Source organism: Marinirhabdus gelatinilytica (genome assembly GCF_003353425.1).
Classification (GTDB): domain Bacteria; phylum Bacteroidota; class Bacteroidia; order Flavobacteriales; family Flavobacteriaceae; genus Marinirhabdus; species Marinirhabdus gelatinilytica.
Genome location: NZ_QRAO01000007.1, coordinates 1 through 57,671, shown reverse-complemented (window position 1 = coordinate 57,671; position 57,671 = coordinate 1). Strand labels below are relative to the sequence as shown.

49 protein-coding genes are annotated in these 57,671 nt (G+C 40.8%); 19 read left to right on the top strand and 30 right to left on the bottom strand.

Annotated features, from left to right (window positions below; translation table 11 throughout):
* Positions 1–188 precede the first annotated feature (188 nt).
* Genes C8D94_RS14245 through C8D94_RS14225 form a run of 5 tightly spaced genes read right to left on the bottom strand, consistent with a single transcriptional unit; the run spans position 189 to position 4,908 of the window.
* Positions 189–980, bottom strand: a complete 792-nt coding sequence (locus tag C8D94_RS14245) for a (Fe-S)-binding protein (RefSeq protein ID WP_115124642.1) — start codon at positions 978–980, stop codon at positions 189–191.
* Positions 981–998: 18 nt separating this feature from the next.
* Positions 999–1,433: an LNS2 domain-containing protein gene (locus C8D94_RS14240; protein ID WP_115124641.1), complete on the bottom strand. Its 435-nt coding sequence runs from the start codon at positions 1,431–1,433 to the stop codon at positions 999–1,001.
* 1 nt (position 1,434) lies between these two features.
* Positions 1,435–2,787, bottom strand: a complete 1,353-nt coding sequence (locus tag C8D94_RS14235) for a (Fe-S)-binding protein (RefSeq protein WP_115124640.1) — start codon at positions 2,785–2,787, stop codon at positions 1,435–1,437.
* Between the two features lie 3 nt (positions 2,788–2,790).
* Complete coding sequence (locus tag C8D94_RS14230; RefSeq protein WP_115124639.1) at positions 2,791–3,741, bottom strand: MlaD family protein; 951 nt, start codon at positions 3,739–3,741, stop codon at positions 2,791–2,793.
* Positions 3,742–3,786: 45 nt separating this feature from the next.
* Positions 3,787–4,908, bottom strand: coding sequence for an N-acetylmuramoyl-L-alanine amidase family protein (locus C8D94_RS14225; protein WP_115124638.1), 1,122 nt, complete (start codon positions 4,906–4,908; stop codon positions 3,787–3,789).
* Between the two features lie 112 nt (positions 4,909–5,020).
* On the opposite strand from C8D94_RS14225, the gene C8D94_RS14220 reads away from it, so the two are divergent.
* A complete protein-coding gene (locus tag C8D94_RS14220) occupies positions 5,021–7,765 on the top strand; it encodes a putative LPS assembly protein LptD (protein WP_115124637.1) in 2,745 nt (914 codons plus the stop codon).
* 191 nt (positions 7,766–7,956) lie between these two features.
* Here C8D94_RS14220 and C8D94_RS14215 read toward each other — a convergent pair whose 3' ends face one another.
* From C8D94_RS14215 to C8D94_RS14160, 12 genes are all read right to left on the bottom strand, one after another.
* On the bottom strand, positions 7,957–8,772 hold the full coding sequence (locus C8D94_RS14215) for a prohibitin family protein (protein ID WP_115124636.1): 816 nt from the start codon (positions 8,770–8,772) through the stop codon (positions 7,957–7,959).
* A gap of 18 nt (positions 8,773–8,790) precedes the next feature.
* The gene (locus C8D94_RS14210) at positions 8,791–10,824 is read right to left on the bottom strand and encodes a VWA domain-containing protein (RefSeq protein WP_115124635.1); all 2,034 of its coding nucleotides are present in this window, start codon (positions 10,822–10,824) and stop codon (positions 8,791–8,793) included.
* Positions 10,825–10,923: 99 nt separating this feature from the next.
* Positions 10,924–11,670 carry a 3-oxoacyl-[acyl-carrier-protein] reductase gene (gene fabG / locus C8D94_RS14205; RefSeq protein ID WP_115124634.1) on the bottom strand — a complete coding sequence of 249 codons (747 nt, stop codon included), beginning with the start codon at positions 11,668–11,670 and terminating at the stop codon, positions 10,924–10,926.
* Between the two features lie 196 nt (positions 11,671–11,866).
* Positions 11,867–12,739 (bottom strand): succinate--CoA ligase subunit alpha, encoded by an 873-nt coding sequence (sucD, locus tag C8D94_RS14200; RefSeq protein ID WP_115124633.1) that lies wholly within the window; start codon positions 12,737–12,739, stop codon positions 11,867–11,869.
* Between the two features lie 81 nt (positions 12,740–12,820).
* Positions 12,821–13,234 (bottom strand): nuclear transport factor 2 family protein, encoded by a 414-nt coding sequence (locus C8D94_RS14195; RefSeq protein ID WP_115124632.1) that lies wholly within the window; start codon positions 13,232–13,234, stop codon positions 12,821–12,823.
* Positions 13,234–14,169 carry a UDP-3-O-(3-hydroxymyristoyl)glucosamine N-acyltransferase gene (locus tag C8D94_RS14190; RefSeq protein WP_115124631.1) on the bottom strand — a complete coding sequence of 312 codons (936 nt, stop codon included), beginning with the start codon at positions 14,167–14,169 and terminating at the stop codon, positions 13,234–13,236. The genes C8D94_RS14195 and C8D94_RS14190 overlap by 1 nt, the downstream gene beginning before the upstream one ends.
* Positions 14,170–14,257: 88 nt before the next feature.
* Positions 14,258–15,823, bottom strand: a complete 1,566-nt coding sequence (locus C8D94_RS14185; protein ID WP_115124630.1) for a fibronectin type III domain-containing protein — start codon at positions 15,821–15,823, stop codon at positions 14,258–14,260.
* A gap of 67 nt (positions 15,824–15,890) precedes the next feature.
* On the bottom strand, positions 15,891–16,457 hold the full coding sequence (gene efp, locus C8D94_RS14180; RefSeq protein WP_115124629.1) for an elongation factor P: 567 nt from the start codon (positions 16,455–16,457) through the stop codon (positions 15,891–15,893).
* Positions 16,458–16,516: 59 nt separating this feature from the next.
* Positions 16,517–17,299 (bottom strand): acyl-ACP--UDP-N-acetylglucosamine O-acyltransferase, encoded by a 783-nt coding sequence (gene lpxA, locus C8D94_RS14175; protein ID WP_115124628.1) that lies wholly within the window; start codon positions 17,297–17,299, stop codon positions 16,517–16,519.
* Positions 17,296–18,705, bottom strand: coding sequence for a bifunctional UDP-3-O-[3-hydroxymyristoyl] N-acetylglucosamine deacetylase/3-hydroxyacyl-ACP dehydratase (locus C8D94_RS14170; protein ID WP_115124627.1), 1,410 nt, complete (start codon positions 18,703–18,705; stop codon positions 17,296–17,298). Before C8D94_RS14170 ends, lpxA begins: the two co-directional genes overlap by 4 nt.
* A complete protein-coding gene (lpxD, locus tag C8D94_RS14165) occupies positions 18,698–19,723 on the bottom strand; it encodes a UDP-3-O-(3-hydroxymyristoyl)glucosamine N-acyltransferase (RefSeq protein ID WP_115124626.1) in 1,026 nt (341 codons plus the stop codon). The genes C8D94_RS14170 and lpxD overlap by 8 nt, the downstream gene beginning before the upstream one ends.
* Before the next feature lie 41 nt (positions 19,724–19,764).
* Positions 19,765–20,991 carry an HD domain-containing protein gene (locus C8D94_RS14160; RefSeq protein ID WP_115124625.1) on the bottom strand — a complete coding sequence of 409 codons (1,227 nt, stop codon included), beginning with the start codon at positions 20,989–20,991 and terminating at the stop codon, positions 19,765–19,767.
* A 182-nt stretch (positions 20,992–21,173) separates the two neighbouring features.
* Here C8D94_RS14160 and porX point away from each other — a divergent pair, with 182 nt between their 5' ends.
* The 3 genes from porX to C8D94_RS14145 all read left to right on the top strand — a co-directional run bounded on the left by porX (position 21,174) and on the right by C8D94_RS14145 (position 24,033).
* A complete protein-coding gene (gene porX / locus C8D94_RS14155; protein ID WP_115124624.1) occupies positions 21,174–22,721 on the top strand; it encodes a T9SS response regulator signal transducer PorX in 1,548 nt (515 codons plus the stop codon).
* A 106-nt stretch (positions 22,722–22,827) separates the two neighbouring features.
* On the top strand, positions 22,828–23,241 hold the full coding sequence (tsaE, locus tag C8D94_RS14150; protein ID WP_115124623.1) for a tRNA (adenosine(37)-N6)-threonylcarbamoyltransferase complex ATPase subunit type 1 TsaE: 414 nt from the start codon (positions 22,828–22,830) through the stop codon (positions 23,239–23,241).
* A gap of 264 nt (positions 23,242–23,505) precedes the next feature.
* Positions 23,506–24,033 (top strand): hypothetical protein, encoded by a 528-nt coding sequence (locus C8D94_RS14145; RefSeq protein ID WP_115124622.1) that lies wholly within the window; start codon positions 23,506–23,508, stop codon positions 24,031–24,033.
* Positions 24,034–24,048: 15 nt separating this feature from the next.
* Here C8D94_RS14145 and C8D94_RS14140 read toward each other — a convergent pair whose 3' ends face one another.
* Complete coding sequence (locus C8D94_RS14140) at positions 24,049–25,806, bottom strand: helix-turn-helix domain-containing protein (RefSeq protein WP_115124621.1); 1,758 nt, start codon at positions 25,804–25,806, stop codon at positions 24,049–24,051.
* Positions 25,807–26,270: 464 nt separating this feature from the next.
* Here C8D94_RS14140 and C8D94_RS14135 point away from each other — a divergent pair, with 464 nt between their 5' ends.
* Both C8D94_RS14135 and C8D94_RS14130 read left to right on the top strand, forming a co-directional pair.
* Complete coding sequence (locus C8D94_RS14135) at positions 26,271–27,470, top strand: alanine dehydrogenase (protein WP_115124620.1); 1,200 nt, start codon at positions 26,271–26,273, stop codon at positions 27,468–27,470.
* Between the two features lie 14 nt (positions 27,471–27,484).
* Complete coding sequence (locus C8D94_RS14130) at positions 27,485–27,862, top strand: hypothetical protein (RefSeq protein ID WP_115124619.1); 378 nt, start codon at positions 27,485–27,487, stop codon at positions 27,860–27,862.
* Positions 27,863–27,871: 9 nt separating this feature from the next.
* On the opposite strand, the gene C8D94_RS14125 is transcribed toward C8D94_RS14130, so the two are convergent.
* Positions 27,872–29,044 (bottom strand): proline dehydrogenase family protein, encoded by a 1,173-nt coding sequence (locus tag C8D94_RS14125; protein WP_115124618.1) that lies wholly within the window; start codon positions 29,042–29,044, stop codon positions 27,872–27,874.
* Positions 29,045–29,135: 91 nt separating this feature from the next.
* Here C8D94_RS14125 and aroB point away from each other — a divergent pair, with 91 nt between their 5' ends.
* The gene (aroB, locus tag C8D94_RS14120) at positions 29,136–30,212 is read left to right on the top strand and encodes a 3-dehydroquinate synthase (protein WP_115124617.1); all 1,077 of its coding nucleotides are present in this window, start codon (positions 29,136–29,138) and stop codon (positions 30,210–30,212) included.
* 65 nt (positions 30,213–30,277) lie between these two features.
* Positions 30,278–30,574: a hypothetical protein gene (locus C8D94_RS14115; protein WP_115124667.1), complete on the top strand. Its 297-nt coding sequence runs from the start codon at positions 30,278–30,280 to the stop codon at positions 30,572–30,574.
* A 76-nt stretch (positions 30,575–30,650) separates the two neighbouring features.
* On the opposite strand, the gene C8D94_RS14110 is transcribed toward C8D94_RS14115, so the two are convergent.
* The 4 genes from C8D94_RS14110 to C8D94_RS14095 form a co-directional block, all read right to left on the bottom strand.
* Complete coding sequence (locus C8D94_RS14110) at positions 30,651–31,199, bottom strand: type 1 glutamine amidotransferase domain-containing protein (protein ID WP_115124616.1); 549 nt, start codon at positions 31,197–31,199, stop codon at positions 30,651–30,653.
* A gap of 107 nt (positions 31,200–31,306) precedes the next feature.
* Positions 31,307–32,263 (bottom strand): YihY/virulence factor BrkB family protein, encoded by a 957-nt coding sequence (locus tag C8D94_RS14105; protein WP_115124615.1) that lies wholly within the window; start codon positions 32,261–32,263, stop codon positions 31,307–31,309.
* A gap of 1 nt (position 32,264) precedes the next feature.
* Positions 32,265–32,777 (bottom strand): DinB family protein, encoded by a 513-nt coding sequence (locus C8D94_RS14100; RefSeq protein ID WP_115124614.1) that lies wholly within the window; start codon positions 32,775–32,777, stop codon positions 32,265–32,267.
* A gap of 71 nt (positions 32,778–32,848) precedes the next feature.
* Positions 32,849–33,997, bottom strand: a complete 1,149-nt coding sequence (locus tag C8D94_RS14095; RefSeq protein WP_115124613.1) for a cysteine desulfurase family protein — start codon at positions 33,995–33,997, stop codon at positions 32,849–32,851.
* A gap of 87 nt (positions 33,998–34,084) precedes the next feature.
* Between C8D94_RS14095 and C8D94_RS14090 the strand changes: the two genes are divergently transcribed.
* Positions 34,085–34,954, top strand: a complete 870-nt coding sequence (locus tag C8D94_RS14090) for a hypothetical protein (protein WP_147278566.1) — start codon at positions 34,085–34,087, stop codon at positions 34,952–34,954.
* On the opposite strand, the gene C8D94_RS14085 is transcribed toward C8D94_RS14090, so the two are convergent.
* Positions 34,929–35,486, bottom strand: coding sequence for a Smr/MutS family protein (locus C8D94_RS14085; RefSeq protein WP_115124611.1), 558 nt, complete (start codon positions 35,484–35,486; stop codon positions 34,929–34,931). The two genes, C8D94_RS14090 and C8D94_RS14085, sit on opposite strands and share 26 nt — an antisense overlap.
* A 173-nt stretch (positions 35,487–35,659) precedes the next feature.
* Here C8D94_RS14085 and C8D94_RS14080 point away from each other — a divergent pair, with 173 nt between their 5' ends.
* Genes C8D94_RS14080 through C8D94_RS14070 form a run of 3 tightly spaced genes read left to right on the top strand, consistent with a single transcriptional unit; the run spans position 35,660 to position 38,363 of the window.
* Positions 35,660–37,672: a T9SS type A sorting domain-containing protein gene (locus C8D94_RS14080; protein WP_170134785.1), complete on the top strand. Its 2,013-nt coding sequence runs from the start codon at positions 35,660–35,662 to the stop codon at positions 37,670–37,672.
* A 7-nt stretch (positions 37,673–37,679) separates the two neighbouring features.
* Complete coding sequence (locus tag C8D94_RS14075) at positions 37,680–37,973, top strand: DUF2752 domain-containing protein (RefSeq protein WP_245946344.1); 294 nt, start codon at positions 37,680–37,682, stop codon at positions 37,971–37,973.
* Between the two features lie 60 nt (positions 37,974–38,033).
* A complete protein-coding gene (locus C8D94_RS14070; protein WP_115124609.1) occupies positions 38,034–38,363 on the top strand; it encodes a CCC motif membrane protein in 330 nt (109 codons plus the stop codon).
* A gap of 78 nt (positions 38,364–38,441) precedes the next feature.
* On the opposite strand, the gene rocD is transcribed toward C8D94_RS14070, so the two are convergent.
* On the bottom strand, positions 38,442–39,686 hold the full coding sequence (rocD, locus tag C8D94_RS14065; RefSeq protein WP_115124608.1) for an ornithine--oxo-acid transaminase: 1,245 nt from the start codon (positions 39,684–39,686) through the stop codon (positions 38,442–38,444).
* A 158-nt stretch (positions 39,687–39,844) separates the two neighbouring features.
* Here rocD and rlmD point away from each other — a divergent pair, with 158 nt between their 5' ends.
* The 3 genes from rlmD to C8D94_RS14050 are packed head-to-tail and all read left to right on the top strand — an operon-like array spanning position 39,845 to position 42,484.
* The gene (gene rlmD, locus C8D94_RS14060; protein WP_115124607.1) at positions 39,845–41,281 is read left to right on the top strand and encodes a 23S rRNA (uracil(1939)-C(5))-methyltransferase RlmD; all 1,437 of its coding nucleotides are present in this window, start codon (positions 39,845–39,847) and stop codon (positions 41,279–41,281) included.
* A 2-nt stretch (positions 41,282–41,283) separates the two neighbouring features.
* Positions 41,284–41,784, top strand: coding sequence for a DUF6452 family protein (locus C8D94_RS14055; protein WP_115124606.1), 501 nt, complete (start codon positions 41,284–41,286; stop codon positions 41,782–41,784).
* Positions 41,750–42,484 carry a DUF6048 family protein gene (locus C8D94_RS14050; protein WP_115124605.1) on the top strand — a complete coding sequence of 245 codons (735 nt, stop codon included), beginning with the start codon at positions 41,750–41,752 and terminating at the stop codon, positions 42,482–42,484. Before C8D94_RS14055 ends, C8D94_RS14050 begins: the two co-directional genes overlap by 35 nt.
* A gap of 78 nt (positions 42,485–42,562) precedes the next feature.
* Here the strand turns inward: C8D94_RS14050 and C8D94_RS14045 are convergent, their stop codons facing one another.
* On the bottom strand, positions 42,563–43,720 hold the full coding sequence (locus C8D94_RS14045; protein WP_115124604.1) for a THUMP domain-containing class I SAM-dependent RNA methyltransferase: 1,158 nt from the start codon (positions 43,718–43,720) through the stop codon (positions 42,563–42,565).
* A gap of 57 nt (positions 43,721–43,777) precedes the next feature.
* Here C8D94_RS14045 and C8D94_RS14040 point away from each other — a divergent pair, with 57 nt between their 5' ends.
* Together C8D94_RS14040 and C8D94_RS14035 are read left to right on the top strand one after the other, a co-directional pair.
* Positions 43,778–44,512 carry a class I SAM-dependent methyltransferase gene (locus C8D94_RS14040; protein WP_115124603.1) on the top strand — a complete coding sequence of 245 codons (735 nt, stop codon included), beginning with the start codon at positions 43,778–43,780 and terminating at the stop codon, positions 44,510–44,512.
* Positions 44,512–45,180 carry a ZIP family metal transporter gene (locus C8D94_RS14035; RefSeq protein ID WP_115124602.1) on the top strand — a complete coding sequence of 223 codons (669 nt, stop codon included), beginning with the start codon at positions 44,512–44,514 and terminating at the stop codon, positions 45,178–45,180. Before C8D94_RS14040 ends, C8D94_RS14035 begins: the two co-directional genes overlap by 1 nt.
* Here C8D94_RS14035 and trhA read toward each other — a convergent pair.
* From trhA to C8D94_RS14015, 4 genes are all read right to left on the bottom strand, one after another.
* Complete coding sequence (trhA, locus tag C8D94_RS14030) at positions 45,177–45,803, bottom strand: PAQR family membrane homeostasis protein TrhA (RefSeq protein WP_115124601.1); 627 nt, start codon at positions 45,801–45,803, stop codon at positions 45,177–45,179. The two genes, C8D94_RS14035 and trhA, sit on opposite strands and share 4 nt — an antisense overlap.
* Before the next feature lie 209 nt (positions 45,804–46,012).
* Complete coding sequence (locus C8D94_RS14025; protein ID WP_115124600.1) at positions 46,013–49,852, bottom strand: fibronectin type III domain-containing protein; 3,840 nt, start codon at positions 49,850–49,852, stop codon at positions 46,013–46,015.
* 158 nt (positions 49,853–50,010) lie between these two features.
* Positions 50,011–51,162, bottom strand: a complete 1,152-nt coding sequence (locus tag C8D94_RS14020) for a tetratricopeptide repeat protein (RefSeq protein WP_115124599.1) — start codon at positions 51,160–51,162, stop codon at positions 50,011–50,013.
* Between the two features lie 13 nt (positions 51,163–51,175).
* Positions 51,176–52,729: an AraC family transcriptional regulator gene (locus C8D94_RS14015; protein ID WP_115124598.1), complete on the bottom strand. Its 1,554-nt coding sequence runs from the start codon at positions 52,727–52,729 to the stop codon at positions 51,176–51,178.
* Between the two features lie 132 nt (positions 52,730–52,861).
* Between C8D94_RS14015 and C8D94_RS14010 the strand changes: the two genes are divergently transcribed.
* Positions 52,862–56,782 carry a two-component regulator propeller domain-containing protein gene (locus tag C8D94_RS14010; protein ID WP_115124597.1) on the top strand — a complete coding sequence of 1,307 codons (3,921 nt, stop codon included), beginning with the start codon at positions 52,862–52,864 and terminating at the stop codon, positions 56,780–56,782.
* Positions 56,783–57,039: 257 nt separating this feature from the next.
* Entirely contained in the window at positions 57,040–57,363 is a 324-nt protein-coding gene (locus tag C8D94_RS14005) for a hypothetical protein (protein WP_147278565.1), read from the top strand.
* The last annotated feature ends 308 nt before the right edge of the window (positions 57,364–57,671 follow it).

Sequence of the window (57,671 nt, the reverse complement as noted above, 5' to 3'; positions counted from 1 at the left end):
CCTTCATAATAATCGAATGATTTTTGAAAGTCTGCTATCACCCCCATAGAGGTAGTCTAAAATATATAGATTGTCAAACTGAGTCGTAGGATTTTCAAAACAATTGATAATCAATACACTTCGACAAGCTAAATGTGACTTATTATTTTTTTTGACACCTATTAGACAGTCTCATTTTTTGTATGGCTTTACAAATCCTGCGCATTGGCAATCATTTCGGCTACGTCCATCACGGCTACTTCGCCTTCTTTCTCGAAGTTCTTTACGCCATCGGTCATCATGGTATTACAGAATGGGCAGCCTGCAGCGATGATCTTGGCATTTGTACCCAAAGCTTCTTCGGTACGCTCTATGTTTACATCCTTCTTGCCTGGTTCCGGCTCCTTGAACATTTGTGCGCCACCGGCCCCACAACAGAGTCCGCGTGATTTGCAGCGCTTCATCTCGGTGAGTTCTACCTCGAGTTTTCTCAAGAGGTCACGGGGAGCTTCGTATTCGTTATTGGCGCGACCCAGATAGCAAGGGTCGTGGAAGGTTATTTTCTTTCCTTTAAATTTTCCACCTTCTACTTTTAGTCTGCCTTCATCCAATAGGGATTTTAGAAATTGGGTGTGGTGCATTACCTCGTAGTTTCCGCCCAATCCGGGATATTCGTTTTTTATGGTATTGAAGCAGTGCGGACAAGCGGTCACTATTTTTTTAACTTCGTAACCATTTAGTACCTCGATATTCATCATCGCCTGCATTTGGAAGAGAAACTCGTTACCGGCGCGTTTGGCGGGGTCTCCCGTGCATCCTTCCTCGGTTCCCAAAACTGCAAAATCTACCTTGGCGTTGTGCAGTAGTTTTACAAACGCTTTGGTTATCTTCTTCGCTCTATCGTCGAAACTACCGGCACAACCTACCCAGAACAATACTTCGGGTTGTTTGCCTTGGGCCATATATTCGGCCATTGTGGGAACTGTTATTGCTTCACTCATATTCTTTCTATACTTTCATTAATCCTCAAAAACCTCAATGGTTACTTTCTTTTCAACCAGATCGGTAAATTTTCCTTTGTAGCGGGTTGCCTTTACCAAGTGGTTGTCCACCCAATGGTAGTTCCCGCCACGGGGTTTGCCCATTAAGAGGGAATGGTACTTAAACCCGTGTTTGTTGAGCCAGGTTTCGGTCACTTCGCGATGCTCTTCGGTACGAGAGGTAAAGAAACAGATAAGGTGCCCTTTATCGTACCATTTGTTGAGTGTTTTAAGGGCATCGGGAAAAGGTTCACAGGTGGCCATACGCTCGGGCTGTTCGTTGGGAACATCTTCGGTAATGGTGCCATCGATATCGATAAGATAATTTTTTACGCCTTTTGGTAATACAGGACTCACCTTCTCGCCTGCCTCTACTTTTTCGTGCAATAGTTTTTCGGCTTCTTCTTTTTCCATCTTAGTTTTCGTTTTTCCAGTTCAGCCTATCCATTTGGTTAAATGGCCACGGAGCACTGTTGTTCTCTATATTGGTCATTGTAACATTCAGCTCATTAGGAGCGGCGCTTTGTTCCATTACCAGATATTGGCGCATATCCATAATGATACTCAGCGGGTCTATACTAACCGGGCAAGCCTCTACACAAGCATTGCAAGTGGTACAGGCCCACAGTTCTTCACGTAGGATATAATCGTCCAACAGTTGTTTGCCATCGTCCTTAAACTCACCACCGTTGGCTTCCATATTTTTTCCCACTTCCTCCAGACGGTCGCGGGTGTCCATCATTATCTTTCGAGGTGATAATTTTTTACCGGTAATGTTGGCTGGACATTCACTGGTACAGCGACCACACTCGGTACAGGTATATGCGTTCAAAAGCTGTATGCGTGACAGGTCCATGACATCGCTAGCACCAAATTTTGCTGGGGTTTCGGCACCTTCGGGCGGTGCGGCATAGGGATCGGCACTGGGGTCCATCATCAGTTTTACCTCGTTGGTAACCGAATCGAGATTCTTGAATTTTCCCTTGGGGACCACTTTACCGAAGTATACATTGGGGAATGCCAAAATGATGTGCAAGTGCTTGCTGAAATATAAATAATTGAGAAAGACCAAGATTCCCAAGATGTGTAGCCACCAAGCGCTTCTCTCGATGACGATCAAAGTGCCTTCGGACATACCCTGAAATAAAAAAGCTATAAACTGGCTTACTGGATATGAACCTACTTGAATGTAATGGCTTGCAGTTTCTGAAGTAAAGGTTCCTGCGGCCACTCCTCTTTGAAGTGCAAGGTCCGCAGCATTCATGACCAAGAAAAGTATCATGAGTACCATTTCAAAATAGAGGATAATATTTGCGTCGTTCTTGGGCCAGGAGGTCATTTCCCTTGCCCAGAAGCGTTTTATCTTTTGGATGTTTCGGCGTGTCCAGAAAAAGATAACACCCAACAGTACCAATAATGCGAGAATTTCAAAAGAACCAATCAATACATCATATACAGGCCCCAAAAAGGATAGCACTCTGTGGGTTCCGAAAAGACCGTCAATAATGATCTCGAGAACTTCAATATTTATGATGATGAAGCCTACGTACACTACAATATGAAGTAGTCCCGCAATGGGGCGCACTACCATTTTACTCTGTCCCAATGCGATGCGCACCACATTGCTCCAGCGCTGTTTTTTATGGTCGCTGGTATCTACTTCCTGCCCTAGCTTAATGCGGCTTATTACTTTACGGATATTGTAGGTAAAATACCCAACACCCAAAACAAGTGCTATGAGAAATAAAATCTTTGTAATGTACGCCATGTGTTATAAATCTGGATCTTCTGGTGGTTCGTAACCTTTGTCTCTCTTACCGAATACGGAGATGTTCACGTATCTTTTTGGGTTGAGCTTTACATCCTGTATCAACTCTTCCAATTGTCTCGTAGCTCCTTCAAGGTTATCGTATAATTGCTTATCGTTCAACAGTTTTCCTACACTACCTTCAGGACTGTTCACTTTATCCACAGCTTCTTTTAGTCCTGCTGTAGCATCTTCAAGATTGTTTACCATAACGCCAAACTCTATTTGCGACAGTGAATCTGAAAGCTTCGAGAAGTTGGCCATCGTATCGTCCAGATTGGTAAAGGTACGGTCCAGTTTTTCACCGTTTCGGCCTAGGAGGTTATCAGCCTTTTCTGAAAGCTGTCCAAAATTTTTAGTGGTAGTGGATAGATTTGCTATGGCATTTTTGAGGTCTGTCCTGGTGTCCTCGTCAATAATATCGGTAATTGAAATGAGCAACGAATCCACAACACCAAGGGTTGCTTCTAGTTTTTCTTCAAGGGGTGCTAGCGTTTCGCTGAACTCGTCCAGCATCCCTTTTTGGATTTCACCCGAGAGGGTGTCGCCAGATTTAGCGATACTGCTCTGGTCATAAATAGGAAAAATCCCAACAGATTTACCGCCAATGAGACCGCTACTGTATATTCTTACAATACTATTTTGAGAAAAGTCGAAATCTCGTTCCACCGTAAACTCTACCACAAGACCACCTTGGGCGTTAGCGAAATCTATCTTTTGCACCTTTCCTACCTTAAGACCATTAATGGTAACTGGTGCTCCTTGAGCCAGTCCCTCAACGTTTTTGTACTTTACGTAAAAAGTTCTGTTCTTTTCTAACAGGTTGGTTCCCTTTAGGTAGCTATACCCAAATATAAAGAGCAAAATGGCCCCTATGGCAAGAATTCCTGTTTTTACTTCTCTGGAGAGTCTCAAAAAAAATGTGTGTTTAGATGTTCAACAAAGTTATAGAAATAACTTTTATTTATCCTGCCTTTTTAACACTTCTGAAAGTTTTTTCTTTTTACCATTCTCAAAGGCTACTATATAGCAAGAAGAGTAGCCTTTTTCTTGGGCGAAAGTCTTCATGAGCTGGATTTTGTTATAATCGGAAGTTTTACCGTAATAATATTTGTAGAGTCCGTCCTCCTTTTCTCGATCTACATCTTTTAGCCCCTTGAAATTTGAAGGTTTTGTGTCCAGCTTTTTGCTGCTAGCTGCTAGCTGTACCCTAAAATCCACTCCTTTATATTCGTTTTTCTCTGTGGTTTCAATGGCGGTTTCTATTTCCTTTTCTGTGATCGTAGGGTTTTGGGAGTCTTCGGTTGCGAGTAGGATTGTTTCTTTATATTTAAGAATGCCCTTTGCGATCTCTTCTGCTAACTCTTTTCTACCTTTTTTCGAGTTCACATAAGGACCTTCCTTGTCATTTGTTAAAAACCCAAGCTCCACTAGTACACTTGGCATATAGGAACTGTGTAAAACCCAGAAAGGAGCAGATCTTACACTCCTGTCTTTTCGTTTCAAATTATTTACGATATTATTTTGAATAAGACTTGCAAGGATGATGCTCTGGTCTAAATACTCTTCTTGCATTAAGGTAAGCCCAATGAGAGATTCTGGCGAGCTTGGATCAAATCCGGCATAGGTCTCTTTATAATTCTCCTCTAGGAATATAACTTCATTTTCTTTTTTTGCTGTTTCCAGATTCCTGCCAGATTTGTCTATTCCCATTACAAAAGTTCCAATTCCATAAGCTTGAGAATTATGAGAGTCGCAATGAATAGATACAAAAATGTCTGCATCAACTTCGTTTGCAATGGGTCCTCTTTTGTATAAATCAATAAAAACGTCTGTTTTTCGAGTATACACTACTTTGATATCTGGATGCTTTTCCAAAATTTCACCAACTTGTAACGTAACGTCCAAAACGATGTCTTTCTCATAGAAACCATTTCCGCGGTTTCCAGAATCCTTACCGCCATGACCGGGATCCAGCACCACCACGAAAGGTTTTGTGGTATCATTATTGGTGCTTGAAAAGCCATACACAAAAAAGGTGGGTAAGAATAATAATAGTGATAAAAGCTGTTTCGTTTTCATATAAAGATAACGTGGTTTGAAATTTGATATTTTAAAAAATAGTAGGCAAAAAAATATGCTTACTTTTGAACTTTCAAAAACTGAACCAAAGTTATAAAATAATAGGTTTCTAGTGTTGGGCAAACAAAGGTGTTCTTACATACTTATCTACATAGTACTGTTCATAAACAGTGCTTTTCTTTATGCGCAAGACCTGCCCAATAAAAACGAGGTGAACATCCCCTCTTCTACAGAAACCGAAGCCGAAGAAAACACTGAAACCAAACAGGATACCACCACAGTTAACCTACAACCAACAATTACCGAACGCCTAGAGATAGTGAACGATACGGTAAAAAACGATTCCATCCAGAAAAAACCCGAATTCCTTACCGGCGTGGTAGATTACTATGGCGAAGATTACATTTTTATGGACCAAGAGAACCAAAAGGTGTATATGTACAACCAAGCCTATATAGTTTATGAGGATATGCGTATAGACGCTGGGCTCATAGTACTGGATTATAACACCAACGAAGTCTTTGCCAAAGGTATTGACAGCGCAGGAACCTACACACAAAGACCCGTTTTTGTGCAGGCCCAGAACCGCGTGGAGCCAGACTCGATGAAATTCAACACCAAGACCGAGAAGGCCATAGTGTATAATTCCCGAACAGAGCAGAACGGTTTTAACGTACTGGCCCAGGTGACCAAAAAAGAAAACGACTCGGTTGTATATCTCAAGAATGTGAGATTTACTACCTCTACAAATCTTGATGATCCGGAATATTATTTTTATACCCGAAAGGCAAAATTTGTCCCTAAAAAGAAAATTGTCACTGGGCTTACCAATATGTACATTGCCGATGTACCCACACCTTTAGGACTTCCCTTTGCATATTTTCCGTTGACTGAAGATAGAGCCGCTGGATTTATCATCCCCTCTATTGGCGATAATAACAACCGTGGCTTCTTTTTCCAGAATGGGGGTTATTACTTTCCTATAAGCGATTATGTGGATCTTGCGGTGTTAGGAGACTATTACACAAACGGTAGTTTTGGTCTGCGGGGGGAAGTGGCCTATGCCCTACGCTACAAGTATAGAGGTAATTTGAACATACGCTACGAAAGCCTGATCGATAGTGAAAGAGGCTTCCCGGATTTTAGCCAATCTTCAGTATATAACATCCGATGGAACCACAGCCAGGATGCCAAGGCAAATCCTAGCTCCCGTTTTTCAGCATCGGTAAATTTGGGGAGTAGTCGCTATTTTAGGCAATCCATCAACCAGACCAATAATGGTAGTGGGTTGGTAAACACGTTAAGCTCTTCGGTTTCCTACGCAAAGACCTTTGAGGGGGAGCCCCAAGTGAATGTTGCCATTGCAGCTACCCACACCCAGAACACCAACACACAAGAAATAAATATGTCCCTGCCAAATATTAATGCGAGTGTGTCACGTATTTTTCCTTTTGCCCCCAAAACAGGTACAAAAAAAGGGATTCTACAGAATATTAACTTTCAGTACGATGTTACGGCAGAGAACCGTTTCCAAACAACCGATTCGTTGTTCTTTAAACCTGAAATGTTTGAAACCGCACAGCTGGGAGCCCGGCATAGCATTCCTGTGAGCACCAATTTTAAACTGCTGAAATATTTAAGCACCTCGCTCACGACCAACCTACAGGAAACATGGGTAGGCCAAACTACCAACCAAACATTCGATGCCGATGCCAATGATGGTGACGGTGCTGTAGTAACAGATACCATTAGGGGTTTCGACAGGTATTTTACCTATAACTTTTCAACCAGTTTAGGGACTACGTTTTATGGTACTTTTAATTTTGGAGAAGATGTAAAGTTCCAAAAACTTAGACACGTGGTACGACCAAGTGTGAGCTACAACATAAATCCAGCTTTTGATCATTATTACGAAGAATTGCAGATTCCCACTGCAGACCCAGATGTTGCAGCAGAAGTGGTACAGTTCTCTAGGTTTGAAAACACACTCTATGGAGCGCCTGGAGCTGTCTACTCCAGCAACATAGGCATGTCCCTTAGCAACACCTTTGAAGCAAAGGTTCGGGAAAAGGATACCACGGCTACCGAACCCAAGAAGATTGTCCTGCTCAACAACTTAAACTTCAGCACAGCTTACAATCTTGCCGGGGACTCGTTGCCTTGGAGCCCTTTACGCTTTACGGGTAATATACCTGTTGTGGACAAGCTTGATGTAAACTTTACAGGTTCGCTGGATCCCTATGCGCTGGATAATAACAATAATAAAATAGACAAATTCAATATAAACAACGGCGGTAGTCTCTTCAGGCTCACCAATGGAAATGTTTCCTTAAACTATAGTTTTTCCAGTAGGGATTTTGAGACCGACAATCCTGATACCACCAATAGGTTGAATGATGAGACCTTTGCAAACGGAGGGCGACCAGACGACCTGTTTGGAACCGGAGACGATGTGGGCGATACTTCGTTTAGGGAAGGCCAGGACAATGGTAACAATTTAAATAAGGAATGGTATAACTACGACATACCATGGGACTTTAGGTTGGCGTATACCATAACCTACAATAATACCCGACGGCAAAATGAGATATCGTCACAGTCGCTTATGTTCAGCTCTAATGTAGAGCTTGCGCCAAGATGGCAAGTAGGGATTTCCAGCGGGTACGACTTTACCAATAAAGGTGTTACCCTTACCCAATTAAGATTTCAACGCGATCTAGAAAGTTGGACCATGAGCTTTAACTGGACCCCCATTGGCGCCCTCAATACAGCCTGGTACTTTTTTATTGGGATAAAATCTTCGGTATTGAGCGATATTAAATACGACAAGCGACGAGAGCCAGACAGGAATCTGTGAGGGAACAACACAAAAATGGCGCTTTAAAAACATCCGAATTTACGGGTGCGCAATCAAGTCTCTCGACACGCTCTAATTGAAACCCTTATTAGCTTGTCAAGGGTTTGTAATTCTCTACTACGCTCGAACTGACACTATCAAAAATAATAGGTTGAAAAGTCCATTTTGATAAAGCTAAAATTTCAGCAATACTAGTTATTACCCAAAATTAAAGGTAATCCATCATCTCCAGAACCTACTACCACAATTTTGGCATTGGGAGACTCGGCCAATTTTAGTGTAGCATCTATTCCTTTATCCTGAAGAATCTTATCGGTTAGGGATGCGCTAAGAATTTTATTTGCATCTGCTTTACCCTGTGCTTCTATACGTACTTTTTCAGCTTCTTTTTGCGCGGTTACCAGTCTAAACTCATACTCAAGCGATTCTTGCTCTTGCTTCAATTTACGCTCAATAGCTTGTTTAATAGTAGCGGGCAGTGTGACATCCCGTACCAATACCTCATTTAGCTGAACGTACTGCTTATCCAGAATCTTCTTTGTTTCATCAAAAATTTCATCTTGTATGGCATCACGCTTGCTGCTATACAATTGTTCTGGGGTGTAGCGCCCTACAACGCTTCTTGCAGCGCTTCGTATAGCTGGTTTAATCACACGGTCCAAATAGTTCTCCCCCAGGTTTTGGTGCAACCTCCCTACCTCGTTATAAACGGGCTGGTACCACGCAGAGGCATCTATCTGTATTTCCAAACCGTTGCTGGAAAGCACCTTCATTTTTTCAAAAAGTTCTTGCTGTCTCACTTCATACTCTATCACTTTGTTCCAAGGGGCTACAATATGGAAACCCTCCCCAAGTGGCGGTTCGTCCGTAACAACTCCATTTCCAAATGTTTCGTAGAGTACTCCAGCATCCCCGGCATTAATAGTCACGGCACTCTTTGCCACCACTATAATTACTAATACTAATACGATGATAACCGGTATCCCGATTTTAGGTAATTTTTCCATAATTCGTTTATTTTAAGATTATATAAGTCCGTTGTATTTTCTAATGAACCATTCTGCCGTAAGGAAAAGAACGATAAAGCCTAACAGTATTTTCCAATCTATTAAAGGTACGATTTTTTGTTCGCTTTTTTGGATAGACTGGAATCTATCATCGTTCAACAAACTTTCGGCCAGGCTTTCAAATTGGTTGGGATAATAGATCGCTCCTTCGGTTTTATTAGCCAACCTGGTTAATTTACTTACGTTGGCGTTGCCAAATTGTTGTTCAACGTTAAAATCCAATATCGTAAAGGTCCCACTCCTGGCAATGGCTTCGTCACTTACTGAAACCGTAAAGGCATACTCCCCCGCAGGCAAACTATTTACATCTGATTCGTAAAAGTTATTCTTTAGCAACAGTGGGAAGACGGTGCGTTTCTCGCTTTCTTGGTTCACTACCGAAATTTGCAATGATGCTCTCCCATCGAACACATAATTCTTGTCGAAATATTGTGCTGAAATCTTAATAGGATTATTGTTATAATAGAACGATTCGTTGCTCACCTCTAGCCTGCTCCTACGCTTGTTGGAAGCTAGGTATTGTACCATTTTCCCGATAAATTCATCAAATTGCTGAAAATTGTTGTTCTGCAAATAAGACTTTGCCCGCCATTTCCAAAGCCCTTCTACATCCCATAGGGCATCTCGCTTTCCGTTAAGCTCGGCAGTGGCCAGCATAGGGTTTTCGGTATTGAATCCGCTTACGGTCTGGTTCAAAAGCACCTCGTGTGGCACGGTAACCAACAATTCTCCAAAAAGCGTAGCCAAGGGCGGAAAACCACTTAAACCAATATCTTCCACGGCAAAAGCGCCATAGTTTACGTTCAACTGTGCCGAGGCATCCTCACGCTGTCCCGTAACCTCTTTCTGAAAAATAGCTTGAGCACTGTTCAAGAAGTTCCAATCGGTTTCGGTTCCTGAAATGATAAAAGTATTCATCTTCAATCTTTCGATTTCAGAAAACAGGCTAGCAAAACTCCGGTTGGGCTGGTAGAGGACTACTAGCTGATTATCCTGCAATTGGTCGATGCCCTCAAGAGGTTTTGCAAAAGTAACCTTGCGTTGTTCGTTGGTCTCAATGGCCTTCTTGAGCATTCCCATATCTGGGTGCACAATGGCACTCACTACCAATACATTGGTGGCTTGGTCTATCACTTCTACGGCAAACTGCTTGCTGTTGTTAACCGTGTTTCGTTCCTCAGCAATAGGAACAATCTGCGCTGTATATTTTTGAAGTCCCACGCGAGATGCGGGCAATGTTAACGAAATAGTCTTGGTATTGTCATTCTCAGAAAAAGTAACATTTTGCCTATACACCGTTGCAGCACCCTGCGAGATGACAAACTGCGAGCTCACCGTACCCGTACCACTATATACCAAAATAGCCTCGACGGGAAACTGGTTTTTCAGGAATGCATACCTATTGGTATTGAGTTGCTGAAGTTTCAGGTCGATATATTTGGTGGAATCTCCCAAGACAACTGGGTACAAAGGGTTTTTAAAGTTTACTGAAGAAAACTCATAATCGCTCCCCAGGGTTTGGTTTCCATCTGTAATGAGCAAGGTGGGTGCTATGGTGTTTCTGAAAACCTCGTTGGTTGCTGAAAGTGCTTTGGCGATGTTTGTATTCCTTTCAGAAAATGAAACCGAATCGGTTGCCCTGAAATCATTTCCGAAGGTAAAAAAAGACAGCTCGAATTTATCGTTCAATGCTTCGTTTCCCTTAAGTTTTGAAATGATAGTTGAAACATTTTCGGTTTGTTCCAGTTCCCGGACAGAGGTAGAATTGTCCACCAATACAGGCAAGCTGGGTTTGACGATGGTATAGGTTTTGCTCTTAAATTTGGGATTGATCAACAACACCAAAATAGCGAACAAGGTCAAAAACCGAAGTATCCCAAATATCCATCGTAATTTCCCTGTGTACCTAGATTTATACCCGTACATAAATACCGCCAGCGCAAATGAGATCACTGCGGCTATCACGATATAAAGAATGGTTTCTGGAGCCATGTTTAAGTACTAATTACAAGGTACAAATGAATTACGGGTACGAGGTACGAATGAAGTACGAGATTTTACAATCGCATTTCTAAAACCGTATATCTAAAATTAGGTAAGCATTCCGCCATCTACGTTGAGCACTTGCCCTGTTACGTAGCTGGACATATCGCTTCCCAAGAACACGCACATATTGGCGATATCTTCAGGAGTACCCCCACGCTTAAGTGGAATGGCATCTCGCCAAGATTGTACGGTGGCCTCATCGAGTTTTCCGGTCATTTCGGTCTCTATAAAGCCTGGAGCAATAGCGTTGCAACGTATGTCCCGTGAACCCAACTCAAGAGCAACAGATTTTGTAAAGCCCAAGATACCAGCTTTAGAGGCGGCATAGTTTGTCTGGCCTGCATTTCCTTTTACCCCAACAACGGAGCTCATGTTTATGATAGAGCCCTTGCGCTGTTTGAGCATAGCACGCTGCACGGCCTTGGTCATATTAAAAACCGATTTTAGGTTTACCTCAATCACTTTATCGAAGTCTTCTTCCGAAATTCGCATGAGGAGGTTGTCCTTAGTGATTCCGGCATTGTTTATCAAGATATCGATGCTTCCAAATTCTTTGAGTACTTGGGCGGCAAGCTCCTGTGACTCCTCAAAACTTGCGGCATTGCTCTGGTAGGCTTTTGCCTTGACCCCGTTTTTTGAAATTTCTTCGGCCAGTGCTTCAGCTGCTTCGGCACTTGAGTTATAGGTAAATGCTATGTTGGCACCGTGCTGGGCAAATACTTCAACGATTCCTTTCCCTATACCACGGCTTCCGCCCGTAATGATCGCTGTTTTTCCTTCTAGTAGTTTCATCTTAATAAAATATTTGATAAAGCGGAAGATGGAATGCCCCAATAAACATCTTCGGTTGGTTTGCAATTTATTAATGGGCATTTCATATTTCGACTTGCTCTATACAAGAGCGATTTTATTTATATTTTTCAATCCTCCCAAATATAAAAAAAGCCCTACGATTATGCAGGGCTTTGGGTGTATTATTCTCAATTTTTTATCCTATGACTTCGGCTACTTTTTTGCCTATTTCAGCTGGAGAATCAACTACGTGGATACCACATTCGTTCAATATTTTCTTTTTGGCTTGAGCGGTATCGTCACTTCCGCCAACTATAGCTCCTGCGTGCCCCATTGTTCTACCAGCTGGAGCAGTTTCTCCCGCTATAAATCCAACTACTGGCTTCTTGCTTCCACTCTCCTTATACCAGCGTGCAGCTTCGGCCTCTAATTGTCCTCCTATTTCACCTATCATCACCACTGCTTCAGTCTCTGGGTCGTTGATCAACAATTCTACGGCTTCTTTTGTGGTGGTGCCAATAATTGGGTCACCGCCAATTCCAATAGCAGTTGTGATTCCCAACCCTTGCTTAACTACCTGATCTGCTGCTTCATACGTAAGTGTCCCAGATTTTGAGACCACACCCACTTTACCTTTTTTGAATACGAAACCGGGCATAATACCCACTTTGGCTTCGCCTGGAGTGATAACGCCTGGACAGTTAGGTCCAATTAAACGGCAATCTCTATCCTTGATGTAGTGGGACGCCTTGATCATATCACCTACAGGAATTCCTTCGGTAATAGCAATGATTACTTTAATGCCTGCGTCCGCAGCTTCCATAATGGCATCTGCGGCAAATGCTGGGGGTACGAAAAGAATAGAGGTATCTGCCCCTACTTTTTCCACGGCTTCTGAAACTGTGTTAAAAACGGGCTTGTCCAAATGGGTCTGTCCACCTTTACCAGGGGTTACTCCACCCACAACATTAGTACCGTACTCTATCATCTGGCCCGCGTGGAAGGTTCCTTCACTTCCTGTAAAGCCCTGAACAATTATTTTTGAATCTTTATTTACTAAAACACTCATAGGTTTTTATTGTCTCTGTTAGAATTTATATTGAAATATTGGATTGCAAAGATACCTAATTGCTGTTGCAATTAAAAGTATTTACACTTTAACTCTGTGGTAGGATTCGGTAGTATCGTCCTTCTCGGTAACAGGTTGGCTCACTTGGTGGCCACGGTACAGTTTACCATCTTTTACCTGCCAAATACAGATAAAATGTGCGATACCCATTTCTTCGTCTGGGTTCTCGATAGTCTTGATATAATACTTGTATCGAATGGTCACATACTCTTCGTCCTGCAGCAAATGGCTTACTTCTGCACGAATGTCGTGGTACGTGCGTCGTACTTCGGCAAAAAAATCGTTTAGATCGTTGAAATTAAGAATGGTAAGCCCGTCGGTACTATTCCATATCAACTCAATATCCTTGTGGAAAAATTCTTTCAGGACATCTGAATTCTTTAAAATATCTGCGTTGTAAAAGTCTTTAACTACTTGTTTTGCTGAAGTGCTCATTATAGGTTATCTAGTTTTTCAATAATATCTGGTATGAGGCGTATGGACGCCAACTCTTTGTATTTTTTTCTGAAATCGTCTGCTGGGGTCCCGAAATATGATTTGTGCCCCGGTAGCGATTTGCTCACCCCGCTCTGTGCAGAGATCACCGCTTTTTCGCCAATGGTAACGCCACTGGTAATTCCTACTTGCCCCCAAATGGTCACAAGATCCTCGATCAGTACACAGCCAGCGATACCCACCTGGGACGCTATGAGGCATCGTTTTCCAATAATCGTGTCATGGCCTACGTGCACCTGGTTGTCTATCTTGGTACCCTCGCCAATCGTGGTAGTGGCTGTCACTCCCCTATCTATGGTACAGAGCGCACCCAGATCTACATTGTCCTTTATCTCTACGTTACCACCACTCAATAGCTTATCGAATTTTTCTGGCCGATTTTTGTAGTAAAATGCATCGCTTCCCAATACCGTTCCTGCGTGTATGGTTACGTTGTTCCCAATCACCGTGTTGTCGTAAATAGTTACGTTGGGGTGTATCAGGCAATCATCGCCAATGGTCACATTGTTTCCTATAAAGACGTTGGGCTGGATTACGGTGTGTCTCCCAATTTTTGCAGAGTCGGCAATCACGGCACGCGCTGCTACAAAGGGATTAAAATGGTGGGTCAATTTATTGAAGTCCCTAAATGGATCGTCACTTACCAACAATGCTTTTCCCGCCGGACACTCCACCTCTTTATTAATGAGGATGATAGTCGCGGGAGATTGCAATGCTTTGTCGTAATATTTTGGATGGTCCACAAATACGATGTCACCCGGTTGCACCACGTGAATCTCGTTCATCCCCATGACGGGAAAACCGGCATCGCCCACAAAATCGCAATCCAGAATGGTTGCAATGTCCTGTAGGGTTTGTGGGCTGTTGAATTTCATTTAGAAAATTTGAGTATCAAATATAAAAAATCCCTTTACAATTTGGCATGTAAAGGGATACTATTTTGAAATCTTTGGTTGTTGGTAATTATTGGCTACAGTTGCCGTCTATGATATTTTGTTCGCTTGGGTTGAAAGCGTTGTTACTAACTTGGTAGTTACCCTCTATAGTACCATTTGTAACCAAGTTTGAAATACCACAAAAATCCGTTAGAGTAGGGTTATTCGTAATTCTAAAGTTATCCCCCACAAATATTAAATTTTCAAGAGAATCTAGATTTTGTAATACATTGTTCTCTAAAATTGAAAAGTCGCGACCGACAGAAACCAAGCTTGAGAGGCCTGAAAATTGGGTTAGCATATTTACGTCCGTTATTGTAAAATCAGTTCCTACCGTTTGTAGATTTGACAAACCATCAAGATTCTCAAGTAACCCACTGCCTCTTAATTTAAAACTTCCAAAAACCTCAACCATTCCAGATAGGGCGCTTATGTTTTTCAAATTAGCATTACTAGTTATCGCAATTTCAAGTACTGAATTATTTGAAGACAACCCATCAAGGTTTTGAAGTGATGAATTGTTGGAAATTTCTACATCAACATTTTCAAGTGAAATGTTAGACAATCCTTCTAAAGTTATTAAAGAATTATTTTTCTTAATATTAAGCTGAGAATCCACCTGAGATACATTACTCAATCCCACTAGGTTTTGCAACTCAGGATTGTTTTGTAGAGTAATTGAACGGATATACGTAACATTACTTAAACCATCAATATTTTTTAGTGATGCATTGTTGTGTATCCATAAATAATTTCCAACTGATGTAACATTTTCTAATCCATTTAAGTTTTCAAGATTATTATTATCAATAACAAATAAAGTATCGCCAACATCTTGCAAACCAGACAGACCTAATATGCTTTCTAGATTGTGGTTTTCAACTATTCTAATATCTTCTCTAACCTTCGTAATGCCAATTAACCCATCAAAATTTTCAATATTTTGATTATCAATAATAGATAAATATTCAAGTTCTCCAGTAATATTGGATAATTCGTCTAATGATGTTAGTCCGTGACATTGGGTCACGCCTATAAGACGTTCAACAGTATGAATATTTTCTAGCCCACTGAGGTTTGTGAGGTTATGATTACCATAAATTAGTAATTCATTTACTTTGGTTAAGCTACTTAGTGGTGATAAATCCTCGATTGGGGGGCTAAAATTATAATAGCCTATAATAAGGTCTCCTGAAATCTCGCAATAATTATTTGCGCCAAAATTATTTACGTCGTCTTGGGTGTTTAATTCAACCTGTCCAGAATAGACATTCTCCTGAGGACAAGACTGGTTGGTTATAAAATTCTCGTTGTTACTATAAAGAGTTTCACCGTTATTGATCGAATAAGCTCTTACAAAATATTCAGTAGCAGCAGTTAAGCCCGATATAGCAGCAGTAAAACTACCTGTCCCATTACCTTTACTAACGTTTTCTGCGTTTTCAATTGTGGGATTGCTTGTCATACCCCAAACAATACCTTTTTCTGAAATATTTGCACCTTCAACAGTAGCTTCTATTCTAGCAGAGTTACTCGTAACATTTGTTATCTCAATAATATTTACAGAAGAATCTCTATTATCACTATCTCCCATATCGTCCGAGCTACAAGAAAAAAGAAAAATACTTATTAGAAAAACTAAAAATCTATTAGTCATATATTTACTCCTTTACTCTTTCCTGGTATTGCCCCTTCTCGGTATCAATACGTATTTTATCCCCTTCGTTGATAAACAAGGGAACATTCACCTCTGCGCCAGTTTCAACTGTAGCAGGTTTGGTGGCGTTGGTGGCGGTGTTTCCCTTTACGCCAGGTTCGGTAGCGGTCACTTCAAGGATCACGTGGGCCGGCATCTCTACGGAAAGTGGTGCGTTGTCCTCGGTATTTATCAATACGGTTACTACCTCGCCTTCTTTCATCAACTCTGGGGTGTCCAACGATTCCTTCAACAAACGTATCTGCGAATAATCCTCGGTGTTCATAAAATGGTACCATTCCCCTTCGTTGTACAAAAACTGGAACTTGTGTGTCTCCACACGTACGTCTTCAATTTTATGCCCTGCTGAAAACGTATTGTCTATCACCTTTCCGGTGGTTACGCTCTTTAGTTTTGTTCTTACGAAAGCGGGTCCTTTTCCGGGTTTTACGTGCAGGAATTCAATAATTTTATATATGTCATGATTGTAGTGTATGCACAATCCTTTTCTGATGTCTGATGTTGTTGCCATCGATTTGAGTTATTAATTGTTGTTTTATTAGGTTATAGGTTGTGGAGTATTTTGAAATCTTAATTCTGGAAATACCCTTTCATAATTCCCCTTTTGGCATTCTTGATGAATTGTAATATCTCATCACGCTCTGGGGTTGCTTCCATCTCGGCTTCAATAATCTCAGTAGCCTGGGTGGTATTGTAGGCTTTTTGGTATAAAATCCGGTAAATATTCTGTACCTCCTGAATTTTCTGTGAGTCGAAACCACGACGTCTCAAGCCTATGGAGTTGATCCCCACATAGGATAATGGTTCACGAGCAGCTTTTACGAAGGGGGGTACATCTTTACGTACCAAAGATCCTCCCGTTACAAAAGCGTGGTTCCCAATCATACAGAATTGATGAACGGCTGTCATCCCTGCCAGTACCACGTAATCTCCCACGGTAATGTGTCCCGCAAGCGTACTGTTGTTTGAAAATATACAGTTATCGCCCACGATACAATCGTGCGCAATGTGGCAGTAGGCCATGATCAAGCAATTATTACCAATTACCGTCTTGCCCCTGTCCACAGTCCCTCTGTTAACGGTAACATATTCCCTTATGGTAGTGTTGTCTCCAATTTCGGCTGTGGTTTCTTCATCCTGAAACTTTAAATCTTGCGGAATGGCAGATATTACGGCTCCTGGAAAAATATTACAGTTCTTCCCAATACGGGCGCCTTCCATGATGGTTACGTTAGAACCGATCCAAGTTCCCTCCCCTATTACCACATTGTTATGAATGGTTGTAAAGGGTTCTATCACCACATTCTTGGCAATCTTTGCTCCTGGGTGTACGTATGCTAGCGGTTGGTTCATGTGCTTTTAGTTTTAACGATCTGCGCCATCAATTCGGCTTCGGTTACTAATTTATCGTTTGCATACGCGTTTCCCTGCATATGTACGATACCCCTTCTAATCGGGGTGATTAAATCTAATTTAAAAAATAATGTATCTCCCGGGTTAACCTGTTGTTTAAACTTCACATTGTTTATTTTCATAAAGAATGTCAAGTAATTTTCAGGGTCGGGTACGGTGCTCAAAGCAAGGATTCCTCCTGTTTGTGCCATGGCCTCAACTATAAGCACACCGGGCATTACTGGTGCGCCCGGGAAGTGGCCCACAAAAAAGGGCTCGTTCATGGTAACGTTCTTTAACCCTACTACGTGCTCGTCGCTCAATTCCAATATTTTGTCTACCAACAGGAATGGCGGGCGGTGCGGCAACATGGCCATAATATCGTTAACATCCTTAACAGGTGTTGCGTGCGGGTTGAACTTAGGTATCTTGTTTCGTTTTTCTTGCTTTATCTGCTGCGAAAGTTTTTTGGCAAACTGTGTGTTTACATAGTGCCCCGGCTTGTTGGCGATCACTTTTCCACGTATACGAGTACCCGTCAAAGCCAAATCTCCAATCACGTCCAATAACTTGTGGCGGGCAGCTTCATTTGGATAATGTAGCGTGAGGTTGTCCAGTATGCCGTTGGGTTTTACTGAAATCTTATCTTTTTTGAAGGCGCCTCGCAGTTTCTCCATAGTTTCGGGAGAAAGCTCTTTGTCCACATACACAATAGCATTGTTCAAATCGCCACCCTGGATGAGGCCATGGTCCAACAGCATTTCAATTTCGTGTAAAAAGCTGAAGGTTCTCGCATCGGCTATTTCAGTCTTGAACTCTTTCAAGTCCTTAAGGGATGCGTTTTGGGTGCCCAACACTTTTGTACCAAAATCTACCATTGTAGTTACTTGGTAGTTATCCGCAGGGATTAAGGTTATCTCACTTCCAGATTCTTCGTCCAGATAGGATATAACTTCGGTTACAACATATTCGTTCCTTGCATCATCCTGTTCTACTATTCCGGCTTCCTCGAGCGCTTTCACAAAATACTTTGAGGAACCATCCATGATGGGAGGTTCAGAGGCATTGAGCTCAAGGATACAATTGTCTATCTCCAACCCTACCAATGCAGCAAGCACATGTTCGGATGTTTGGATTTTCACGCCGTTTTTTTCCAGATTGGTACCACGTTGGGTATTTACAACGTAATTTACATCTGCTTCGATCACGGGATTGTCCTCAAGATCGACCCTCACGAACTTATATCCGTGGTTTGTGGGAGCAGGTTTAAAGGTAAGCGTTACTTCTTTGCCGGTATGGAGGCCTACTCCTGTAAGGGCTACCTCTTTTGCGATCGTTGTTTGCTTTGGTGCGTTACAATCAGTCATTTGTCAGGTTTTTTTCAATATTGTTAAAGCGTTGCATTATGCTTGGTAAGTTTTTAAAATGCACATAACTTTTGTTGTAATCACCATAGTTAAGGGCTGGGGAGCCTTGTAGTATTTCATGGTCCTTTACGTTCCTACCTATTCCACTTTGTGCTTGTATGCGAACATTATTGCCAATAGTTATGTGGCCCACGATTCCTACTTGACCCCCAATCTGACAATTTTCACCAATTTTTGTGGAGCCAGCAATGCCGGTCTGGGCTGCAATTACGGTATTTTTACCTATTTCCACATTATGGGCAATCTGTATCTGGTTGTCCAGTTTTACTCCTTTGCGTATTATGGTAGAGCCCAAGGTTGCACGGTCTATTGTAGTACCGGCACCCACATCTACATTATCTTCAATAATTACGTTGCCCGTTTGGGGTACCTTTGCGTACTCTCCTTTTTCGTTAGGGGTGAAACCAAAACCATCTGCCCCAACTATTGCCCCACTATGTATCACACAGTTATTGCCAATTACGGATTCTGAGTAGATCTTGGCTCCTGCAAAAACTACAACGTTGTCTCCCATAGTAACATTATCTCCTATATAGACATTGGGATATATTTTTGCATTTTTGCCAATGGACACATTCTCCCCGAGATAGCTGAAGGCTCCCATATAGATTTCCTCTGGATAGGAAGCAGTTTCTGCAATAAACACGGGTTGTTCAATGCCCGTCTTGTTCATTTTTACCTGGTTGTAATATTCTAATAATGTTGAAAACGCTTTATAAGCATCTTCAACTTTAATGAGTGTAGTGGTGATTGGGTTTTCTGCCACAAAATCTGCCCCTACGATAGTTACAGATGCTTGTGTAGTGTAGATATACGAGGTATACTTGGGATTGGCCAAGAAAGTTAAACTTCCCTCTGTACCCTCTTCTATTTTTGACAGTTTGGAAACTTCGGCGTCTTCATCTCCTTCAACTTCGCCGTTCAATATTCCTGCAATCTGGCTGGCTTTAAATTTCATGTATAGGTTTCAAGAGTTGCAAATATAAAAAAAATGCATTGCTAATGCGTCTTGGGATAACATAGATAGTATTTTATTACTTTCTTGGATAGTGCCTCGATGTTCAACTGGTCGCTCGCTTTTGCAACGTCCAATACTTTTCCGGTTTTTGTGATCAGGTTAATGGTGTCCCGTTTCATATCGTAGGCCTGGTTTTCAATAAGACCCCCAAAAACAAAATACGTTGCTTCTTCACGGGATAATTTATGGTTTTCCATTACAGAAATAAGCTTAGCTTCAATCTTATCTTCTGAAAAAGGTTTCTTTTTCAGTTTTATTTTCAGCAAATCCCTGTTCAAAAGCATTTTGGAGAGTTCACTCAATACAGAATCATCGTGGTTTGCCCATTGTTTCATGGCCGAAACGATATCGTAATCGTCCAGATTTGTAAAGGTTTCTAATATTTCAGCAGAAAAATCCTCGCTCGATATATGGTTTTGAAGAAAAAAGGAAAGAGCCTTGCTGGCGGGCAATCTGGCCCCGTGATCTGAAAGGTGTTTGGCCCGTTTTAATAACCTGACCAATAGTTGTTCTGCCACGAGACTTGTTTTGTGTAAGTACACCTGCCAGTACATGAGCCTTCGCGCCACGATAAATTTCTCTACGGAATAAATACCCTTCTCTTCCACCACCAGGGAGTCGTCTTTTACGTGCAGCATGGTAATGAGCCGCTCACTGTTTATGGCTCCCTCGCTCACACCCGTATAAAAGCTGTCACGCCGCAGGTAGTCCAGCCTGTCCATATCCAGTTGGCCAGAAACCAGTTGGTGCATAAATGTACGGTGGTACTGGTTTTTGAAGATTTTAATTGCAGTAGTGAGCTTGCCCTTAAATTGTTTATTGAGTTCTTCCATGATCCACAACGAAATCTCTTCGTGGGAAATGTTCTCCACGATGCTGTGTTCCATAGCATGGCTAAAGGGACCGTGGCCAATATCATGCAACAAGATGGCAATGTACAGCGCTTCCTCTTCTTGGGGTGATATTTCAGTGCACTTAGAGCGTAATACCCGCACTGACTTTTGCATCAAGAACATAGCCCCCAATGCATGATGGAACCTGGTATGGTGTGCTCCAGGGTATACCAGATAGCTCATACCCATTTGCGAGATACGGCGCAGGCGCTGGAAATATTTGTGTTCTATGAGTTCGAAGATAAGTTCGTTGGGAACAGTGACAAACCCGTAAATGGGATCGTTTATTATCTTGAGTTTGTTTCTGGACTTCAAATTTTAACCTTTAATTAGCTTTTTCGGGATACTTGCACAGTAATTTTGAGGTTATTACTGGTAGTGGTTGTTGTACTGAACGTTTTAATTTCAGAAATAAACAATAAACCACATTCCTTTTCAAACATAAATATAAGTATCCCCTATAAATACGGGGATATACAAACGACAAATATACGTATATGAACGATATAAAAGTACTTTGGGTAGACGACGAGATAGATTTATTGAAACCCCATATTATCTTCCTAGAAAAGAAGAATTATAAAGTTACCACGGCGCAAAGCGGAACGGAGGCTTTGGAAGAAATAGACAATGAGAATTTCGATATTGTTTTTCTGGACGAGAATATGCCCGGGCTTACGGGACTTGAGACGCTTGCTGAAATAAAAGAGAAAAAAGCTTCCCTCCCTGTAGTGATGATTACAAAAAGTGAGGAAGAATATATCATGGAAGAGGCCATTGGAAGCAAGATTGCCGACTACCTAATCAAACCCGTTAATCCAAACCAGATCTTGCTTAGCCTAAAGAAAAACCTGGACCACTCCCGATTGGTTTCTGAAAAGACCACTTCCAACTATCAACAGGAATTCAGGAAAATAGCCATGGACATGTCCATGATAAACACTTATGAGGGTTGGGTGGAGCTATACCAAAAGCTAGTGTATTGGGAACTGGAACTTGAAGATATAGAGGATACCGGGATGTTCGAAATATTGGAATCGCAGAAAGTAGAAGCCAATACACAGTTCTGTAAATTTATAGACAAGAACTATCCGGGTTGGTTCGAGAACGGTGCCGATGCCCCAATAATGTCCCACACCCTCTTCAGGGAGCGTATCTTGCCCGAAATAGAAAAGGGGCCTACCCTACTAGTTGTAGTGGACAATTTGCGCTACGACCAATGGAAAGCTTTTGAGCCCTTTGTGACAAACAGCTATAAAAAAACAAAGGAGGAAATGTTTTGCAGCATTTTACCTACGGCGACACAATATGCACGAAATGCAATTTTCTCTGGCTTAATGCCCAGCGAAATGGAGAAGCTATATCCTAACCTTTGGCTCAACGATACAGATGAGGGAGGAAAAAACATGCATGAAAAAGAATTTTTAAAAGAGCAATTAAAAAGACTGGGGCAGGATTTAAACTGGAGCTACCATAAAATTTCCAGCTTAAAGCAAGGTAAGCGGCTGTCCGACAATTTTAAGACCCACAAAGATGAAGACCTAGTAGCGGTAGTGTACAATTTTGTAGACATGCTCTCCCACTCCAAGACAGAGATGGAAGTTATCAAGGAACTGGCCTCTACCGATAAGTCGTACCGATCACTCACACAAAGCTGGTTTAAGAACAGTCCGCTCATGGAGATAATCACACAAGCTGCAAATCTTGGGTTCAGGCTCATCATCACTACAGACCACGGCACCATAAACGTGAAGAACCCCAGTAAGGTAATTGGAGACAAGAACACTAGTTTGAACCTCCGTTATAAAACAGGGAAAAGCTTAACATACGAGGACAAAGATGTGTTAGCGGCAAAAAACCCAAAGACAATTCACTTGCCTACGATAAATATGAGCAGTTCGTTTATTTTCGCAAAAGGAGACTTGTTTTTTGCGTATCCCAATAATTATAACCACTACGTAGGATACTACAGAAACACCTACCAACACGGTGGTGTATCCCTTGAGGAAATGATCATTCCGTTTGCGGTATTGGAGGCTAAATGATAGTTTTTGAATAATATTTGTAGGAATATTCAGTAAATATTGTTTTTCGTCGATATTTTTTGTCTATAATCGTAAAAATATTATATATTCGCTGTCGTCCAAATCAATGAAGATAACCTATACACTACAAGAGTTGCCGGATGTTGCCGGCAAGGTGCTAGAGGAAGCCCAAACAAAAATTCTGTTGTTCTTTGGGGCAATGGGAGTGGGCAAGACAACATTCATTACAAATTTGGCTAAGCAATTAGGAGTTAGGGAAGCTTTGAGCAGCCCTACTTTCTCTATTGTGAACGAATACCCCCTAGAGGACGACAAACTATACCATTTTGATTGTTATAGGCTGGAAGATGAGGAACAGGCAATGGACATTGGTATAGAGGAATATCTGGACTCGGGACATTGGTGCTTTGTAGAGTGGCCAGAAAAAATTGAGAGTTTAGTACCAGAAGCGGTAACTAAAATAATATTGACAAAAAACCCTAATGGAAGTAGAACAATACAATTAATGCCTATGATCTAGAGATTGCAGCTTACTACATACTACTATTGAAATCTTAATTGAATTTGCCCCAAATCGAATACAAGTTGAGCAAGCTTTTTTTTTGCCCAAAGGCAAACTTACTAAGATACGCCAATAATAGTCGTAATACTTGTGTTTTTTCGTGATATGTTTGTACTATAAACCTCACAAAAACTAGTATTATGAAACTTAAGAATTACCTATTTTTAGCAGCAATCTTCGGAGCAACCCTTTTTGTATCTTGTACCCCAGAAAGTATCGAGGATGAACAAACAGAACAACAAATCAAAAATCCCGACATTCCGAAAGCAGGCTAAATCTAATTTAGTTTATGGTGGTCTTATTGTTTTTATTTTAGCGATAACACCATTTATATTTTATTCCTATGAAAGTTTCCCTAGTGACTCTAAAACTTGGGAAACTTTTTTATTTACAATTAGTACTGAATATACTTCATTCCAACATTTAGCTTGGTATTCAATTAGTAAACTTATTCCAATAATTCTTTTATTAGTTTGGTTTTTCACTTGTAAACATTGGTGGCATTGGATTATTATTGTTCCGCTAGCAATGTACTCCTTTCAATTTTTTTCAATTATTCAACAAAGTTACGGGATCGATGAAGTTGAATTAATATATTTAATCCCACTACTAATGATTTTGGTTCCTTCTGTTTACCTTATAAGAGCAAAACTTTTTGCCAAAGTAAGGGGGAACGATTTGGAAAAATTTGAAGAAGAATTAGCAAGCAAACGCTCTTTTTGGCAGCAAATCAAAGAGTTATTTAAGTAATCAGTATCTAACTAGTTAAGCGGTAGATTTTTTTAGATTTTCTACATAATAGGAGGGTTTCATACCTGTCTTTGTGTAAAATGCCCTAGAGAAGGAGACTGCATTGGTATATCCACATTCTTCTGCTAAGGCTTTAATAGTATACTTCCTAGCCATTGAGTTTTCATTAAGCTCTTCTATAATATAGTCTATTCGTAATTCATTAAGGTACTGAGAAAAATTTTTCTCCATCTTTAAGTTGATTACTCGTGATAAATAGTTTGTATTAGTGTTAAACTTTTTAGCAAGGAAGCGTAACGATATATCAGGATTGGTAAAACGCTGCTGTTTCTCAAAACGCTCCAATTGCTTTAGAATATGTGCTATAACATCTTGGGAAAGCTCAATTTTCTTTGAGGATTCTTGTAAGCTCCTCACCTGAGATGGAGTATTTAAGCGTTGCTGGAGTTGCAAGAATCTTTTTCTATAAACAGCCTGTCGGCGTTTATAATACCACAAGAGTAATAAGCTTGTAGAAAGTAGTGCTAAAACGACCCATATTAAGGGATTGGGTTTGGCATTTTGATATTCTAAATATTTTATCTGTTCATCTTTTGCTGCTAACAAAGCTGGTGTTTCAAATTGTTTAATAAACTTAGATTCGAAAAAAGCATATCTGCTCTTTAGAACACTATCCACAATGACTAATTTATTTAAGAATTTTACTTGGGTTTCTATATCATTATTCCCCTTACTGTGCTCTATGAGTTTTTCGTAAACAAGTCTCTCATAAGGAAAAAAATCTTTCATTCCATGACTTGAAAATATTGAGTCAACTTTTAAAAGATTGTTGACCCCCCTTTTTCGATTGCCTTTTTGATATTGTGCTAATCCTAGGTATAACAGTAAGTCTTTCTTATAATATTTTTTTGAAATTGAATCATTTTTTAGAAAGCTCTCGCCTAATTCAATAACATACTCATAATTTCCGTCAAAATACTCAATTTCCATTTGAGTTGCTTGACTCCAAGAAATGAATCTATCCAAAAAATTTTGTTCAAAATCTATAACAGTTTCCCTCAAATTCTTGTTGTAAAGTCTAGCAGAATCTAGCTTTCTTAAGTATATGTAACAATGGACTAAATTTTGATATGATATAGATTTTTCTATTCTATACATACTATCTAGGTCAAATCTTTTTGTCTTTCTAGCTTCATTAATCATTCTTTGCTTGAAACTATCGGATAGAATCAACTTATGGATGTTTTTTTGAAAGGTTAGTGCATGTGCAGGATCTCCCCATATTGATTTATAATAAACCAAGTTACTGGATGCATATACCTGTAGTGATAAATTATCTAATTCTTTGGCTTTATTATACCCCTTTTCTATATTTAAATAAAAATTCTCAAAGTCATCAATTTTGTTATAAGAATATGCTTTCAGCAAATAACCCATGGCCGGATAAAATTTATGCCTTTGATTTTTTGAAATCTCTAAAATACTATCCGCAAACCGAATATTTTTTTCTGGATGAAATATCCTAGCCAACCTATCGTACCCCCTAGCCATTTTAATGGTATCGCCTTCTTTTCTACCTCTCTCTAAATATGTACGTGCAATTTTTTCTTGTGCAATGGAATCGCCATAAAAAATATTATACTCATGCAATAGCGCTTCATCACCTAAACTATTTAACCTAGATTGGGACAATTTATCTTTATCCTGAACAGCCTCTTGTCCAGCAACAACATACGTGCATAATAAAAAGAAAATACTGTACAAATACTTCATAAAAAAGGTTTCAGTAAACACCTACATAAAACTAAGGATTTTAAGGCTTGTATGTGTCAAAATTGAGAGGTGAAGGCATAATTGTAGTGTAATCAATTGAAAACCAAAATATTAAGATGCATTTAAAAACCTACAATTCAAGAATTTGAAGTAGTAATTTCTTGAATTATAAGTACGACTGTTTGCAAAAAAGGAAATTACCCATCAATTTTACACAAGATTATGAAAGGCCCGATTACCAAAAATTAACGGGGAGTTAGGAGTAGGAATCAGGGTCTTTCTTTTTAACAATCCCAAAACACGCTATACAAATAGTCGATATGATGTGATTTTGGCAATGGGGATACCGTATTTAAAAGATTTAATATTCTCTTTAGATGTAATCTTCAACAATTAATGCCTTTAGCTCATTTCAAAGTATTAATAAATTTCAGTACCTTGGTACAACCAACCTTAGTACCATTATGCAACAACCCTCCTCCCCTTTTACCAAGGCACAATTACTTCCGCAAGAGGAAAAACTGGAAGTTTCCGCACAAAAAGGAGAACTTTTTATTGGTCTCCCAAAAGAAACCTATTTTCAAGAAAAAAGAATCTGCCTCACCCCAGATGCTGTTGCAGCGCTAGTAGCCCACGGCCACAGGGTATTGGTAGAAAAAGGAGCTGGCGAGGAAGCCGGGTTTTCAGATTCCGACTATAACGAGGCCGGTGCTAAACTCACAAACGATAAAAAACAGGTATTTGGGTGCGCAATCGTGCTAAAGGTAGAACCCCCAACGCTCGAAGAATTAGAGCTCATGAAACCCAAAACAGTGCTCATCTCTGCACTTCAACTTAAAACAAGGCAGAAATCGTACTTTAAGACTTTATCCAAGAAAAAAATCACCGCTCTGGGATTTGAGTTTATAAAAGACGAGGACAATAGCTACCCCGCTGTAAAGGCATTGAGTGAAATAGCAGGAACGGCATCTGTGCTCATTGCTTCAGAGTTAATGGTAAACGCAAAAAAGGGCAACGGTTTACTCTTTGGCAATATAAGTGGTGTACCCCCCGTGGAAGTAGTAGTTATAGGCGCTGGGACGGTGGGTGAATATGCGGTACGTTCAGCCTTGGGCTTAGGTGCAAGCGTTAAGGTGTTTGATAGTTCGTTAACAAAACTGCGAACCCTGCAGGCCAATGTGGGGCGTCCGCTATACACATCTACCATACAGCCAAAAAACTTATTGAAAGCCCTACGCCGTTGCGATGTGGCTATTGGTGCCGTTAGGGGGAAAAATAGATCTCCAGTTATCGTTACCCAGACTATGGTAGAGAATATGAAAAAAGGAGCTGTTGTTATTGATGTGAGCGTAGACATGGGCGGATGTTTTGAAACTACCGAGGTCACATCCCACGATGCTCCAACGCAAATCACCAATGGGGTGATTCATTATGGGGTTCCCAACATCCCGGCCCGATATCCTAAAACGGCTTCAATTTCAATAAGCAATATCTTTACCCCCTATCTGCTAGATATTGCTGAAAATGGAGGCCTGGAAAATGCGATCCGTTTTGACGGGGGTCTGCGCAATGGTTTGTATTTTTACCGCGGCATTTTAACCAATAAGGCCGTTGCAGATTGGTTTGATATGTCGTGGAGCGATATCAACCTGCTCATTTATTAAACTATTGGTACTTCATGAAATTGATACAACGTATAGCCTACTATGGCGTGGGATTTATTATTGGACTCATTATCCTGTTTTTCTTTTTGGGCGGAAAAAAAACCAGTTGCGATTATGGTTTCGATGCCAGGACACTAAAAAACATACGCACCAAACAAATTGTTTTTACAGCTGAAACCGAAGCGCTCCAGAAGCAGTTTCAGCTGGATACTGCCGCAGTGCGGACTATTTTAAAAAAGGGCGATGTAGATTTTTCCGAAACTGATAGAGACTTGGATTCCTGTAAAATTTATTTGGTGAATGGCGAAGTACACGAGCAGTACCTGCAATTACGTATCCAAAACTGCACTAAAACAGCAAAGGTGTTGGGCATAAGAGAAATAAAGGATTAAGGGATGTCGTTAGATACCACGGCGCTCTTTCTCCCGTTTCAATAAGGAGAGTTCACGACTGGTCTGCCCAGCTACCGATGTGTTCTCTTCGGCACGCCTTATCAAGTAGGGCATTACATCTTTTACAGGACCAAATGGAATATATTTTGCCACGTTAAAGCCTTCTTCAGCAAGATTAAAGCTTATATGGTCACTCATCCCGTACAATTGTCCAAACCAAATACGAGAATCGTTTTTCATCAATCCCTTGGCGTCGATTATTTCCATGGCCAAGTAGGTACTGTTCTCATTATGCGTTCCTAAAAACAGGGAGATATCCTGTAGGTTGTCCAAAACATACTGCATCACTTCATTAAAAAGTGCATCGGTTGCTTGCTTACTCTCACAAATGGGGGTTGGGTAGCCTTTGTCCTGGGCCCTTTCGTTCTCTTTTTCCATATACGCACCCCTTACTACCTTAAAGCCCAACTTGTAGCCGCCAGCTTTTGCCCTTTTGTGGGCTTCCTTTACATAATCCAGCCGGTCCCATCTGTAACATTGCAACGTGTTAAAGACTATAGGTGCTTCCCTATTGTACTTCTCCATCATCTCCTCACACAGCTGGTCTGCGGCATCTTGCATCCAGGATTCCTCACCATCTATTAATAAAGAAATTGAACAATCATGCGCAACTTGGCAAACTTCATCATAACGCTGCCTGATACGTTGCCATTCTTTTTCTTCAGAAGCTGAAAGGTTTTCATTTGCTGAAACCTTTTCCCAAATCTTGAAGCGTCCCAATCCCGTGGGCTTAAAAACCGAAAAGGGCATAGCATCTTTATGCTGGGCAAATTTGGTGAGCTCAATTACTTTTTCCAGAGTAGCATCAAACTGTTGGTCCGTTTCTTTTCCCTCTACCGAATAGTCCAGCACCGAGCTTATCCCAACCTCATACAAGCTGTCCACAGTGGGTAGGCAGTCCTCCTCATTGATCCCCCCACAAAAATGGTCAAAAACTGTAGAGCGAATCAACCCCTCTACCGGTAAATGTATGTTTAGTGCAAAACGGGTAGCAGCAGCACCAATACGTACCAAGGGTTCATTGGCAATCATTTTAAACAAAAAGTAAGCCCGCTCAAGTTCAGAATCTGTCTTCAGCCTAAAGGCAGTCTCTGTATTGTTGAAAATAAGATTTGTACTCATACTTGGGGAAAAATATGCGCAAATATAAGTAGATTTACCCTTCAAAATACAAGACCCAAAACCAAACTTAACACTACACCAAATAAAGCGTATGCATACAATTGAAAAAGAAAGAGGATCTGTGTATTGTGGCGCAGCAATATGGGACCGATTGATCGAAATCCTGGAGGAGAAGAAATTTTCAAAAATCGTGATACTGGTAGATGAGAACACCAAGAAACATTGTCTGCCGCTATTGAAAAAAAATCATCTCTCAAAATTTACTTTCAAAACTATTTGCATACCTGCAGGTGAGGCACATAAAACTATAGCGACCTGTACTAAAGTTTGGCAGCAATTAAGTGATTTGGGGGCGGATAGAAACAGCCTTCTTATAAACCTTGGCGGTGGTGTGGTAACAGATCTTGGAGGTTTTGTTGCCAGTACCTTTAAGCGCGGTATAGAGTTTATAAACATTCCCACTTCCCTATTGGCTATGGTAGATGCATCAGTAGGTGGTAAGAACGGTGTGGACCTAGGCCATTTAAAGAACCAGATTGGAGTGATAAAAAACCCGTTAGCTGTTTTTGTTTTTATTGAATTTTTAAAGACCCTTCCAAAAAGTGAAAGACGGTCTGGCTATGCTGAAATGCTGAAACACGGGTTGATAGCTTCAGAAGAGTACTGGGAGTCCCTGAAAGATTTCGACACAACAAATACTGAAACTACCGAAGCTTTTATCTGGGAATCCATAAAGATCAAGAACGAAGTGGTAACCAAGGACCCAACTGAAAAAGGCTTGCGAAAAACACTCAACTACGGCCACACCCTAGGACACGCCATAGAATCTTATTTTTTGGAAAACCCTGAAAAGGCAACTCTGCTGCACGGTGAGGCCATTGCGGTTGGGATGGTACTTGCCAATTATATTTCAGCAGAGAAAGAGGGGTTCCCACAACAGAAACTACTAGCTACCACAACTACTTTTCTTTCTATTTACAACCGAGTCGCTTTTAACCAAACCGATGTAGAAGAAATTATAAAACTGTTGAAGTTTGACAAAAAGAACACCAACGGTAATATTAATTTTGTACTGTTGGAAGATTTTGGTAAATATGTAATCGACAAAGTGGTGGACAACACCGTGATACACCAAGCTTTTGCATTTTATAAAAATTTCAAAATTTAATTTTGAGTTAATAGTAAGTGTTTTACATTTACCCAAACGAAATGACGAACCATCAAACCCAAAAAATGAAACGCATAATTGTAGACTATAAAAAATTAACCCCCAGAATCCTCTCCATGCTGGTAGAAAAATATCCTGATGGGTACGACGACCACCATATCATAAAGTTCAAGAATGCACAGAACGAAACCGTTGAAGCCGTTGAAGTAAAAACCGAGGATACGATATACCTAGTCAAGGTGAGTACCAAACTAGAAAATAGCATGGCCGATTTTGAAGAAGACGATTACGATGACGACGACTACCAAGAGCCAATCATAGACCTTGATGCCAAAAAACAACTTGGCGACGAGGAAGAATAGACTTTTAGTATTTAGCATAAAACAAAAAAGAGGCTCAAAAAAATTTGAGCCTCTTTCCTTTAGTACAATACTTAAATTATGCGTGTTGCTCTTCGTGCTTTCCTTCTTTAATCTCTTCAATCAATTTTGAGTTAAAGGCTGGAAGATCGTCTGGGTTCCTACTGGTTACAAAACCAGAGTCCACTACTACTTCTTCGTCTACCCAGTTTGCCCCTGCATTTATAAGGTCATCTTTGATAGACTCGAAAGAAGTCATTTTTCTTCCTTTTACTACACCTGCCGAAATTAAGGTCCATGGTGCGTGGCATATTGCGGCTACTGGCTTTTCCTGCTTAAAGAAATCGCGCACAAATAATAGTGCATCATCATTTCTTCTCAATTTATCGGGATTAATCACTCCACCTGGAAGTACCAGCGCATTATAATCTTTTGCCGATACATGTTCCAGAGTATTGTCTACTTTATATTCGTTAGACCAGTTTCCGTCACTCCAAGCTTTAATGGTTCCAGAAGTATCACTTATGATTTCTACAGTAAATCCTTCTTTTTCCATGGCTTCTTTTGGTGAGGTTAATTCACTTTCTTCAAATCCGTTGGTAGCTACTATTGCTATTCTCTTTTTCATAATCTCTCTATCTTTTTTGTTATTGATTTATCTACCCTAAATATACCAGATACAGTGCCCTAAACAAAAGGTTTGATACTAAGCTTATGCTAAAGTTTGTTAAAGGTTTAAGAAGGGGTATTGCTCGCTAGTTCTTCAGCTTTTTTTTTATCCTCTTCAATTTTCTCCTTGTATTTGCGGAGCGCTTCCAGTTCTTTCTGGTATGAGAAGGTAGCGTTACTTGTGGGTTCTACTTTTATGCCTCTATGTAAAGCCCAATTCACGGTAAATTCTGCACCAAAGAATAAAATGAGACAACTGTAATACACCCAAAGAATAATTAAAACTACACTTCCCGCAGCACCATATACAGAACTTGGATTGGAATGGTTAAAATAAAAAGCAAGAACGTATTTGCCTATCAGAAAAAGAACTGACGTAACCAAGGCTCCAAGCAAAGTAGTCTTGAACTTTAGGTTTACATCCGGCAACACCTTAAAAATGGTAGCGAACAGGGATAACATAAATATTTCAGTAACAAAAAAGTTGAGCACTTCTATTAAAATCGAAGAAGTTTCAGAATAAAAATCGGCTATATAAGTACTGAAGGCCGAAACCATAGCCGATAGCAACAAGGAAATCAATAACAGCAGCCCAATGGCTAGTATTACCCCAAGTGAAGTGGCGCGTCTTTTAATGGTGTCCCAAATGTTCGCGTTTTTGGAACGTACACTCCATATATTGTTCAGTGCCTTTTGTAACTGGAAAAAGACACCTGTAGCACCAAAGAGCAGCATCCCAATTCCAATTATAACAGTAAGCGTAGAACTATTTGCCAAGGCTGCGTTCGCTATCATCCCCTCAATGGCCGCTGCGCTTTCCCTGCCTATAAGCCCACTCACTTGCTCGGTTATTTCGCCTTGCACGGCTTCTGGACCTAAAAATATACCTGCCACGTACACCGTGATCATTAGCAGCGATGGTAATGAAAAGAGTGCATAATAGGCCACTACGGCACTCTGCGCCCAAGGATCGTTCTTGTCCCAGCTTAGGTAGGTGTTTTTTAAAAGTTTTAAAAAATTCATCTTATAGATAGCGCTCTTTAATAACAGCAATGTGGTGCTTCTCGTGGCCATTAATTATGAACCCCGCTGCGCGTACGGAAAGAGGTGAGTCACTGGCAACACCCATTCGTAGCATAGTGGTTTCAGAAAAACTGTTGAACAAGAGCACCGTACTGGTACGGACTGCTATATATTCTTCCAACAATTTTTCCATGCTGTGTTGGTTTGCATTGGAGTTCTGTGCAAATTCGTCTTGGTCAAAACCTTTTATCTCTACTTGGCTCGCTCTAGCAAAATGTAGGGCACGGTAGGCAAAAACACGTTCCGTGTCTATTAAATGAAGTAATATCTCTTTTGGTGTCCATTTTTCAGCTGCGTACCTAAACTCGTGTTTTTCATCAGGAATTGCTTCAAAAAAATCATGGGTCTCCAGCATTCCTTCTGCCAATCCCTTAAGGAGTGGTTTGTGCAATGCCCTATCTACATAGCGTTTGTAGTACGAATTATATTCGGTTTCAGAAATCTGGTCTTTCATTTTGGTTGCGAATTAATGTTTCCGAAGATAATGAAATTCAGCAGTAAAGACCACACAAAAGTTTGCTGCGGCTAGCTTTCTATAAAAGTCTTGAGCACACCTACCACGTAATCTATCTCTTCTTTTGTGTTGAAACTCGAAAATGAAAAACGGATAGAGGGTTTTTGAAGGTCTTCATCTGTAAGGATTTCGGTAAGCACATGGGAGCCTTTTGAGCTTCCGCTCTGGCAAGCGCTTCCCTTGGAACAGGCAATGCCATTTAAATCCAACTGAAACAAGAGCATAGTAGCCTTTTCTGGTGGGATGGGCAGGCAAACATTTAGCAATGTGTACGTGCTTCGCTCATTGTCATCACAGGACCCATTGAATTTCACCCCTGGAATTTCATCCTCGAGTTGTTGCTTAAAATAATCTTTGAGACCAGTTATGTATGCTTTTTCTTTTTCAAGGTTTTGGTAGGAAAGTTTAAGTGCCTCGGCCATTCCTGCAATTGCATACACTGCTTCGGTTCCCGCACGGAGCCCTCGTTCCTGTGCGCCACCAAAAATTAAAGGTTTTAGTCCGGTATTTTTACGAACGAAGGCAAATCCAGCTCCTTTTGGCCCATGGAATTTATGTGCGGCCACTGCTGCAAAGTCTATTGGGGTTTTAGCAAAATCTACCTCAAAATGTCCTACGGACTGCACGGTGTCACTATGGAAAAGTGTATCATATCTCTTACATAGTGTAGCGGTCCTATCAACATCCAACACGTTGCCTATCTCGTTGTTTACGTGCATCAGGCTTACCAATGTTTTCTTTCCGGTATCCTCCAACAGGGTTTCAAGGTGGTCATAATCTACGTGGCCGCAATCGTCCAATTTCACGTAAACGACTTCTATGTTGTGTTTTTCTTTTAATTCCTCAATGGCATATAAAACTGCGTGATGCTCTATCTTGCTGGAAATAATTCTTTTTACGCCAAGGTCACGAACACAACTGTTGAGTATCAGGTTGTCAGCCTCGGTACCACCAGAGGTAAATATTATTTCGGCAGCAGTTACATTCAGATGTTTTGCTATTTCCTTACGTGCATTCTCGAGGAGCGATTTGGCACTCCTTCCATAGGCATGGGTAGAAGACGGGTTGCCATATTCGGTTTTTAAGACTTCTGAAATACAACGAATAACCTCATTGCGCAATTGTGTGGTTGCCGCGCTATCGAAATATACTTTTTTCATACCTGCAAAAATACATTTTTAAATAAAATTAAGTTGTGCTAAATTGCAAAGAATTATGTTTCTTTACCCTAGTAAAATACTATGCTTATGAGGAGAATATGCGCTTTACTACTATTGGTCTTTACACTGAATTCCTGTGACGATGGCGATGTGATCGTGACCAGTTTCGACTTTGAGGATGCCAACCTTCAGTTTTGCCAAGGAGCCGATGGTTTTGTCTTCTTTAAGATAAACGAAGCTAGTAGTGAAAGCCTTTCCCTTGTTCTGCAATTGGATGAAGAAACCTTTAGCCAGAGCGATGCTATAGAGGTTCCACTCAGCACTTCCAATGTCATGAATTATAGAACATTTGAAACTGCCCCCACCTCAAATTACTTTTGCAACAGCATCCCTCCCACTTCGCCCAGTGTGCTCCAGGATTATGTGGCTACCGATGGAACGGCCAACCTGAACATTATAAGCGATTTTGACGATAACGATGGTATTGAGGAAGATACAGACAGTGATCTGGACACCGATAACGATGGCCTTTTAAACTATTATGATTTTGATGACGATGGCGACAACGTTCCCACTGGGGTAGAGATAGGGCCAGACCCAGAAAATCCACTGAATACTGATGGGGATGACAAACCCGATTATCTTGATGAAGATGACGATAACGATGGCGTGCCCACCAGGCATGAAATAACCAAGGACGACCCAGACCCACAGAATAAAATTACGGACCCAAATGTGGGGGCTGATTATCTAAACGATGCTGTAACCGAAGAAGTGGTCTACGAGCAATTTATAGAGCACTCCTATTCTTTTACCACCAGTCTTGAATTGTTTATGACCAACGTAGTCTTTACCAATGGCGAGGAACAGCTCACACAAGAAAGTTTGAACATGGGTACTATAGGTACTATTTCCAGCGGGACAACTCCGGTTACCCCCGATTTTCCTGAGCAGTAGGATTCTGGACGATATACACCTCCGTTGCACCCGAGCCATATTTTTTTGGGCTAGCTTCATAATACCTTACACTATCGTAGCGCCTAAAGAGTGTTTCCAATTCCGCTTTTAGTACGCCCTGCCCAACGCCATGGATAAAAACAACTCTTGGAATACGCTTGGCGATGGCAAAATCCAATTGCCTTTTTGCAGTGTCTAGCTGAATAGTCAACATCTCATAATTAGATAAGTGTGTAGCCCCCGTTAGTTTATGGATATGTAAATCCACCTCAAGTGGTGGTATTTTGCGCTTTTTGGTCTTTTTTACGCTTTTTTTCTTTTTGCGGAACGTTTCTTTTTCTGAAATAGCCGCTGCTATTTTACTGGAGGTTATATTTTTCTTCAACAAGGCGCCCTCTACTATGAGTTCATCTTTCTGAAATTTCATAGGGAAACCCTCTTCAGTCTCAATAATTACAAGGCTTCCCTCAATAGACGTCACAACGCCTTTTATGGGTTCATCTATTGCCGAAACCGTGTCGCCTTTTTGCATAAAAGCCCCAAAAATAATACATAAATTTAGGAATCAAGAAAAAGTTGCTAACACATTAAGAACTAAATTTTTACAAAATTTGTAGGAATATTATGCCAATAAGAAAATTATTTATAAATTTATCGCGCAAAATATATTGTTTTTCCCCAATCACAATATTTAAAAACCAAATTATGAAACACCTACTACTAGTACCGGCTATGTTATTAGCATCGGTAATCTCAACAGCACAATTGTATGTTGCTCCCAACACCACGGGAACACCATCAGACTCCTATGTGTATGTAAACGATCAAGTTCTGTTTGTTGAACAAGACGTTAACTTAACTGAAAACAATGTAACCGCTGGGCAAGAAGCTAGCATTTATTTACGAAACGACGGTCAGCTTATACAAGGGACCTCTAACTCTTCCAATGTAGGATCGGGATATATCTCGGTATACCGTGAAAACCCTGGAAGCGATGCTTGGGACTATACGTTTTATGGTTCTCCCGTTGGCGATATCTTTACAAACCCAGCTGCCGCTCCCGGTAATATTAATTTTGGTGCAGAATCCCTTTTTGCGGTTGAGACAATTACCGCTTCCAATCAAGCCTCATTAACTGGGTCTTATGAAGGGTTTACAAACTCTTCGGCAAATACTGTATCAATCTCCCACAGATGGTTATACACCAAAGGCAGTGGCCATCAATCACCTTGGAATAGAATGTACGGTGCCAATGCTGCACCTGCAGGACAAGGTTTTATTATGAAAGGAGTAAATCTTGATGGAGCCCCTGGGAACCACGATTATACATACGATTTTAGAGGAAGGCCCAATAATGGGCAGTTTGACCTTGCCACAACTCCAGTAACTGGAAACCACCCCCAAAACGATATGCCCGAGCAGGAATTGCTCTCTGGTAACCCCTACCCATCTGCCTTGGATTTAAACAGGGTTTTTTGGGACACACAAGCAGGTGATCCTGACGGTACTATTAACACTACCAATACAGAAATTATAAAGATCGCTTATTGGGATGAAAACCGAGCCATAAACTCACACCTTTATACAGAAAATGAAGGAGGTTTTGGAACTTGGATCCCTAATTCCAGCAACCCAGATGGTGAAGTTGGAAGTGCTGGTTATGAGCCTGGAACATACACAGTAGCACCTTTTCTACAATATGATGCAGGCGGTAATCCTACGGGACAAAATGGTAGTGGTAATATGTACGATAGAAGATTTGCTCCTATAGGTCAAGGGTTTTATTTTATCACCCAGAATACAGATGTTGCTGCGGGTGACTTGACATTGAACGAAATTAGTGTTAAAAATTCACATAGAAGATTTATTAAGGAGGGAGCTGCTACAGACTCTCAATTTAGAAACCCTCTAGGAGGAAACACTGGTGGTTTAGCTGCTACCGATACTTCTGTAGGCACCAATCCCGGTCCTGCCAATCCGTATGAAGGTTTATCACCACGTATGAGAATCTACACGTATTTTGATGAGTCACACTTCCGTGATATGGTATTGTTGTTCAACGAAAATAGTACCGATGGTTATGATTGGGGAATGGACGCAACCCACCCTAACGATGCAGATTTTGGTGATGCATATTTTACCTTTGACCCTACTGGACAAGGAGACAACTATAACAACTATGTAATCCAGACCGTACCCTACGATGTGCAGAAAAAAATACACTATAGAGTTAAATTAGATCAACCTATGCAAGTTGTTGTCCAGTTGGTTCAAGAGATCAACCTCCCTTGTAACAATGTATTTTTATGGGATTCACAAGAAGATACTTACCAAAAGATTTCTGGAAACCATACTGCCTCCCTGGATTTACCTGCTGGAAATTACTTGGATAGATTTTATATCACATTTTTGGACGACAGTACATTTGCTGATGAGCAAGGAACCGCAGAGAACGTATTGACTACTTTAGAAAATGTAGATTTCTTCCAAAATAATGTGTTGGGGCAAATGGAAATAAGTAATCCAGAACGATACGATATCAAGTATGCCCATATTTTTGATATGACCGGAAAGCTGGTACAAACAAGAGCCAATATTGGAAATGTTTCAAAATTTGAAATGAACACCTCTACTTTCGCAGACGGTGTATATGTTGTGAAACTTGCAACTGCAGATAATGTATCGATAGATTACAAAGCTATCGTGACCAATAAATAAACCCTCTATGAAAGAGGCGCTCGGAGAATATATGTTGCCCTGTTTAAACAAGCAACTCTTCGGGATAGAATGTTTAGGCTGTGGCATACAACGTGCCGCAGCCTTTTTGTTTAAAGGCGAATTTATAGCAGCATTTAAAATGTATCCTGCTATTTATTCGCTTCTTTTATTGTTGGCTTTTCTAGTGTTCAATATATTCTACAAACTGAAATACGCTACAATTATAAAAATAGTTTTAATTGCTGTTAATGTGCTGATTATTGTAATAAGCTACTTTATTAAAATGAATAAATTTTTCTAGACTCATTATTTTTTAGGTATATTTATTATAACTTATTAAATAACCAACACTCTCTTAATTATGGAACAACAAAAATTACCTAACTCAACGCTCATTCTCGTATTTGGTATAGTTTCTATAGTAACTTGCTGTTGCTATGGAATTATTGGACTTATTTTTGGAATAATCGCTCTTGTTATGTCCAAAAAAGCAACCGAAGTATATCTAGCAAATCCAGAATTATATTCTGGATACCAAAATGTTAAAACAGGAAAGATTTTAGCTATAATAGGTATTATACTAAATGTGATCTATCTAGGCTATGTAATTTATATGTTTGCTGTTTTTGGCTCAGATGGCATAATGAATATGAACCGAGACTTTATGGAACAATATGGATTAGAAGGCTAATTCTCCAAGCCTTTTAAAAAAAAATGCGGCAAGTTATTTGCCGCATTTTTTATTAAATCTATTTTCTAGTCTTCAAGATTATCTCTCGAAATCCTTTAGGGTTTCAGTAATAATTGAGACACATTCCAATAGTTCTGTTTCATTCATTACTAAGGGAGGCGCAAATCTTATAATGTTTCCGTGGGTAGGCTTTGCTAAAAGTCCGTTGTCTCTTAATTTCAAGCAAATATTCCAAGCGGTATCGCTATCCTCACTATCGTTTATCACAATGGCATTAAGCAATCCTTTACCACGTACCAACCTACAAATGGTACTCTTTGCTATGTATTCGTCCATTTTGCTGCGGAACAACTCCCCTAGCCTATCTGCGTTTTCAGCTAGGTTCTCGTCCTTAACTACATTGAGTGCCGCCATAGCAACTGCAGCTGCAATAGGGTTACCGCCAAAGGTAGAGCCGTGTGAGCCTGGTGTGATAACTTTCATCACAGGATCATCTGCTAGCACGGCAGACACTGGATATGCCCCGCCGCTCAGCGCCTTTCCTAAGATAAGGACATCAGGTTTAACATTTTCGTGATCTACCGCCAGTAACTTTCCGGTTCTTGCAATTCCTGTTTGTACTTCATCTGCTATAAACAATACATTGTGTTCTTCACAAAGGGCTTTTGCTTTCTTCAAATATCCTTCAGAAGGCACATAGACCCCTGCTTCACCTTGTATAGGTTCTACCAGGAATCCAGCTACTTGTTTATTGCTTTCCAATGTATTTTTAAGAGCCTCTAGATTATCGTATTCAATTTTAATAAAGCCTTTGGTGTAAGGACCAAAATTGTCACGCGCCACAGGATCGTTACTAAAGGAGATTATGGTAGTGGTCCTTCCGTGAAAATTGTTTTCACATACAATGATCTCAGCTTCATTTTCGTCAATCCCCTTTACTTCGTAGGCCCACCGTCTACAAATCTTCAATGCCGTTTCTACAGCTTCGGCCCCAGTGTTCATGGGCAAGAGCTTGTCGAAATTGAAATATTCGCTAGCGTATTTTTCGTATTTCCCCAACATATCATTATAAAATGCTCGAGAGGTCAAGGTAAGCTTCTGTGCTTGTTCGGTCATGGCATTTACGATGGCTGGGTGGCAATGCCCTTGGTTTACAGCGCTGTATGCCGAAAGGAAATCGTAATATTTTTTTCCTTCAACATCCCAAACATATACACCTTCTCCCTTGCTCAAGACCACAGGAAGCGGGTGGTAATTATGGGCACCATACTTGTTTTCTAAATCTATCGCCTGTTGCGACAACGATTGTTGTGTTACTGACATAATAAGTAAACATTTTTAAAGTGAAAATAATAAAATTCCTGCTGTACCTTTATGCTATCGAAGTATCGAAAAACGCAGCGTAGGAGAGAAATCATCCTTGGGCGCAAATTACTAAAATTGCCCCACATTTTTAAACAATTCCTAGTACTTTTGCGCCTATGGGAAGAAGAAGCAAAAGAGTGGTCCTTGAAGACCTTGAAGTGATAGATGCCGGGGCAAAAGGAAAGGCAGTTGCCAAGGCAGCCGATGGCCGCGTGGTGTTCATTAAAAATGCCGTGCCGGGGGATATAGTTACTGTACAAACCACCAAAAAGAGAAAATCCTATTACGAGGGTACTGCTATATCATTCTCAAAACTTTCAGATAATCGAGTAGCACCTGTCTGCCAGCATTTTGGCACCTGTGGTGGCTGTAAGTGGCAACACCTGGGATACGAGCACCAGCTATATTACAAGCAGAAAGAAGTGGTTAATAATCTTGAGCGCTTGGGTGGTATAGAACTTCCTGAAGTCTCTCCTATCCTAGGCTCGTCTGAACAGTATTTTTACCGGAATAAGATGGAGTTCTCCTTCAGCAACAATAAGTGGCTTACACGGGAACAGATTGAAAGCGATGTTGAGATAGAAAACAAAAATGCGTTGGGTTTCCATATCCCTGGAATGTGGGACAAAATCCTTGATATTGAAAAATGTCACTTACAGCGAGATCCTAGTAACGCCCTCAGGAATTTTGTGCAATCTGAAGGCGAACGGTTGGACATCCCTTTCTTCAACACCAGGAAACAAGAAGGAATGTTACGAACGCTAATGATACGTACTACGAGCATTGGTGAGATTATGGTAGTGATTCAATTTTTCACTGCATCCGACGAGCTAGTTGAAAGGAATGCACAAAAGGAAAAACGTGAAGCATTGCTGGATAGTATCTCAGGAAAATTCCCTGAAATAACCTCACTACAATATGTCATTAACAACAAAGGGAACGATACCATTTACGACCAGGAAGTAATCTGTTACAAAGGGCGCGACCATATTTTTGAGGAAATGGAAGGCCTTAAGTTCAAAATAAATGCTAAGTCTTTTTACCAGACCAACAGCGAACAAGCCTACGAGCTCTACAAAATTACACGAGATCTTGCAGGACTTACGGGCAATGAACTTGTATACGACCTTTACACGGGAACGGGTACCATTGCACAGTTTGTAGCCAAAAATGCCAAGAAAGTTATTGGTGTTGAAGCTGTGCCAGACGCTATTACCGCCGCTAAGGAAAATGCGCAATTAAACAGTATAGAGAACGTTGCCTTTTTAGTGGGCGATATGAAAAACGTGTTTAACCAAGAGTTTGTAAACACCCATGGAAAAGCTGACGTTGTGATTACCGATCCCCCAAGGGACGGGATGCACAAAGACGTGGTAGCGCAATTGCTACTGTTGTCACCAGAGAAAATAGTGTACGTAAGCTGCAACAGTGCTACACAGGCAAGGGATTTGGCGCTTATGGATGAAATTTACAAGGTTACCAAGGTACAGCCAGTAGATATGTTCCCACAGACCCATCACGTAGAAAATGTTGTACTTTTAGAAAAAAGATAAAATTGAAGACAGTTAAGTTAGTTAGTTTCTTTATTGCCGGCATTGTGCTGCTCACTATGGGCTGTACCCGAGACGATATTTGCGATCCCAATACAGCGGTAACACCACTGCTTATCATCACTTTTAAGGACAATGCCAATATAACACAGGCAAAGAGCGTTACCGGACTATCCATACGAAAGAACGATCCAGACTCTACGCTGGTTTTCCTAAGTACAGAAGCGACCGATTCTATCGCGATTCCCTTGGATACCGAAACTGACCTTACAGAGCTACTATTCATCATGAACGTGAGTGATGAGGAAACCATCAACGGGGATTTTATTAATTTTAGTTATGAACGTGAGGAAACCTACGTAAATCGTGCCTGCGCCTTTAAAACCACCTATTCAGGATTTCAAACCGAATTGATAGAAGATGAAGACAACTGGATCACTTCGTTTTTAATACTACAAACCAACATTACAGATGAAATTGAAGCACACCTTACTATTAGGTTTTAGCCTCTTGCTTGCGTCAATTTCAATGATGGCGCAAGAAGAAAGCATAGCAGTTGAAGATTCCGAAACTGTTGAAACCGCCATAAACGACACCCTACCCAAGACCAATAAATACGGCTTGCGCGTGGGAGTAGATATTTCAAAAATTATACGTACTGCCGTGGAAGATGGCTATACCAGTTTTGAGGTAAATGGCGATTACCGTATCAAAAAGGATATTTATGTTGCTGCCGAGTTGGGCACCTCCAACCGAATTTGGGACCAAGACGGCCTAAAGACAACTACAAACGGAAGCTACATAAAATTGGGGGCCGATTTGAATGCCTACAACAATTGGCTGGATATGAACAACGCTATCTTTGGTGGTTTGCGTGTGGGGTTTTCTACATTTTCGCAAGAACTTAATTCGTACACCATCTATACCACAGATCCGGCTTTTCCGGTAACCCCAAGGGAAGTGTCTATTGAGAGTACAGGCTTAACGGCCACTTGGGCCGAATTGATCGTAGGGGTAAAAACCGAAGTGTTGAACAATCTTTTTCTATCTATTAACCTACAACTGAAACGAAAGATAACCGAGGATACCCCCGAAGGTTTCGATAACCTTATCATCCCAGGATTTAACCGAACTTATGACTTTAGCCAGTTTGGTGTTGGTTATGGCTATACCATTTCGTATTTAATCCCGCTGTATAAAAAGTAGCTTTTTTTTAGAAAGAATACTATAGTGGGTAAATCTCTAGTTTTTTCACATAACGTTCCCATCCACCAACTCACCAATTCACCGCTTCTTCCCCTTTCTACTCCCCTCGTACATCTCGTAACGGACAAAACGGCTTTCCAGTTTTCCGTTGTAGAGCTTAATTTTTCGGGAGGGACGCAATCCTACACTCTTAAGGGCTTCTAGATTACTGGTAATCATCCACGCTTGGGTTCCGGGATACCCACGTTTCAAGGTATTTCCTATTTCAGCATAAAAAGCATCTATATCCTCAACCGAGAGACGTTCGTCATACGGAGGGTTGAACACCAAGAACATAGGTCGCTCGGTCTCTTTTTTACTTTCGAAGAAATCCTGCTCCTTCACTTCAATAAATTCTGAAAGGTTGGCATTTTTGATATTTGTTTTTGCTTTTCGGAGTGCGAATGCATCCTTATCGCTAGCATAGATCTTAAAATGGAAATCCTTTATCTTTTTAAGCGCGGCATTTTCAATAACTTCATATAAGTCTACATCAAAATCTGGCCAGGTTTCAAAGCCAAACTCGTCTCTATTTAGGTTCGGTGGAATGTTGCAGGCTATCATTGCTGCTTCGGTTGCTATGGTCCCGCTTCCACACATGGGATCCATAAAATCGCACTGACCGCTCCAGCCGGTGAGCATAATCATTCCGGCAGCCAACACCTCATTTATTGGGGCCAGGGTATTTTCGGTCTTATACCCTCTCTTGTGTAACGAAGCCCCCGAACTGTCCAGGGACACGGTACAGATGTTTCGGTCTATGTGGATGTTTATACGCAGTGTAGGATGGTCCAGGTCCACATCGGGGCGCTCGCCCTCTTTATCACGAAACCTGTCCACAATGGCATCCTTGGTCTTTAAAGAAATGTATTGGGAATGGGTAAATACCTTGGAATACACCGTGGCATCTACTGCTAGGCTGCCGTCTGCTTCCATATAATTTTCCCAAGGGATGGCGTATGTTTTTTTGTAGAGATCCTCTTCAGTAAAGATGTTGAAAGCCGTAATGGGTTTAAGCACTTTAATAGCGGTGCGGCTGCATAGGTTTACTTTATACATAAACCCTGTGTCGCCCTCAAAAGAGACATTACGAGTGCCCACTTCTATTTCTGAAGCACCCAACTGCCTCAATTCCTGTGCTAAAAGTTCCTCTAGGCCATACAATGTCTTGGCCACCATCTTAAAGTTTTTTCCCATACTATATACGCTTCAGTCCTGCAAAAATACAGTATTTTTGCACCGCAATAGAAAGAGATGCAAAAAGAAAAACTTACAGATTGGTATTCGTCTTGGTTCGATACGCCGTATTACCACATTTTGTACAAGGACAGAGGCCATAAAGAAGCCGAGGCATTTATGCTGCGCCTTACACACTTTTTGGACTTAAAGAAAAACGACACTATTCTAGATCTTGCTTGCGGCAAGGGTCGCCATGCTATTTCGTTGAGCAACATGGGTTTTAATGTTACGGGAGTGGACCTATCACCCTCCAGTATAAACTTTGCAAAGCAGTTTGAGAGTGAAAACCTAAAATTCCGAGTGCACGATATGTGCCTGCCCTATCCGCAACGGTTCCAAGCTGTTTTCAATTTATTTACCAGCTTTGGTTATTTTAAAGATGAAGCGGACAATTTACGCACTATCAAGGCCATAAAAGAGGAATTGAAACCCAAGGGACACGGTGTGATAGATTTTATGAATGCTGCATATGTTATCAAGAACTTAGTGCCTTCGGAAATTAAAAAAGTGGGCGGAATAGTATTCCACATAAAGCGCTATACTGCTGAAGGTTATATTTACAAGGATATAAAATTTCAGCACAACGATACCGATTTTTCTTATACCGAACGTGTAAAGGCACTCACGCTAAAAGACTTTAAAGCATATTTTAAAGCGGCAGGTATGGGACTGAAGCACTGCTTCGGTAATTATCAACTAGAGCCTTTTGATGAGGAAACTTCAGAACGATTAATCCTTATATTTACCTAATGGAGTATATTGCATTGATACTAGCAGTGGCCATAGGCTATGGGGTGGCCAGGGTCTTTCAAAAGAGGGAGTTTGTGCAACTGCCCATTATCTTGGCCTTTAGCGGTGCTTTTTTACTCTCCACCACCTTGTTTGAGCTACTCCCGGAAGTTTTTGAAAATGGCGGTGAGCACATCGGCGTGTTTATTATGGCTGGTATCCTGCTTCAAATTGTGTTGGACTTTTTTAGTAAAGGTGCCGAACACGGGCACGTACACATACATACCGAACAAAAAGCATTTCCGTTGGCGCTATTCATTAGTCTTTCGGTACACGCGCTTATCGAGGGGTTCCCCATTACTGGACACGATACCATATTTTACGGGATAATTGTACACAAGATCCCCATTGCCATTATTTTGGCACTGTTCTTTCAAAAAGCAAATTTCAGCAATACTACCACCTTGGTTTTTTTGACCCTCTTTGCCATTATGACGCCTCTGGGCAGTTTCTTAATGGCAGAACTTCCCCTACTCCAAAGTTATGCTGCACAAGTAAATGCTATCGCTATAGGTATCTTTTTACATGTTTCAACCACTATTTTGTTCGAGAGCTCAAAGAACCACAACTTTAACCTCTCAAAAATGACGGCCGTATTTCTTGCAGTGGTACTAGCGTATTTTCTTTAGGTTATTTCCAGAAACACAAAGAGATAGTGCAAAATGCTTCCCGCAAGCACAAAAAGATGCCATATTACGTGATTGTAGTGCATGTTGTCCAAGGCATAGAAAACGATCCCTCCAGTATAGGCCAATCCGCCGCCAAACAATAGCCACATTCCTTCTGGGCTCACTGCTGCCCTAAGGGCTTGTATATCGAATACTATGAGCCAGCCCATCACTACATACAACAGCAAAGACAGCACCTCAAACCTTCCGGTAAAGAAGATCTTGAGGACCGTTCCCGCTATCGCAATGCCCCATACCGTCCAGAACAAAACCCACCCCAAGCTATTTTCCAGCGCGATCAGGACCACAGGGGAATACGTACCAGCAATGAGCAAATAGATGCTAATATGGTCCAGTTTTCTGTATATATTCTTCCGCCTTTCGTTTGTGGTGTAATGGTACAGTGCAGAAACAAAATAGAGTACCGAAAGCGAAACCCCGTAAAGGAAAACAGCTACCACACCTTGAACAGTATCGTAGGTCTTAAACACAAGCAACAACCCAAAGCCCAATAGGCTGAGTAAGAAGCCCAGTCCGTGGGTAATAGCATTAAGTGTTTCCTCTCTTTGGGTTTGTAGTCTCATAGTATTTTGGGCAACGGCCGGGCTATCCGTTATAGTTGTGCCTCAATGCGCGCCTCGGCACAAGCTGCCACTGCTATCCCTGTTGCATAATTTGTTGGCACACGCTATTCTTGATGCAAAATTGTAATAAAAGTTTGTTTATTTTAGGTTTTGAGCAAAAAAAAACCGCCTTTTTATGGACGGTTTTTTTAGGAGTAGCTGTTATGGCGTTATTCGACAAACACCTTAACAAGCTCGTTACCATAGCTGGTCTGTACTTCAACTAAATACATCCCGGTACTCAAGCCCGATAAATTAATTTGGCCCTGGGTTGCCCCTACTCTTTCGGTTTGTACTATCTGTCCTGTTAAACTGTACACGGTCAATGTTTCGATTACTTGCGAAGCAGAGAAATTTAAAACATCTTGTACAGGGTTAGGATAAAACTGTAATGAAATTTCCTCGTGTTCAGAAACTCCTAGCACTTCGTCCGTAATAAACCCATAAGGTCCATCCCATGCACTAGCGTTTGTATCACAAATAGATTTCACATACACCTCATACGCTGTATTTGGCGTAAGGTTATCTAAAATTGCATTGGTTTCAGTAGTAACGGTTCCTGTGGTTGCTCCTGGGTACCCTGTATCCTCCAATTGAACGATATACTCATATCCTCCCGATGGTGGTGTAGTTGGCTCGGCCCAACTTAACAAGGCAGAAGTTTCAGTAATATCTGTAATCGTGATATCTGTTGGGAACTCACAGGTTGGTGAATCGTCATAGGCTGCGAGCCTAAAGGTTCCAAAACGTCCCACATATCCCCAAACTCGTACCGAGATAGTAGCGCCCGGTTGTAAATCGGTCAATTCAATATAACTGAAGAAACCTTGCCCCCCATCACTATCGCACGCTAAAGATTCCAACATACCACATTCTCCTATATAAGCTTCCATTCCTGTATCATCAAGGTAAGGATCGTTATCGCTTTGGGTTTCCAGTACCAATCTTCCTGAATCTGGAACTGTAACCGTATACCAAACATCTTTACCTTTCTCTTCAAACTCTAAGCCTTCGCAAGAAACCATAGGGTCGTTCTCATTTCGGGTAGCAGAAGTATTATTTCCAATGATATAACTTGATGGGAAATCTTCTCCCACAGTTAAAATTATACCAGCATCACACTCGTTGTTCGAAGGTGCTGGTGGCGATGGGTAGGCACACAGTTCAAAATAAATTGGAATAGAACTACCACCACTACTTACAGATACATAGTAGGTTTCACCTGCTATTAAATCTACAGTTTGCAAATAGCTATTGCACTGCTCTGTTACCTGTGTCAAGTTCCCCGGAGTTCCTGAATACACAGCCACGGAGGTAGACGCAGCCCCATTGATCAAGGTTCTTCTAAAGGTGTAATTAGCAGTTGAGTTAGGGACAAATGTATACCATACATCTATTGTATTTACACCACATTCTGAATCGTCCGAAAGCGTACCAGAAGCCGTGTATCCCGTAACAGCATTTTCACAAATGTTGTTGTTGGATTCGGTTAACACCAATGCGCCAGCTGGCTCATCGTTCACTGGAACTTCTGGGAATTTATATACACACAATGAAAATTCTGAAGTAGGTACTGGGCTTGCCACAGCTACAAAATAAGTAACTCCCGCGGTAAGCATTTGTGCAGAGTATTGTGTACTACAACCTACGGATAAAGGTTGGGGATTGGTTGAGGGCCCCTCGAATATAAACATACTCAACGGGTCACCGGTTACATCTTCTGCCCCAAAAGCATATTCTCCCGTTTCGTCTGGAGTAAAACGGTACCATATATCGTTATAATCTGAATATGTTGGTGCTGTACAGGGAAATTCAGGAGACTGTGTTGCACCTGTAAAATCGCCCGTAATGGCATTGTTACAACCATAATCATCAGATGCTAACAAGATATTTGCTGTGGTAGGTTCGTCATTAAATCCTTGAACAGGGTTATATTCATAGTTAAAATCATCCATAAAGATATACTGTGAAGGCCCCGTACCTGAGTGTTGCGGCTTAAAAGCAATATAACTGTGGCCCAACGTGGTATCGTATGTACTTAAATCTATGGTATATTCGTTCCAGGTGTCACCTACTATCGTGGTTTCGTTTAAGGTAGTATCATCCAAGAGTACAAAAGAGGTAGGGTCTGTTGGGTCTGCCATGGTACCCACCTGCATCGTAAAGTCTGCTTCATTGGAAGCCCTTTTGTTCATTCTGAAACGGATTTGTTTGTCGTTTGCCAGATCTGAAAACTCAGGTGAAACCAAGAACAACCCTTCAAGATCTGATGATGTTGTAAAATAGAAGCGCAACATTAGGCTTCCTTCATAAGGAAATATCCCATAAGCCGTATTATAGGTTCTAAAGTCTCCGGTTGTGGTATCTATAATATTCCAACAGGGTTTAACCTCTTCCCCACTTACATTCAATCCTTCAAAGCCGTTGTTATATTCGGCTACGAAGATATCACAGGCCGAGGTGAATTCTTCAGAAGCAATCCAGGCTCCAAAATCGTTTGTGTCACACTTTGCGCGTACATAGGCAATATAGGCAGTATTGGGTCCAAGAGGCGCCGTAACCATAGTTGTATTTACTTCTGTACCGCTTGTAGTTGCATCTGGTGCTGGCATAGTAGCTTCTTGTACTATATATTCCCAAGCTGTTTCGGAAGAACCGCTCGTATTCCAGCTAATATCGGCAGAATTATACTGTACGTTTGTAGCTGCTACGTTTGTAACCTCCAAGCAAGAAGGAATATCTTCTACACAAACCGTATTGATCCATACAGTTTTATTCACTGCGCCACCGTGTTGGAATGCAAAATGGGAGTGACCATTGTTTGGAAGGTCTACGAGATATTCCGTTTCCCTGTCAGGATTTAACGTGAGTGACGTAATTTCAACAAAGTTACCCATTGCGTCTATAGTTCCTACTTTTAAGACATCCGGAGTTGTGTCTGAAGCTCCCGCTGTAAAACGCAAACGGTGTGTACCATCGGTTGCATAGGTTACATCTGGTGAAATGGCTACAATGTCGCCCAAAACAGTTGTGCTGGTAAACGTTAATTCGAACATATTTTTACTATACGCAAATTGGTAATCTACCAATGCGTGGCCGCTTGTCATTGGGTCGTCATACACACTCCAGCAAAATGGAACTGTATCATCTTCAACACCAGCCCAGTCCTCACAAAAGTTACTGGTAATTATTCCGCAATCTGTTCTTTCAGTATTACCGGACAAAATCCACGCTCCATAATCTCCGCCACCGCAATCTGCTCTAACATACGCTTCATATTCGGTATTCATAGTAAGACCTGTAACAGTGAAGGAAACAGAAGCATTGGGAGAAGAATAAGCTGTACCATTGGCAACGGGGATTCCCGTTCCTATTTCTTGTACCACATATTCCCAGTTATCCTCGTTTGAGGCACTCTCGTCCCAAGCAATATCCAAGGTGGTCTCGGTAGGACTAGACAACATAACGTTAGTCACTTCCAAACAGGTTGGAATTTCCTCCAAGCAAATACTGTCCAGGTTTACTTGATCGAATGTTGTTAACGCATCATGTTTAAAGGCTAGGTATTGATCCGTTCCGGCTGGAATAACAACCTCATGGAAGACCCAATCTGTTGTAGTTGCCAAGGTTGTAATGGGCGAAAAGGTTCCAGTACCGTCATTAGTATCTATTGTTCCTAAAACCAAGTTTGAGTCCCCAAACCCCTCTAGGTAAAATTTTACCCTATGGTTTCCATCAGAAGTGGTAGGGTTGATTGGAGATATAAAAAGCAAATCACCGGTTGTGGCATTGCCACTGTACATTCTGAAATATTTTGGTGGCGTTGGTGAAGCCGGATCTGAAGTTACTTGTCCATAGGAGTTTGTTCCGTTTGTATTGTCGATCATGGTCCAATCTACAGGAACCTCCCCATTGTTGTAGGTGTCAAAATTTTCTGACACTTCGCATTGTGCAAATACTGCTTGCCCCATCATAAAGAACGTAGCCAGCACGAGTACTAATTTTTTCATTGTAAACTATTTTAAATTACTTTATCGAGTGGTAAACCTACAACGGCAATTACTATAATAAAAGGTGTATATTTTTAAATTTCGTGAATTTTCCTGAAATTTGAAAGACAAAAAATTGTTATAAGACACTGTTTTTTAAACAGTTGAGGCATAATTATTCAATTTGCTTCAGATTTGTCAATTTCTTGTCTCTGTTGGTCTATTTGCCTTCGTTTTTGAAGAATTTTCTTTACTATTAAATATACAAGCAATAAAAAAACGAGTGCGAGGAAAATAATTAGATAGGTATATATATTCTTTTGTTTGGTTCTTTCTTCTGAATTTTCAGTTGAAAGATCTGTTATCACTTCGGTAAGAGATTTCTTTTCTTCGGCCAATAATTTTTCGTTTTCGGCCAAATACAAGGCGGTGTACTTATTAAAATTTTCAGTATCACCAATGGCGTCATAATTTTCAGAAAGCGACTTTAGAAGTTCGCTGTTAATTCCCATATCATTTACATCTTCAATAGAGTGAAAAGCTGCTTTCAACTTTTTAATGGCGTCTTCATACCGGCCTTGTTTGGAAAGTATATTTGCCAAGCCACGGTTGGCATACGCGATACTTTTAATAGCGTTTACCTTACTGGCATATTCAATGGCCTGGGTATAGTTTTGCTTTGCCTTGCCATAGGCCTCCATTTCAAAATGGCAATCGGCAATTTTATTGTTTGAAATAGCAATGCTCGCATTAATGGCTTTACTGCTAATATTGTCCTTAAACACAGATTTGGCCTGTTCCATAAAGGGAAGTGCATATTCGCATCCCAAATTATCCTTCTGTATCAATCCTTTTACGAATAGAATATTGCCTTGCAGGAATTTTAAAGAGTCCGGCAGTGGGTTTTGAACAGAAATATCATAAGCCTGGTCCAAATAGTTCAAAGCCTTGTCATTCAAGTTTAAGCGCTGGTATTGCCCGCCAATAAAACCAAGCACCCGTATCCTGTCCGAATAGGTTTCACTTTTTTCAGCAATTGAATCTGCCTTAAAAGCATATTTCAAGACATTTTCATGATTTTTGAGGACGGCATAGCCATTGGCAATAATGATCAAGGCCCCTATTTGTGTTGAGGGGTCGCCCTTGGCCAGATCGTACAGTTCCATCCCCTTTTCTATTGCGAGATTGGGATTGCTATAGGTTACAACACTAGCTTCTTGGCGTAAGCTATCTAATTGTGCCCTAGTTTGCGCACCACTATGTAAAATTTGGAAAAAAAGTAATACGACTGCGATGCCTTTAAATTTTCTAAAAAAATATGCTGAATTCATTAGCTGAAAGATACTAATTCTGTAAGTTTTCTTTCTTGCTTTTCTTCAAAAAAGTAATGAACTGTTTTGGGGTAAAACCCGTGATATTCTTAAACACTACGGTAAATGCGCTGTGGGAAGAAAAGCCGGATGATTCAGCCAGATAGCTCACCTTGTAGTTTAAATAAGCCTTATCGGTCTTCATCAATTTTATAATGTAATTTATTCGCAACTCGTTGATATAGCTATTGAAATTTTTCTGTTTATGTGTGCGAATGATTTCAGAGATATATTTCGAATTCGATTTCAACTGTTTCGCCAAGACGGTCAGATTCATCTTACTATCTGTAAATTTGGTGGATTTTTCAAATTCTTCCAATCGTTCTAAAATACCCTGTATCGTCTCGTCTGGAATAACTATTGCCTTGGTGGGCTTTACATTGACTTCTTCCACCTTGTATGGGACTTCAAGCTTTTTATCCTTCTCTACTTCTGCAATTAGTTGCTTAAATCGTTCGTATTCTTTATTCAACTTTCTATTATAAAAATAATAGCCCAAAAAGATCAACCCAAACAAAAGTACCAACAGCAATACCCAAGAATAATATTTGGTCTTATCTATTTTCAATACATCCTCCTGCTCTTGTTGAAGGTAAGAAATTAGCGCGCTCCGTACGTTTCGCTCACTATCTTGAATTTGTGGGTGTAGCAATACATTTTTGTTATTATACTTTTGGAGCATGGCCGTACTATCCTGTTTCTTATAGATTTCTGATAAAGCCTTATGGGTCGAAAACTTTGTTGCATTGTCTATGTAGGGTGCCGAAAGTGCTTGCGTATAGTATTTTTTTGAGGTTTCCAATGCATCTTTCTCCAAATAAACATTGCCCAATCCGTAATATGCAATCGCCGATATCGTAGAAGATTCGGCACCAGATTTTTCAAGTGACCTAAGCGCCTTTTCGTAGTACACCCTTGCACTATCCAAATTGCTTAAATGCCCATGTAGTGCTGCAATCCTATTATAGATCCTTGCGGAATATATTTCAGGGACTTCTGTGAAATTTGTCTCTACGTACTGTAGTCTTTGCAAGGATTTTCTATTGTTTTGCGTATCTGAAAAAATATGGGAACGGCTCAGCGCTATCACTGTTTCTATAACAGCTTTCTCCTTAGCTGAAGAAATAGCGTCACTCTTATGTTGCGCCTCCATATTGAATCTATCTGCAACAGTATTCATTCCCGAAAGGGCATACCTTTCTGAAAGTTCTGAATAAACCAAAGCAGCAGCAAATGGGGATGTATCCCTGGAAAAATTATCTCTTGCCTTAAAAAGCGTACGGACACTCTCTACAGCATTCCCTTCCACAAGTTCCCCCTGCGATATTAAATAATGGGACTGTACTATGGCCGAGCTGGAAGAAGCATTTTCTAAAATATAGTTGGCCACTTTTATCGTCTGGTCAGGATCCTCATAAACACTACTGAGATTTTTTATAAAAGTGGCTTCCGTCCATTTAACTTCTTGACACTTTAGTGAAAGTGAAAAGAAAATACTACAAACAACCAAAGCTACGCTTAATCTCATAATGTTCTTTCTCTGGTAACGCTACAAATATAAATTATTAGGGGGTAGTTATTGAAGAACCCATAAGGGTTTCTCAAAAAAAGAAGTGGATTCTAAAAATTCTTTTCTAACTTTAAGTAAGATTTATGTGGTATGCTCGTGTTGAAACATTTTTACAAAATTGTAGTGTGGACAACTATTTTTGTATGCAGCAAAACTGGTGGCGCACAGGAAGTAGGTACTTTGCAGAAACAAATTTCTTTCGGGGAGCTCACTGTGGAGCAAGGACTTTCCCAAAACAGTGTAGTAAGTATTGCCCAAGATAGTACAGGGTACATGTGGTTTGCCACCCAAGATGGGCTTAATCGTTACGATGGTAAGCAGTTTTATCATTACGGCAAACAATTTGATGATGTTACCCGTTCAACGTACAGCAAACTGGGAAAAGTTTATGTAGATAGAGATGGAAAGTTATGGATTATACCAAAAACTGGAACATTGGAACGCTACAACCAAGTACTGGATAATTTTGAACAAGTTCCAGGCATAACCAACGCAAGCACCCTAATACAAAGTAAAGATGGTTTTTTATATGTGGGTACTTATGGAAACGGTATGTATAAAACTAAAGCGATTGATGCAGAACCTCTACAAATACTGCCGCCAGAATACGGTGCATTATCTAACTATGATTTTCTGGAAACCCCTGCAGGTATTTTGGCAGCTACCTCAAAGGGGCTTTTAAGTATTCAGGGAAATAGCTACAAAATCAATGAAATAGCAGGCTTTCAGGATATTGCTCTTAGTGCTTTGGCCAAAGACAGCAAACATTCTTTTTATTTAGGGAGCTTTGGCAACGGATTGTTCACAAAAACTGAAGCAACTGGTGGTTTTGAACAGTTCAACGGCTTTTACAATTCCACTTTACCCACTACCCTCAACATACTCGATCTGGCCGTAGATGCGCAAAACAGGCTCTGGATAGCCACGTATGGGGATGGCGCTTATTTAATAGATTTTAAAAACGAAACCCTTCAGCATTTTGTGGCAAACAAAACCAATCCCTACGCACTACACTACAACGATGTACTATGCCTCTATAAAGATTTTACAAATACCATGTGGTTGGGAACAGATGGTGCTGGCCTTAGTTTTTACGATCAACATTTGGTGAAATTTAATGTGCTTACAAACAAACAGATCCCCGCGAATATCCACGTAGATGTTACTCGAGCCATCTCAGTAGATAAAAACGCCATTTGGCTTGGAACTTCCGGTAAGGGATTAACAAGGATTGAGCTACCGCAACAAGACTATAAAAGCTACACCAGTAGTAATTCGAATCTAGCAGGTGATAGAATCATGAGCCTATTACAAGATGAACAAGGACTTTGGATAGGACATCAAAATCAGGGGCTTCAATTACTTTCCAAAAATGGAACTTTTAAGGATTTCCCTGTAACAGATGGATTTACTATATGGAAGCTATACAAGGACAATAACGGTCTCTTATGGTTATGCACGAGCAACCAAGGTCTAGTAGCATTTAATCCATCGATAGGAATAACCAAGAGTTTTACTGCTGAAAACTCTGGTCTCTCCACCAACAATATTAGAACCGTAGTACAAGGAGACAATAAAACCTTGTGGATTGGCACTGAAGACCAAGGAGTCTTTAAAATGGAATTGCAAACTGCTGAAATTTCAAAAATTGATGAAATCCCCGATCCAGTAAAATGTTTCTATTATTCCAAAAACCTACTTTGGGTTGGTACCAACGGAAATGGGCTAAAACTCTATAATACCCACAACAAGACACTGCACAGTTATGGCAAGGATGATGGGCTACCCAACAACGTGATTTACGGTATACTGCCAGATGAGGACAACAATCTATGGCTAAGCTCAAACCGAGGGCTTACCAAGTTTTCAATAGACCCAAGGTTTAATCCAGTAATCGAAAATTACAGCAACTACGATGGTCTACAAGCATCAGAATACAATACCGGGGCCTATTTTAAAGACGACAAAGGAGTCCTGTACTTTGGTGGACTGGAAGGCATTAACTGGTTTCAGCCCAGCAAGCTTACGTTAAATCCCAAAGTGCCAAAAACGGTCATTACCGGTCTGGAGGTCTTTAATGAAGAACACGAAATAGTTTCCAACCAAAAATTTCACCATAACGAGAACACGCTTACCTTTACATTTGCTTCCCTGCATTTTTCCCAGCCAGAACGAAACCGTTACAAATATAGATTGGTTAATAACGACCCAGATTGGATCACGGCAGAAAACAATAATGTGGCGCACTACACCAACTTACCGCCAGACGACTATGAGTTCCAGGTTATATCCAGTAATTACGATGGGGTGTGGAATGAAATACCCTCCACATATTCTTTCAGTATTGCACAACCCTGGTACGCCTCCAATCTTGCAAAGGTACTTTACCTTCTAGCATTTTTAATGCTGTTGTATGGTCTCTACGCATATCTAAAATGGCGGTGGAATGTAAAAAACCAGTTACGTATAGAGCACGAAGAGACGGAACGCCTTAAAAAACTGGATGAATTTAAAGCCAAGCTCTATACCAACATCTCACACGAGATACGCACCCCTTTAACATTGATTTCAGGCCCTGTTGAAAATCAATTAAAAAGACCAGATTTGGCCAAGGAGGACAAAAGCGACCTTATGCTCATAAAGCAGAACAGCAAGAGGCTCATCACCCTGGTAGACCAAATGCTAGATCTTTCCTTGGCCGATTCGGGAACACTTAAATTGAATATTGAACACGGGAACCTCGCTATCTATTTAAAACAATTACTCAACACCTTTCAGTACAAAGCAAAGAGGAAAAACATCACAATACACAAGAAGATTGAAAATTTGGAGGATTGTTGGTTTGATAGTGATATCATTGAAAAAACGGCAACAAATCTTGTGCACAATGCATTAAAATATTCCCCTAAAAACGCTTCGGTTACCATAGATGCTAAGAAGGAACAGAATTGGTTTATCCTTTCAGTAACAAACAATAAAGGCGAATTGGCTGTTTTTGAAATCAACCAGCTGTTCAATCGGTTTTATCAGAGCGATGAAGCTTCAGAAGGAATAGGTGTAGGTTTGGCTTTGGTCAAAGAATTGGTGAGCCTGCACAAGGGAAACATCATTGCCCACACCGATGGTGGAAACAATATTCAGTTTACCGTAACCATACCCATAGTAAAAGAAGCCTTCAATGAGGACGAAATCATATTTAAAGAACCTGTTTTTCATGTTGAAAAGCAAAGTAAGGTTGACAAAAATGATGAAGACAGACCAACGCTATTGGTCGTAGAGGACAACGACGAGGTGCGTACATATATCAGTTCGGTGTTTCTTGAAAATTATAGAATACTGGAAGCCGAGAATGGTGAAGAAGGAATCTTGAAAGCACAAGAGCACATGCCAGACCTTATCATCAGTGATATCAGGATGCCCATAAAAAGTGGGATAGTCCTTTGCAACACTATTAAAACAAACGAATTAACAAGCCATATCCCCATTATATTATTGACCGCAAAAGTTGGCAAGAAACACGAGATTGAGGGATTAAAGACCGGGGCCGATGCATACATCACAAAACCCTTCAGCATAGAGAAGTTAAGGATTCGTGTTGAAAAACTGATACAACAGCGTGAAAAAATCAAGGAACATTTCAGCAAAACCTTTTCTATAGATCCAGATCTTGCCATAACATCTACCGAAACCGAATTTTTGAACAGGATACAACAAGTCCTGGACACACATATCACGGATCCAGAGCTCACGAGTGAAAAATTTGCCAATCTAATGTTGGTGAGCCGGACACAACTGCACCGAAAACTAAAATCCATCGTGGGCATGAGCACTACCGAATTTATCCGCTCACAACGATTGAAAATAGCCAGCCGATTGTTGCAGCAGAAAGATGTGCCTATTTCCGAAATCGCCTATCAAATTGGGTTCAACTCCCCCTCCTATTTCAATAAGTGTTTTAAGGAGACTTTTGGGTATTCTCCTTCGCAATATCGCTCAAAACACGAGCAATAACTAGTGCTCGCCCCTATTCTGAACATCTCTTATAGTTTCTGAAACATTTCTGCAATGTATAGGCCACTCTCTCCTATAAATTTATACCAGTAACGATATTTTTTAGCAATGTACAGATGAAGCATCCGGATAAAAAACCCAACCATAAGAATAAGCTCTATATGAGCATTGATCATTTAACAGAAGGCGACTACCAACTGAACATTATGTTGAAAAACAAAATAATTAAAACAATAACACTCAAAAAATAAGATACCATGAGACCTTTTATAGTACTACTACTATGCTTTACCTTGCCCCTTACCGCCCAGACAACCCGTTATGTGGACGGAATTAACGGCGACAACCAAGGTGGAGCCAATACCTGTACCAACGCTGCAAACCCCTGCGAAACACTAAGCCATACCCTTAGCGTGGCTTCCACGGGTGATACCGTTGAGATAGCCGATGCGGTGTATACCGAAACCCTTACCCTGTCCTTTGACATTTCCCTAAACGTAGAAAGTGAAGGAGGAACCATTATACAGGCGGCCACGCAGCCTAACACAGCCAACAATAAGGTAATTACCATAAGCTGGTAAGGCAAAAAAAGGTATACCCATATTTCACAAATTAAATATGGAACAGGCTATAAATAGGAGAATTATCAAGATATAATTTTCCGAAGATAAAGATGCACCTTTACTTATAAATGTACTCACCAACAAACCCCTTTTAAACAGCCTGATTTGTAATTTTTAAATTATCTTCTCCCCTTTATGGCAACTGCCGGGCTATCGCTGCTATCTTTTTGTGCGGAGAGACCGGCGCAAAAGGGATATACGCTCCATCCCTGTTGCGGGCGAGGGTGGCGGTTCTTTTTTTGGTGGGTGCCGCGACCAGGGGGGGG

Excerpts from the sequence above, each read along its gene's own strand:
- C8D94_RS14105 (WP_115124615.1), bottom strand. The coding sequence starts at position 32,263 with ATGAATTTTTTAAAACTTTTAAAAAACACCTACCTAAGCTGGGACAAG.
- C8D94_RS14225 (WP_115124638.1), bottom strand. The coding sequence starts at position 4,908 with ATGAAAACGAAACAGCTTTTATCACTATTATTATTCTTACCCACCTTT.
- C8D94_RS14130 (WP_115124619.1), top strand. The coding sequence starts at position 27,485 with ATGAAATTGATACAACGTATAGCCTACTATGGCGTGGGATTTATTATT.
- C8D94_RS14035 (WP_115124602.1), top strand. The coding sequence starts at position 44,512 with ATGGAGTATATTGCATTGATACTAGCAGTGGCCATAGGCTATGGGGTG.
- lpxD (WP_115124626.1), bottom strand. The coding sequence starts at position 19,723 with ATGAAATTTAAAGCCAGCCAGATTGCAGGAATATTGAACGGCGAAGTT.
- C8D94_RS14190 (WP_115124631.1), bottom strand. The coding sequence starts at position 14,169 with ATGAAATTCAACAGCCCACAAACCCTACAGGACATTGCAACCATTCTG.
- C8D94_RS14095 (WP_115124613.1), bottom strand. The coding sequence starts at position 33,997 with ATGAAAAAAGTATATTTCGATAGCGCGGCAACCACACAATTGCGCAAT.
- C8D94_RS14210 (WP_115124635.1), bottom strand. The coding sequence starts at position 10,824 with ATGGCTCCAGAAACCATTCTTTATATCGTGATAGCCGCAGTGATCTCA.
- lpxA (WP_115124628.1), bottom strand. The coding sequence starts at position 17,299 with ATGAACCAACCGCTAGCATACGTACACCCAGGAGCAAAGATTGCCAAG.
- C8D94_RS14100 (WP_115124614.1), bottom strand. The coding sequence starts at position 32,777 with ATGAAAGACCAGATTTCTGAAACCGAATATAATTCGTACTACAAACGC.
- C8D94_RS14115 (WP_115124667.1), top strand. The coding sequence starts at position 30,278 with ATGAAACGCATAATTGTAGACTATAAAAAATTAACCCCCAGAATCCTC.
- C8D94_RS14195 (WP_115124632.1), bottom strand. The coding sequence starts at position 13,234 with ATGAGCACTTCAGCAAAACAAGTAGTTAAAGACTTTTACAACGCAGAT.
- C8D94_RS14110 (WP_115124616.1), bottom strand. The coding sequence starts at position 31,199 with ATGAAAAAGAGAATAGCAATAGTAGCTACCAACGGATTTGAAGAAAGT.
- C8D94_RS14185 (WP_115124630.1), bottom strand. The coding sequence starts at position 15,823 with ATGGGAGATAGTGATAATAGAGATTCTTCTGTAAATATTATTGAGATA.
- rlmD (WP_115124607.1), top strand. The coding sequence starts at position 39,845 with ATGGGAAGAAGAAGCAAAAGAGTGGTCCTTGAAGACCTTGAAGTGATA.
- fabG (WP_115124634.1), bottom strand. The coding sequence starts at position 11,670 with ATGAAACTACTAGAAGGAAAAACAGCGATCATTACGGGCGGAAGCCGT.
- C8D94_RS14040 (WP_115124603.1), top strand. The coding sequence starts at position 43,778 with ATGCAAAAAGAAAAACTTACAGATTGGTATTCGTCTTGGTTCGATACG.
- C8D94_RS14125 (WP_115124618.1), bottom strand. The coding sequence starts at position 29,044 with ATGAGTACAAATCTTATTTTCAACAATACAGAGACTGCCTTTAGGCTG.
- sucD (WP_115124633.1), bottom strand. The coding sequence starts at position 12,739 with ATGAGTGTTTTAGTAAATAAAGATTCAAAAATAATTGTTCAGGGCTTT.
- C8D94_RS14020 (WP_115124599.1), bottom strand. The coding sequence starts at position 51,162 with ATGAATTCAGCATATTTTTTTAGAAAATTTAAAGGCATCGCAGTCGTA.
- rocD (WP_115124608.1), bottom strand. The coding sequence starts at position 39,686 with ATGTCAGTAACACAACAATCGTTGTCGCAACAGGCGATAGATTTAGAA.
- C8D94_RS14145 (WP_115124622.1), top strand. The coding sequence starts at position 23,506 with ATGAACAAACAGAACAACAAATCAAAAATCCCGACATTCCGAAAGCAG.
- C8D94_RS14005 (WP_147278565.1), top strand. The coding sequence starts at position 57,040 with ATGAGACCTTTTATAGTACTACTACTATGCTTTACCTTGCCCCTTACC.
- porX (WP_115124624.1), top strand. The coding sequence starts at position 21,174 with ATGAACGATATAAAAGTACTTTGGGTAGACGACGAGATAGATTTATTG.
- C8D94_RS14015 (WP_115124598.1), bottom strand. The coding sequence starts at position 52,729 with ATGAGATTAAGCGTAGCTTTGGTTGTTTGTAGTATTTTCTTTTCACTT.
- C8D94_RS14090 (WP_147278566.1), top strand. The coding sequence starts at position 34,085 with ATGAGGAGAATATGCGCTTTACTACTATTGGTCTTTACACTGAATTCC.
- efp (WP_115124629.1), bottom strand. The coding sequence starts at position 16,457 with ATGGCAACAACATCAGACATCAGAAAAGGATTGTGCATACACTACAAT.
- C8D94_RS14010 (WP_115124597.1), top strand. The coding sequence starts at position 52,862 with ATGCTCGTGTTGAAACATTTTTACAAAATTGTAGTGTGGACAACTATT.
- C8D94_RS14025 (WP_115124600.1), bottom strand. The coding sequence starts at position 49,852 with ATGAAAAAATTAGTACTCGTGCTGGCTACGTTCTTTATGATGGGGCAA.
- C8D94_RS14140 (WP_115124621.1), bottom strand. The coding sequence starts at position 25,806 with ATGAAGTATTTGTACAGTATTTTCTTTTTATTATGCACGTATGTTGTT.
- C8D94_RS14170 (WP_115124627.1), bottom strand. The coding sequence starts at position 18,705 with ATGACTGATTGTAACGCACCAAAGCAAACAACGATCGCAAAAGAGGTA.
- aroB (WP_115124617.1), top strand. The coding sequence starts at position 29,136 with ATGCATACAATTGAAAAAGAAAGAGGATCTGTGTATTGTGGCGCAGCA.
- C8D94_RS14045 (WP_115124604.1), bottom strand. The coding sequence starts at position 43,720 with ATGGGAAAAAACTTTAAGATGGTGGCCAAGACATTGTATGGCCTAGAG.
- C8D94_RS14240 (WP_115124641.1), bottom strand. The coding sequence starts at position 1,433 with ATGGAAAAAGAAGAAGCCGAAAAACTATTGCACGAAAAAGTAGAGGCA.
- C8D94_RS14215 (WP_115124636.1), bottom strand. The coding sequence starts at position 8,772 with ATGGAAAAATTACCTAAAATCGGGATACCGGTTATCATCGTATTAGTA.
- C8D94_RS14075 (WP_245946344.1), top strand. The coding sequence starts at position 37,680 with ATGAAAGAGGCGCTCGGAGAATATATGTTGCCCTGTTTAAACAAGCAA.
- C8D94_RS14080 (WP_170134785.1), top strand. The coding sequence starts at position 35,660 with ATGAAACACCTACTACTAGTACCGGCTATGTTATTAGCATCGGTAATC.
- C8D94_RS14070 (WP_115124609.1), top strand. The coding sequence starts at position 38,034 with ATGGAACAACAAAAATTACCTAACTCAACGCTCATTCTCGTATTTGGT.
- tsaE (WP_115124623.1), top strand. The coding sequence starts at position 22,828 with ATGAAGATAACCTATACACTACAAGAGTTGCCGGATGTTGCCGGCAAG.
- C8D94_RS14235 (WP_115124640.1), bottom strand. The coding sequence starts at position 2,787 with ATGGCGTACATTACAAAGATTTTATTTCTCATAGCACTTGTTTTGGGT.
- C8D94_RS14050 (WP_115124605.1), top strand. The coding sequence starts at position 41,750 with ATGAAATTGAAGCACACCTTACTATTAGGTTTTAGCCTCTTGCTTGCG.
- C8D94_RS14245 (WP_115124642.1), bottom strand. The coding sequence starts at position 980 with ATGAGTGAAGCAATAACAGTTCCCACAATGGCCGAATATATGGCCCAA.
- C8D94_RS14135 (WP_115124620.1), top strand. The coding sequence starts at position 26,271 with ATGCAACAACCCTCCTCCCCTTTTACCAAGGCACAATTACTTCCGCAA.
- C8D94_RS14085 (WP_115124611.1), bottom strand. The coding sequence starts at position 35,486 with ATGCAAAAAGGCGACACGGTTTCGGCAATAGATGAACCCATAAAAGGC.
- trhA (WP_115124601.1), bottom strand. The coding sequence starts at position 45,803 with ATGAGACTACAAACCCAAAGAGAGGAAACACTTAATGCTATTACCCAC.